Source organism: Chryseobacterium gambrini (assembly GCF_027920505.1).
Classification (GTDB): domain Bacteria; phylum Bacteroidota; class Bacteroidia; order Flavobacteriales; family Weeksellaceae; genus Chryseobacterium; species Chryseobacterium gambrini.
The window spans coordinates 1,153,428-1,211,098 of record NZ_CP115857.1; the positions used below are offsets into that span (position 1 = coordinate 1,153,428).

Sequence of the window (57,671 nt, forward strand, 5' to 3'; positions counted from 1 at the left end):
AAGAGATGAATCTGTTATTATCACCATATTTTCGCTGGAAAAAAGAATTAAACAGACAGGAACTGTAGGATTGATAAAAAAGGAAAATACAATAATATCGGACTCAGGTTGTACTTCAGAAAGTGAACTAAATCGTTTTTCTTCAGAAGTTTTAGAAAAAAAACAAAATATCCTGACTCAGATTTCGTCAAATGAAATTCTACTGCAATATGTTCCGCCACAGACCACTCTGATTATTGCAGGAGCCGGAAACGATGTTAAACCTTTGGTAGAAACGGCTTCCATTTTAGGCTGGAAAACAGTAATTGCAGACGGAAGAGCAACACATGCCCTGAAAAAGAGATTTCCTATTGCGGATGAAATATTGCTTGCAACACCTGAAGAAATCATGAAGACCATAGAAACTGATGAAGCAACGGTTTTTGTGATGATGACGCACAATTATAATTATGATCTCGCTTTGCTGAAGCTCATTATCCATCAACCTGTACAATATATAGGATTATTGGGTCCTAAAACAAGGTTCAACAGAATGATGGATGATCTTAAAAATTCAGGAATTACGGTCGGAGAAAAAGAATTAAATAAACTTTTTGGTCCGGTTGGAATAGATATTGGTGCAGAGACTTCGGAAGAAATAGCCATTTCCGTAATTGCAGAGATCAAAGCGGTCTTAAGCGGAAAAAAAGGTTCCTCATTAAGGGATAAACCAGAAAAAATGCATACTGATATTCTCAGTATATAAGGAAATTATGATAACAGATCAATTCGGAAGAACCCATAATTATCTTCGGATATCTTTAACGGACAATTGCAACCTGCGCTGCTTTTACTGTATGCCGGAAGAAAATTATGATTTCACACCGCATGCTAAACTGATGCAGGCGGATGAAATTGATACCATCGCAAAAATATTCGTTAAGCACGGCGTTACTAAAATCAGACTTACAGGAGGTGAGCCGTTCGTAAGAAAAGATGCTTCAAAGATCATCAGAAATCTGGGAAAACTGCCTGTACAATTGACGTGTACCACCAACGGAATCCGAATTGATGATATGCTTCCCGAAATTATTCAGTCAGATTTTCAGAGCATTAACATCAGCCTTGATACTTTACAGAAGGAAAAATTCCTGAAGATTACCCGCCGCGATTATTTTGACCGCGTCCTCAGAAATATTGATCTTTTACTACAACATAACATCAAAACCAAGATCAATGTTGTTGCCATGAAAGATATTAATGATGATGAAATTTCAGATTTTATCGCTTTTACAAAAGATCATCCTGTAGAAGTTCGGTTTATTGAGTTTATGCCTTTCAGCGGAAACAGATGGAGCAGCAATCAGGTCATGACACAAAAAGACATTCTGAACATCATCAGGGAAAAATATGATTTTAATCCGCTTCCTGTCGGTTTTCATGACACGGCAAAGCCGTACAGCATTGATGGACATAAAGGAAGCTTTTCGATTATAAGCACAATGAGCGAACCGTTTTGCAGCGGCTGCAACAGAATCAGGCTTACTGCAGACGGAAAATTAAAGAACTGTCTGTTTTCAAAAAAGGAAACCGATCTTCTTACGCCTTTACGAAACGGTGAAGATATTTTACCGATTATAGAATCTGCGATCAGGTCCAAAGCAAAAACGCAGGGCGGACAACTGAATGAACAATTTGAAAAAATAAACACATCAATCATTCAGAACAGAAGTATGATCAATATTGGCGGATGATGAAAAATACAGGAATTATAGTATTGGCAGCCGGAAATTCTTCCAGAATGGGATCTCCGAAACAGCTTTTGGTGTATCAGGGAAAAACATTTTTAGAAAGAATAACTGATACTGCCTTAGAAATATTCGATCCGAATCAAATCGTTTTGGTTCTCGGAGCTCGTCATCATGAAATATCTTCTGTCATTAAAAATAAAAATATACACATCGTTATCAATGAAAACTGGGAATCTGGAATGGCTTCCTCCATACAATCAGGAATGAAAACACTGTCCGGTCTGTTTCCGGAAATGGAAAGATGTTTCATTTCGGTATGCGATCAGCCTTATCTTACGAGTGATTTATTTTCAAAAATGCTTCAGTTGCAGGAAACTTCAGGAAAGGAAATTGTTGTCACAAAGTATGCCGATACATTGGGCGTTCCTGCTTTATTTTCTAAAAAATATTTTAAACCGTTAACGGAACTTACCGGTGAACAGGGCGCTAAAAAGATCATTCAGCAGAATATGAGCGATGTGGAATCTTTTGAATTTGAGAAAGGCGCTGTTGATATTGATACTCCGTCAGATTATAATCATTTAAAAACCCAACCATGATAAGCGTAGAAGAAGCAAAAAAAATAATCGAACAAAATATTCCGGAAAGAAAAACCCGGATTCTTCCTTTGAAAGAAGCATTCGGACATACAACCGCAGAAGATATTTATTCAAAATATAACATCCCGAATTTTTCACAGTCCTCAATGGACGGCTATGCGATCCGTTTTGAAGATAAAGATGTAAAGCTGAAAATTTCAGGCGAAATGCAGGCGGGATCTACAGAGCAGTTTCATCTCGAAAAAGGGAATGCTTGTCGCATTTTTACGGGAGCTCCCCTTCCCATCGGTGCAGACACCATCGTTATGCAGGAAAAAGCTTTGACAGAAAACGGATATCTCACGGTTCATGATAACGACCTCGAAAAAGGGTTACATGTACGAAATGCAGGAAGCGATGCGAAAAAAGACAGTGTGGCAATACGTTCAGGAAGCTATCTTTCGGCTGCTGCCATCGGATATCTCGCCGGAATCGGATGTACGGAAATCAACGTTTTTGCTCCTCCATCGGTTTCATTAATTCTTACGGGGAACGAACTTGTACAACCGGGAGAAAATTTAAACTTCGGTCAGGTGTATGAATCCAATTCCTATCAGTTGGAAAGTGTTTTAAAACAGTGTGGAATTACTGCCGTTAAAAGTTTTTGGGTAAAAGATGATCCTTCTGAGGTTGAAAAAACGCTGGATCTCGCCATTTCCAAAACAGATATTGTGATTTTGGTGGGCGGCGTAAGTGTCGGCGATTACGATTTTGTAATTGATGCTACTAAACAATGCGGCGTTGAGCAGAAATTTCATAAAATCCGCCAGAAACCCGGAAAGCCTTTCTATTTTGGAACGAAGGGAGAAAAACTTGTTTTCGGGTTACCCGGAAATCCTTCATCAGCATTAACGTGTTTTTATTTATATATTTCGCCATTACTTTCAGAAATAATGAAAAGTCCGGCGATTACGGAAAGAACCAATGCAACTTCCACTTCTTCGTATGGAAAGAAAACAGGTCTTACCCATTTCCTGAAAGCAACCTATGAAAACGGAAAAGTAACGCCGCTTCATGCGCAGGAATCGTATCGTCTCCAGTCTTTTGCAGAAGCCAATTGTCTGATGATTTTACCTGAAGATTCGGAAGGTTGTAAAAAAGATGAAGAGGTTGAAATTATTGTATTAAAATAAAAATCAAATAATGAATGTAGAATTTTTTTATCTGATCTTATTTGTCATTGCAGCTTTATATGCAGCAGTCGGACACGGCGGTGCAAGCGGTTATCTGGCGTTAATGGCTTTGTACGGAATAGCTCCCAAAGAAATGAAACCTACCGCTTTAGTGCTTAATCTTTTCGTCTCGCTTACTTCTTTTATACAATATTATCGGGGAGGACATTTTAAACTCAGGATCTTCATTCCGATTGCTTTAGCGTCTATTCCTCTAGCTTTCGTGGGTGGAATGATTCATATTGAAGATACTTTGTACAAAAGAATTTTAGGTATTTTACTGCTATTTCCTGTTTTCCGTTTTTTCTTTTTTAAAAGTCCGGATGACAGTGAGCTGAAAGATCCCCAAATCTATTTATCTTTACTTTTTGGAGGAGTGATCGGTTTATTATCAGGAATGATTGGCATTGGGGGAGGAATTTTGTTATCTCCGGTGCTGATTTTACTGAAATGGACCAACCAGAAACAGACCGCCGCGATCAGCGCTGCTTTTATTTTTGTTAATTCCGTGGCAGGTTTAGGAGGAATGTTTACCAAAGAGATCGCCTTTACCAGCGATATGTGGATGTACATCATCTGTGCATTTGCAGGAGGATTGCTTGGTGCTTATTTAGCTTCAAAAAAACTGAACCAAAACGGTCTGAAATATGTACTTGCTGTAGTACTTTTAATGGCTTCCTATAAATTAATATCAAGCACTATTTAAAGATCATTAAATGAGAAATTTTATTTTACTTCTTACAGTTTTCTGTACTTCTGTTGCTTTTGCCCAATCTGCAAAAAGCATTGAGATTATCGCTCCGGATAACCAAAAAACAATTGTAACATCCGCCGAACTTTTGAAATATCCACAACATACAATAGACAGCATACAGATTACCAACCATTTAAAGGAATACAAATCTACCCTTAAAAATATAAAAGGTGTTTTGCTGAAAGATGTTCTTTCAAAAATTTCATTTAAAGAAAAATCACCAAAAGTTTTAAGCGAATACTACATTACCTGCATTGCAGAAGACGGCTATAAAGTTGTTTTTTCGTGGAACGAAATTTTTAACACGACTGTTGGTGATAATATTTTAATAATTCCGGAAATCGAAAACAGACCAAAGGATGGCATTTCTACCCTGTCTTCTACTGATTTTGCGACCGGAAGACGATATGTAAAAATGCTGAAAACCATTCAGCTAAAAAAAGTAAATGAATGAGTACTGTAAAAATAATAAGCTTTGGCAGACTGAAAGAGATTTTAGGTCCGGATTTTGAAGCGGAAGCGGAAAATACCGATCAACTGCTCAATCAGCTGAATGAAAAATTTCCAAAGTTGAAAGATTTAAAACTGAGAATTGCAGTGAATCAGAAGATTATTTCAGAAAACACCGAACTACACAATAACGATGTGGCAGCTTTAATGCCACCTTATTCAGGAGGATAAATTATGTTGAATTCAGAACGCTATGACAGACAGATTAAATTACAGGGTTTCGGTATCGAAGCTCAGGACAAACTTGCTTCAGCGAAAGTTTTGGTGATTGGAGCAGGAGGTTTGGGCTGTCCTGTTCTCCAATATCTCACCGCAGCCGGAGTCGGCAATATCGGAATTGTAGATGATGACCATGTTTCGCTGAGCAATCTGCACCGACAGATCCTTTACAATTCGGGTGACATTGGAAAACTGAAAACCGAAGCTGCTTTCGAAAGGCTGAATGCGATGAATCCCGAAGTACATTTTAAGATTTTTTCCGAGCGGATAATTTCCCAAAATGCAGTTAATATTGTTTCTGAATATGATGTCATTATAGACTGTACCGACAATTTCGCAACACGCTACTTGCTTGATGATGTATGCCGGATTTTAGAAAAACCTCTTATTTTCGGGGCAATCTATCAGTACGAAGGTCAGATTGCTGTTTTTAATGTCAGAAATAAAGAAGGTTTTACAACCCATTATCGAAATCTTTTCCCTGAACCTCCAAATCCGGGAGAGGTTCCTGACTGTAACGAGGCAGGAGTTTTGGGCGTTTTACCCGGAGTTATCGGAACTTTGCAAGCTACGGAAGCCATTAAACTAATGACAGGAATCGGAGAACCGCTGATCAATAAATTAATGACAATCGATATTCTAAGTTATCAGACTGCTGTTTTTGAAATTCCTTCGTTAAATTTAACGGATAAAAATATTCCTTACAGTATTGAAGAATTTGAGAACATGAACTATCAGCTTCACTGCGGAATTGAATTTGCCGGAATTAAAAATATTTCTCCTTCAGAATTTAAAGAAGCCGTAAAACTTCCCGATACGGTTGTTATTGATGTTCGCGAACCGGAAGAACAACCAAAACTGGATGTTCCGTATATCTCGATTCCATTATCTCAACTAAAAGAAAATGTAAGCCAGATCAATAACAGAAATGTCATTGTTGTCTGTCAATCTGGTAAGAGAAGCCTGTCCGGAGCGAAAATTTTACAGGAAATTTTAGAACCGGAATACAGCATCAGTCATCTGGAAGGCGGAATTAATCATTTAAATAAAGAAACTCATGAGTAAGATTAAAAATATATTTCAGAACAGTCCTGTTTCACCTTTATTCATCGCGGAAAGCATTACCAAACATTCCGCAAAAACGGAAATTGGAGCGCATCAGATTTTTCTGGGACAGATCCGCGCAGATGAAATTGACGGTAAAACGGTAAAAGCGATAGAATATACAGCTTACGAAGATTTAGCCTTATCTCAAATGGCAGCGATACGGGAAGAAATTTTTGCAAAATATAATCTGACCTGCATGCATATTTATCACAGTTTGGGAATTGTGAATGCAGGAGAAATATGCCTTTTTGTGTTTACCTCATCAAAACACCGCAAAGAAGCAACTTTAGCCTGTAACGAAGTGGTGGAACGTATAAAAAACGAACTCCCGATCTGGGGCAGAGAAATTTTTGAGGATGAAACGCATCAATGGAAAACAAACCAATAAACCATGGTAGATATTACTTTTAAAACCTTTACGCTGCGAAAAGCGATTGCAGCGGCAACGATAAAAACTTCAGCAATTTCAACGGTAGAAGCTGTAAAAAACGGAACGGTTCCGAAAGGCAACGTTCTTGAATTTGCAAGAGCTTCCGCTTTACTGGCGATAAAAAAGACCAGCGATGTTATTCCGGACTGTCATCCTTTGCCTGTGGAATTTGCCGCAATTAATTATGAAATGAGTGGTTTGGATATTAACATCACCGTTGAAGTTCATACCATTTATAAGACCGGCGTTGAAGTTGAAGCCATGCATGGAGCTTCTGTAGCAGCTTTGGTTATTTATGATATGCTGAAACCGATTGATAAAAATGTAGAGATTGCCAATATCCGGCTTTTGGAAAAGCAGGGCGGAAAAAGCAGTCAGAAAAATATTGAAACGGAAAATCTTACCGCCGCAGTAGTTGTTTGCAGTGATTCTGTTTCTCAGGGACTTAAAAATGATACTTCCGGAAAACTTTTGGTAGAATCTCTTAACAATCAGGGAATCAGCAATGTTGATTATTCAGTGGTTCCTGATGATGTTTCTGCCATTCAGGAAAAAATAGAATTCTTTAAAAATAGAGGCTGTCATCTTCTTGTTTTTACAGGTGGAACGGGTCTTTCGGATCGTGATGTTACGCCAGAAGCGGTTTTATCATTCATTACCAAAGAAATTCCGGGAATTATGGAAACCGCAAGAAATTATGGACAGGATCGTGTGAAAACATCCATGCTTTCCAGAGGAATCGCCGGATTTTCTGATGATATGCTGATTTTAACGTTTCCGGGATCTTCCGGTGCGGTAAAAGAATATGTTCAGGCACTGTTTCCGCAAGTTTTACATGTATTTTCCGTAAAAAAGGGAGACGGACATTCATGATGTTCAATCACTTCTATGTACAATTACCAATGAAAATTGGTTTGAGCCGGAACTAATGACAAGTTTTGGCTAAAGCCAATTTTCCATCTTAATCGTTAAAATGGGCTAAAGTCCATTTCTATTGATATTTGCTTTGTTCTTTAAACTCATACTAATTATCTATTTCTCAGGAGAAGAACTGTTTTCTCTATTTTTTCCACAGCGGTTTCAATCTCCGAAAGAGTGGTATATTTTCCTATGCTGAATCGTATTGAAGCCAATGCATCCCGATCACTCATTCCCATTGCCTGGAGCACGTGAGAAGGTTTGGTTGTAACGGCATTACAGGCAGAACCACTTGAAACACAGATATTTCCTAAGGAAAGAATAAGATCTTCAGAATAAATACCTTCAAAACAGATATTGGTGGTATTGAAAATTCTTGCGGAATGATCTCCATTGATGCTTGTCTGAGGAATTTTCAGCAGCTTATTTTCAAGATGATCTCTTAGCATTTTAATTTTTTGAGCATCCTGTTCCATCTCCATAAGTGCGATCTCGGCTGCTTTTCCCAATCCGATAATTCCCGGAACATTTAAAGTACCGCTTCTGAGGTTATTCTGTTGTCCTCCCCCCTGAATTTGCGGCTGTACTTTATTCTTAATCGCGGAAGCAATATAAAGTGCGCCTATTCCTTTGGGTCCGTAAAATTTATGGGCTGAAAAAGCCATCAGATCGGTATTCAATTCCTTTACGTTCACAGGTATTTTTCCAACAGCCTGTGTTGCATCACAGAAAACAAAGCAGCCTTTTAGATGCGCTATTTTTGCGATTTCCTTTATGGGATGGATGACTCCTGTCTCGTTATTCACCAACATGATACAGACCATCAACGTTTTTTCAGTGATCAATGATTCCAACTCAGCAAGATTGATATTTCCCAAATGATCTACATTGAGATAATCGACCTGAAATCCATCTTTTTCGAGTTGCACACAGGTATCTAAAACGGCTTTATGCTCTGTGGAAACTGTGATAATATGGTTTTTACCATGATCTTTTTTAAGTCCTTTTATAGCAAAATTTACAGATTCCGTCGCTCCGGATGTGAAAATAATTTCCTTAGTATCTGCGCCAATGAGTTCCGCTACTTCTTCAGATGCATTTTCAACGGCTTCTTTTACAGTAAGCCCGAAAAGATGGGAACTTCCTGAATTTGCATAAAAGTCATTGAAGTAAGGCAGCATCACATCCACTACCCTTTTATCAACCGGAGTTGTAGCGTTATAATCAAGGTAAATAAAATCATTATCCATCATAACATTCTAATTCATTTATAAAAATAGCGAACTTTTTCAGGTTAATTTTAAATTTAGTTCAGAAGTTTGTGTATCGCCGAATATTTGTAGGGTTTAAAGCAATCTTTTGCCGAAAAACATTCAGTATATTTGCAGTATGCTTTCCAAGAATGATTTTCCAAAATTAAACGGACTCGTCCTTGCCGGAGGAAAAAGTCTGCGGATGGGAAATCCTAAAGACAAAATCAACTGGCACGGCAAAGAACAGCGGTATCATGCGACAGATATTTTAGCTCCATTCTGTGATGAAGTATTTATTTCCTGCAGACAGGATCAGCTTGAAAATTTTAACAGGGATTATAAAGCGCTTCCCGATACTTTTCAAAATATGGGACCTTTTGGAGGATTGCTTTCCGCATTCCATTTTCAGAGGGATAAAGCATGGCTGGTTATTGCCTGTGATCTTCCTCTTTTAGACCAAAGTTCAATAGATTTTATCATACAATCCAGAGATCCTGAAAAAATGGCAACAGCTTATGCAAGCCCTTCTGACGGATTACCGGAACCATTAATTGCCATCTGGGAACCCAAAAGCTATCCTTTGCTTCTTCAGTTGCTTTCAACAGGAAAAACTTCATTAAGAAAGACTCTAATTGACAGTGATGCAAAAATACTGAAAGCTGAAAATCCGGATTTTTTAATGAATGTAAATACGCCCGAAGAGCTGATCAAAGCAAAGGAAATCTTACGAAATAATATGTAAAAGTTTCGGAAATACATTAAAAAACTTATTATAAACAACAGTCCTAATCAATAATATTCTGAGACGTTTTTTGAGGCACAGCAATAGATTTTCCTGTGATTTCGTGGATCGTTTCATCGATCATGTGGCACATTGTATTTAAGGCTAAATCATTGGCATCCGTTCCAAACGGTTCTTCAATTTCATCGGCAATGGCTTCAAATGCAACAAATGTGTATGCTATAAAGACCACAATAAGCGGCATGAACCATCCGAGCGAATCTACAAGACCGAAAGGTAACAAAAAACAATAAATGTACACTGTACGATGCAGCAGAACTCTGTAGCTGTACGGAATAGGAGTTGAAATGATTCTTTCGCAGCCGCCAAGAATATCGGAGAGCTTATCAAAATTTTCATCAAAACGTGTCTGCTGTACAGAATCAAGAACAGCTTCATTTTTCAATTTCTGAACCCATTCGGCAAGCAGCCGTATAATAACAGCGGATTTATATTTTGATGCTACAACGATTTTCAGGTGTTCATCATTAAGTCTGGATTTTAAATCTTCGTAGCCATCTGTTCCTCTCAGTTGATGCTTCAGCGCAAAAGCAAATGCACTAATAAGCTGAACGAAATTATGAAGAGAAACATCATCATTTTTATTGCCCAACGTCATTGCCTGTCGCGTAAGTGTTCGTGAAGTATTCAGCAGATTTCCCCACAGTTTTCTTCCTTCCCAGAATCTGTCGTAGCTTGCATTGTTCCTGAAACCAAGAAATAATGCCAGAACAAATCCGAACAGGGTAAGTGGTGCGGGATTCAGCGGAACTTTAAACGAAAAAATATTTCCGTGAAAATAGGTAACCAGTAAAGAAAAAGCCAACAGCAATCCCAGACGGGGAAGCAGAGCGGGCAAAACGGAGCCATGCCATACAAAAAGCATTCTGAACCAGTGTTCCTTTTTTCTTATAATCATTATTGAACTATAAAATATTTTAGATTTTAAACTTATCCGATGACTATTCCGTAGCTGATATATATTTTAAGTTGTTTTTAAAGCTTAAAATGATTCATAACAGCGATTGCATTACTCCAAACTTGTTCCGGATGCGGCAATAATATGCTCGTCGATCTTTTTAAAAATATCAGGATTGTGTTTTCTGATTTTGATTCGGACATATTTGGAAGCGGGCATATTGGCTCCATTCACTACATTGTTGATGGATACCAACACATTGGTTTCCGGGAAATAGGTCATGGTGCTTTTCTGCGGAATAGGATATTTTACCACAATAAAAAGCGGTGCAATTCTTTCTATACCATCATCATAATTGAAAAGATCTACGTGGTCTCCTTCTTTCAGACCAGCTTTTTCAATGTCTTTTTCGTTCATCATCACCACTCTCCTTTCATTGAAAATTCCACGGTAGCGGTCGTTTAAACCATAAACTACTGTATTGAACTGGTCGTGTGTTCTGGTGGTCCCCATCAGATATTCATCATCGGCAAGCGAATTATCGGGTACGGATGTTATATTGAAGGCTGCTTTTCCCGGATGGAATTCACTGTTGAAAACTCCGTCTCTCGCTGAATTCGGAAGATAAAAACCAGCTTTCTGCACTACTCTTTCGTTGTAATTTTCAAATCCCGGAATGCATTGCTCCACATCATCACGAATGGCATCATAACTGTTGATGAATTTATCCCAATTCACTACGGAACGCTCTCCCAAAACCGCTTTTGCCATTCTGCAGGCAACATGGGTTTCATTGATTAGATGTTCTGAAATCGTGTCTAGAATTCCTTTGGAAGCCTGTATCACGCCCATTGAATTTTCGGTACTTATATGCTGAATTTCTCCGTTTACAATATCTTTTTCACTTCTGGAAATCACCGGTAAGATCAGGGCTTCTTTGCCATGAATCAGGTGATTTCTGTTCAGTTTTACAGAAACCATCACCGACATTTCGAGATTGCGCATTGCTTCTGCTGTAAAGCTGGTATCGGGAGCTGCGGAAAGGAAATTCCCTCCCATACAGAACATGAATTTTACTTTTCCTTCATGCATCGCCTTCAGCGATTTTACCACATCATAGCCTCCTTTTCGGGGTACTTTAAAACCATAATATTCCTCAAGTCTGTCCAGCTGTTCTTTGGTGGGATGATGGTTGATAAGCAATGTTCTGTTTCCCTGTACATTGCTGTGACCGCGTACAGGACAAGCTCCGCCGCCTTGAATTCCAATGCTTCCTTTCATTAGTAAAAGGTTCACGATATTGTAGATCATTTCAACACCGTTGTGCTGCTGCGTAATTCCCATTCCCCAACAAATAATCATGCGTTTTTTTGAAGCGATCATTTGCGCTACTTCTTTCAGACTTTCAACAGAAATTCCGCATTGTTCAGATAAAAAATTGAGGTCATATCGTTTTAATTCTTCAGCCAGTGCTTCGAAACCTGCTGTTTTGTTTGATATAAAATCCTGATCCAATACTTTTCCGGGATTTTTTGCTTCTTCTTCCAGTACAAGGATCTGAAGGGCTTTTAAGAGCGCCATATCTCCATTGATCTTGACAGGAAGATACAGATCTGACAATTCAAAAGGCTTATTGAGTAAGGCACGAACGTTCTGAGGATCTTTAAATCCTTTCAACCCTGCTTCCGGAAGCGGATTGATGCCTATAATTTTTGCTCCGTTTTTCTTTCCTTTTGTAAGGGCAGAAAGCATTCTCGGTGAATTGGTTCCCGGATTCTGTCCGATAATTATGATGAGATCGGTATCATAAAAGTCTTCCAGTTTTACGGTTCCTTTTCCGATACCAATGCTTCTGGAAAGTGCATATCCTGAAGTTTCATGGCACATATTGGAACAATCGGGGAAGTTGTTGGTTCCGAATTCACGGGCAAACAACTGATATACCCAGGTTGCTTCATTGCTGGTTCTTCCGGAGGTGTAAAATATAGCTTCATCGGGAGAATCCAGAGCATTTAATTTTTCTGAAATTTTTGCAAAAGCATCGTCCCAACTTATCGGCTGATAATGTGTTGCTCCTTCCGGAAGATACATCGGTTCTGCAATTCTTCCTAACTGGCTGATTTCAAAATCCGTCATTTTGGCTAAATCGTATACCGAATTCTCTTTAAAAAATTCTGCTCCTATTTTTTTTGAGGTTGCTTCTTCAGCCAGAGCTTTTGCTCCGTTTTCGCAGTATTCTCCGAGTTTGGAACGTTCGTCATCCGGATCGGGCCATGCACAGCTTGGACAGTCGAATCCGTCAAACTGGTTCATGGTAAAAAGTGCTCTTCCGCCACGAAGGACTGAGGCATTGAGAACCAGCTGTTCCAGTGAATGAACGACTGCAGGAACTCCTGCTGCCCAATCTTTTGGCGGTTTAAGTTTAAGATTCATTAATTTATAAGGAGATTCCGCCGAAGGCTGTCCGCTGTTTTCTTCTTTTTTATTGAATACCTCTTTATTTCCCATGACTTCTACATTTTTAAAAAATGAAAAAAATTAGCATTTTAAATTCGGATTAGGATAATTGTCGCTTTGATCTTCCAATGTATTATCGATGCAGACAAAATCTTTCTCTACTAAAATTTTCACCAGACCGGATTGTCCGTCAAATCCTACCCTGTCGGTGGAAATCCATTCAGCGATCATGGTTTCAGGCATTTTTAAAACCATGGTATTATCGATGAAAGCCGATGAGAGTTCTGCGTCTTCTGTTTTTTCAATAGAATAGATAAAAGGACGGTCTATAAATTGTGTGGTACTTGAAATTTTTCCGTTTTTTCCGAGTTCTGCTACTTCAGACTGAGTGAGGCGAAATCTTACGGAGTTGTCTTTTATTCTTATTTTCATAATAGATTTTCAATTTTAAAATGGCTTGCGGAATGGTAGATATTAAACCGGTTGTTCCGCAGAAAGCCTAATAAAGTAATATCAAATTCTTTGGCAAGGTCTATTGCCAGACTTGAAGGCGCTCCTATTGCGGCAACAGTTGCAATTCCTGCCATTGCTGCTTTCTGAATGAGTTCAAAGCTGGCTCTTCCGCTCAGAACCAAAATTTTATTGTCCATAGGAAGCAAATCTGCAGATAATGCATAACCTATCAGTTTATCCAGAGCGTTGTGTCTTCCTACATCTTCGCGCAAAGCCAGAAGATTGCCTTCCGGATCAAATATACCGGAAGCATGTATTCCGCCTGTAGCACTGAAATTATTCTGAAACGACTGTAGTTTTTCGGATAATTGATAGATCGTATCCAGAGAGACTTCTGTGTTTTGCCTTTTTTGATCTTTAAAAATTCTCACTGTTTTTATAGATTCTATGGATCCTTTTCCGCATACGCCGCAACTGGACGTTGTATAGAAGTTTCTTTCAGTTTTCATAAGGTCGGGAACAAAACCTTCATTTAATTCTACAATAACAATATTTCCGCTGTTTCTGGAACATTCTTCCTTTGAAGAATAAATGGCTTTAACCTGTTTATTATCGGTTATAATTCCTTCTGTAAATAAAAACCCAACCGCCAGTTCTTCATCATTTCCGGGGGTTCTCATGGTAACCGATATATTTTTAGATTCTTTTTTATCTGCTGAATAATAGGAAACTCTTATTTCTAACGGTTCTTCTACAGAGACATCATCCGTATAATGAAAACTGATATTGTCCTTAACTTTAACGATTTCTATCTGCTTTACCGATTTATCTGATAACAGATGGGCTTTCATAATATAATGGTAATTGGTAAATAAAGGTACAAATTTTATTCCTTAAATAAGTGGTAGACGAAAATTCAATTGCTTTTAAAGAAATTCGAAAGCAATATTTTTCTCAGACTGATACGAAATGATGTAAACTCATTTCAGTTATTTATTATGAATTTAGATTTATTTTAAGCTTAAGATAATTTACAGATTCTAATTTAAGGTTTTTGAAATATAATACTTCAAACCTCAACATTATATTCTGAATTCAGCAAAATAAAAATGACAACATCTCTATGAATGCTGTCATTGTCTTTATTTTCTGAATTGTTTTCGCGGATATTTTTATTTCCAGTCTCCGTGGAAAGCCATCATCTGCTTAGTTGTGGCCTGAAAATGTCCTTCTGTGAATGAATCCTGCAAACGCATCAGACCTCCTTTCTGTGCAGCAAAAAATACGATCCTTTTATCAGTTATGATTTTAAAGAGCGATTCATACTTTCCGTCTCTCAGATAAATGTATCCGAATTCTACAGTCGTGTAATCTAATTTTTCAAAATCTTCTCCCTGCTCCAGTTCGCCTACCGCGGTATTTGCAAGGGTTTCTTTTACTTCATTTATCTGTTCTGCGGAGATTTTTTCTGCCTTTTCCATATTTATTTTTTAAAGTTTGTGTTTAAATTCATTAAAAACTTAACTAAAATATGTTTAAACTAATTTTTAAATTAACTTAAAGTCGCTAATAACTTTATGCATCAATAATCAAAGTGCTCAAAAGATCAAAAATCGAGGATCTTTAAGACTTTTGTTATCTTTTTTATCTGTCATTATTACTTTAAAATAAGATTTCAATCTATCTTTTGTGACTTTTCAAGTTAAATAAAAAGTTTAAACAAATCTCTCATGAAAATACTAAAGTTTCTTTTTTAAACGAAAAAATAAAACCTCGCATACGCAAGGTTTATTTTATATATAATTCTAAGAAATTTATGCATGTCCTGTTGCTAGGTACGACATCAGCCAGCCTGCGCAGCCAATTGCCAATCTCAAGATTAGCTTTTTAAATATTGCTTTGGACATGGATTTTCCCTGTTCAAGATATTCGTCTGTTCTTTCATTGGCTGTTCCTACTTTTTTTGACAATTTGGTTCCCGCCACCGCACTGAGAGAAAACACGTAAAGAATTGCAGCCCACGCAGCACTTGCGAATCCTATGAACATCAAAATAGTTCCTATAATTCCTAATGTATCCATTGTTCTAGTTTTTTGAAAGTTTTTTGAGATACAACTGATAACTCATGAATGCAAAAGCTGCTGAAACTGCCAAACCTAAAAACCCGATCAAAGCCATTGTTTTCGGATTGATTCCTGAATATTTTCCAGCCTCTATATCCGGAGCAATGATCCACAGCGCAAGCGATAAAACAATCACCAGTAAACTGACAGCTCTTACAGCATTTTTTTTCATAAAGGCAATAACAATCATGACAAATGCTAAAACGGTTACTGCAATACCCAGAATTCCGGCTGTATCTACCTTCCATTTCGGGGGTACTTTTTCCAGAATCTCAAGGCTTTCTTTTACCTGAGGATCATCTATTTTTGTAATATCGATTCCCTGTTTTTTCAGATCATCAATCTGTTGATGGGCTTTATCTACAATACTGTAGTCATCGCCTCCCATTCTGCTCTCAATATTTTTGAATAGTAAGCCGGAACAAGTACTGCCTACCAAAAATGCAAGAACCATAAATATTAAAGTCAATACTCTCATAAACTGTTTAAATTAAATATGTTATTCGATTTTTTTTAATTATTCAACTACTTCTATACTGGTAATTTTCCCGTTTTGCCAATGTGTTGTCGCTGTTCCGCTGCTTCCCAAAATATTTTGAATATGGAAGACATACGTTTTTCCGTCCTCTGTAAAATAAGAAAGTTCTGCTTTGTTGCTCATGATATTACTTGCCATGATTTCCCCATCCTGTGTTGCAATGGAATGAACATTTTTCCCTTCTTCAACATAAGGCGCAAAACCTTCCAAAAGACCAATGGGTTTTTCTGTGGTATAAGCATCTATAATTCCGTATACTGCGTCAGGAATAGAAGATTTATCTTTAGTTACAGCCGGGTTTATCACAGTATATTCTGTATCAGCAGGGGTATTGATTACGATTTTATCAATTACTGTATTTTCATCTACAAGAAAATAGGCATCTTCAAATCCTGTATCTATATCATGACCGAAATACATAAGATCATTGGCTGCTTTAATCTCTTTATCTTTGCTGAATACTTTCAGGAAAATCATTTCATCCTTCGGATTTTTAACCTCCAGATAAATATATTTTTTCCCTTTTGGGGCAATTTTAATCATTTTCTCCTTCTCAGAGCGCAAAACTTTCATTTCTTCAAACTTCAGAATGGTAATGGGATTGTTTTCTATTTTAAATTCTTTGCCTATTTCTATTTTTACAGGTTCCTGTCCGCAGGAATTTAAAAGTAATGCAGCCGAAAGAATCGGAATCAAAAAAAATGATCTTTTTTTCATGGTTTGTTTAGTTAAATTATAAAATTTTTCTTCTTTTTTGAATATTTTATTTTTTATAAAAATTCAAAATGCAATAATAAACGAAAGCAAAATAGCAATTCCGACAAATGAACATTTGTAAGGATTACCGGTAAATTCGTAAGGTTTACGAGCAAATCTGTACTCAGTTTTACACATGAAGATGATCCAGCAATGCCAGAAATTCCTCTTTCTTTCTCACCGAAAGTGGTATGGCTGCGTTATTTTTCATCATTACCGTATTACCGCCATCCGATTTTACATAATGATCAAAATAAGACATATTAATAAGATGGGACTGATGGGTTCTGAAGAAATTAAAAGGAGTTAAAATATTTTCATATTCTTTTAAATTGGTAGAAACAACTAATTTCGGTGCGTTGATAAAATGAAATGTGGTATAATTCTTCTCGGACTGGCAATTGACAATATCCTGAATATTAACCGAGTAAATTTTATCCGTTGTCTTCAATCTAAGTTTCTGAATATTTTTAGGACGTTCAGGATTAGAAAACAAATAACTGAATTTGATATCGAAAAGTTCTTTCCTTACTGATTCTTCGGCTTTTTTTACTGCTTCTATCAAATCCTCTGTTTTCAATGGCTTCAAGAGATAATCAACTGCTGAAAAACGGAATGCTTTTACGGCAGAATTCTCACAGTCTGTTATAAATATGAGTTTAAATGTATTCGGACTTAATTTTTCGAGCAGATCAAAACTGCTTCCGTCAGAAAACTGGGTATCCAGAAAAACGATATCGGGAGAAAACTGCTCTATCACTTTTATACCGGATTCTACAGAATGTGCCTCTCCTACTAAAGTAAGATTTGGGCAGTTATTTTTTATCAGAGTACAGTGTTTTTTCCTGACTTCAAGATTATCATCAATGACGATGACTTTTAGCATGATTATTAATTTTCACAAATATAGAATATTTCCAATTTCTCACAATAAAAACGTAAATAATCCGGAAGTGCTTTAAAAAGGCATATTTATTGTAAAGTATGAAGGACACCAAATAAAAAATTTAAATATGAACAACGAAAAAAATGTAGCCGTACTAAACGATTTACTGAACATTACCAATGACAGGATTGAAGGATTTTCAAAAGTGGAAGACAAAGTATGGGACACTCATCCGGCGTTGAGAAGCGATTATGACCAGATGGTTTCGCAGTCTCAGACTATGAAAAATGATCTGATAACACACATTAACGAGCATGGCGGTGAGGCAGATAATACAACCAGTACCGCAGGAGCTTTTCACAGAGCATGGATTGATGTAAAAAATGCTTTTTCAGCAGATAAAGACGAATCTACGCTGGAAAATGTTGTTTTCGGAGAAAAAGCAGCCATCGATGCCTATCAGAATGCTCTGGACAGCGGAGATCTCTCTCCAGAATGTTCAAGACTCGTTTCGGATCAGCTTCATCATCTGAAATCTTCTTACTCAAAATTTGAAAATCTTGAAGCAAGAAATTAACAAACAAATTTCATCACCCATAAAGAGAGTTTTTCAACTCTCTTTTTGCGATTATATAAACCAATTATCCATGAAGAATATCGATAGTATTGCCCTTATCGGAGGCGGACCGGCTGCTTTATTTGTTGTGAAACATCTTATTGCAGAAAAAGTTTACCCAAAAGAACTTTATATTTTCGAAAAAAGCGAAGCTTTAGGATCTGGAATGCCTTACAGTCATTATGGAGCAAATTTTGAGCACGTTGCCAATGTTTCCGCCAATGAACTTCCGGAATTACCACAGTCCTTCACCGATTTTGTGACAAAAAAAGATCTGAAAGATTATCCGGACTTTGTGAGCACAAACCAAGGAAACATCAATGAATACAAAGTAATTCCCAGACTTCTTTTAGGAAATTATCTGGAAGATCAGTTCAATATTTTACTGAAAACTGTCGGTCAGCATAATATTAAGGTCAAAGTTTTTAAAAATACAAAAGTTGTAGATATTGACAGGAAAAATGATGATTTTTTTACGGTAATTACAGAATCCGGTGATGCTCACAACGTGTCTAAAGTAATTATCTGCACCGGACATCAGTGGTCTTCTGAAAACGAAACCCGCAGCAAAGGATGGTACGATTCTCCTTATCCTCCTTCAAAGTTTGAACGCACTTCCGATCATCCGGTTGCGATCCGCGGAACCTCACTTACCGCAGTAGATGCGGTAAAAACTCTGGCGAGATTAAACGGAACATACATCAAAGAGAATGACGATCTGAAATTTAAGATTAATGAAGAAAACAAAAATTTTTCCATTACCTTATTTTCGAAAAGGGGATTTCTTCCTGCTTTAAGGTTTCATTCCGAAGGAAGTCCCTATTCTGAAGGCTGGATCATGTCTCATGATGAAATCCAAAAATACAAACAGGAACATAACGGCTTTGTGGATCTGGATTATGTGTTCGACCTGAATTTTAAACAACCGCTGAGAAAGAAGAATGAAAAATTTTATCACGAAATAAAAGACCTCACGATTGAAGAATTTGTTGAAAAAATGCTTGAATTGAGAGAAAAACTGGATAGTTTCCAGCTTTTTAAAGCTGAATATGCTGAAGCAGAAAAATCAATAGAAAGACATCAGACCATTGCATGGAAAGAAACGCTGTCTGCTTTCAGCTATGCGATTAATTATCCTGCCAAACATTTTTCAGCAGAAGATATGATGAGACTCAGAAAAACCCTGCTTCCGCTTATTTCGGTGATCATTGCTTCTCTTCCACAATCTTCTTACAAAGAGCTTATTGCGCTTTATGATGCAGGAGTACTGAATTTAATAAGTGTGGATGATGAAAGCCATATTGAATCTCATGAGGAAGAAGGAATCATTTATCATTATACGGATGAAGAAGGAAATAAAAAATCCGATCATTACAGACTTTATATCGATGCCATTGGTCAGCAGCCGGTTCAATTTAACAGCATTCCTTTTGAAGGTCTGAAAAACGGAAGATTCATCAGTTCTGGATACATCAAATTCAGAGATCCTGAAAAAGGTAAAAGTGAATTTGAAAAAGACAGCAGCCATATTATGAAAACGGAACCTGATCATTATTATCTTCGGGTAGACGGACTGAATATTAACGATCATTTTCAGGCTCTGGATTATTACGGAAAAGTTACAGAAGATCTTTACATTATGGCAGTTCCGTATATTGCAGGATTAAATCCGGACTATTCCGGACTTGATTTTTGTGATACCGCAGGAAAAAGAATTGTACAATCTCTATTATAAACAAGCTTCAAATTCCGCATTCGTCAGAATTTTATAAATTGGACGAATGCATTTTTTTGAATTCTCAAAGATAGATAAACAATTTAGAATTGTTTTTTGGTTCTGTTTATTATTAACTTACCTTTTTATCAGGAAGAGTAAACCAGAATGTACTTCCCTCTCCCAGCTTACTCTCAACTCCAATTTTTCCCGAATGCTTTTTAATAATTTCAGAACAGATATATAATCCAAGACCAAGCCCTGAATAAGATTTGCTCATATGCTCCACACGGTAATAACGGTCGAAAAGATGAGGAAGTAAAGATTCCGAAATGCCGTTTCCGAAATCGCGGACAGAAACTTTGATCTCATTTTCCAGTGACTCTATGGAAATATGAATTTCTTCGGAATCTTTGGCATATTTAACCGCGTTATTCACGAGATTTACCACAACCTGTTCTATCCTGTGTTCATCGGCATACACCATCAGATTTTCATCTCCTTTTAAAATAAGCTGATATTTATTTTCGAATCGTACATGGCTGCAGCTTTTACTCAGCATCTCGTGCAGATTAAAAACTCCGTATTCGAGCATTAACTGATCCTGCCCTAATCTGCTCATATTCAGCAAATCATCAATCAGCATATGCATTTTCTCGATCTCCTTATCCGACTGTTCTATAAGGCGGGTATGAATTTCAGAATAAGGACGGTCTTTTATCCTGTTCAGCAATTGTATGGAAGCTTTTACAGCGGTTAGCGGAGTTTTAAGTTCGTGACTGGCAACACTTAAAAAGTCGTCTTTGCGCTGTTCCGCAAGTTTTTTTTCTGTGATGTCGGAAGTCATTCCCACCATTCTGTCCGCAACACCGTTTTTATTATATCTGGGTCTTCCGTGCGCCTGAATCCAGTGGATGGAGCCGTCTTTCCATTTTACAGGATATTCTGCTTTATAGATGCCGTTGGTTCTAATGGCTTCCTGTACCAGACTTTTCACTTTTTCCCTGTATTCGGGAAGCATCGCTTCAAAGAGATCCGGATAATTGAATTCTTCTTCGGGCATATATCCGAAATTATATTTAAACTGATCGTTGCTCTGCATCATTCCGGTTTCAAGATCTACTTCCGTGGAGCCCAATTTGCTTGCATCCAGAGCAATTTCAAGCCTGTTTTTTATTTCAGTAAGCGAATGTCTGGATTGTACCAGCTCGGTAACATCATTTGCCACCACGAGAACAGATGTGCTTTTATTATTTTCATCAAATATCGGCTGATACGCAAAATTGAGGTAAAGCTCTTCAAGCAGTCCGTTTTTTTCTATCAGAACCCTGTTTTCTTTGCCAAAATAAGGTTCTCCCTTCTCATGCACTTCCGTGAGAATATCAATAAATGATTGTCCGATCAGTTCCGGAAGTGCATCCTGCAAAGGCATCCCGACAATTGATCGGTCTTTGTTCCAGATATTCAGAACCATATCGTTCACAATATCTATTTCAAAATTCTCTCCTTTTAAAGAAGCCATTGCTACAGGAGCTTTTTCCACCAAAGTTTTGAATCTTTTTTCGTTTTCAGCTAAAGTATGATTGGCGGTTAACAGTTCTTTTCTGGTCTGTAAAAGCTTATTGTTAACGCTAAAAAGCTCTTCATGCTTAGAACTCAGATCTTCGTTGGTGGCAAGATATTCTTCATTAAGTGCGGAAAGATCATTAATTAGTTTCTGCTCAGACTTAGATTTTTCATCCACCATTTTTAAAGCTTCCTGTCTTTCTGTAACTTCAGATGCGGTGTGAAGTATATATTCGGTTTTCCCTGAAGAATCGAGAATTGCCTTATATTCAAAATCGAAGTAAAATTTCTGAAGCACTCCGTCGATATTAAGTATAGCGGGATAATCTTTCGCTATAAAACTTTGTCCGGATCTCCATACATTCTGCAGAATATCAAAAAAAGGCTGCCCTTTTAATTCGGGAACAGCATCCAGAATATTTTTTCCTACAACACTGCTGCCTTTTCCCCAAAAATTAATCATGGCTTCATTTGCGCTTATGATTTTGATATCATCACCCTGATAAACAGCCGTTGCGTTGGGAGAATAAAATAGTACAGACAATAATTTTTCAGGGGAAATATTCTGAGGAGAATTCATAATTCAATTTAAATAATCAAATATAATTATTAAAAACTACTAAAAAAACCGGAATATAAAGTTTTATGAATTTTAATAATTGTTTTTTGATACGATCTTCAAACGAAATGTAAGCCAAAACAAACGATTTTATGTTGATCCGGTTTTATTTTACAGTAAAGGGAATTACAGTTTGAAAACTGATATATACCGGGTTTGTCTACACTTTTTTAAAATAAAAATATTCTTATTGGAAAACGCAAGGACGCAAGTTTTTTATTAATCCCAAATCTTTTAGGACGCAGGAAAATCAAAGACTTTCAATATAATTTTATCGCAGATAGAATCTTTGCGCCTTAAGACAAGACCGTATTTAATGAATATTTTGCGCCTTTGCGAAGGTTATAACGATTAAGCTTAAACAGGTTTGCCATAAAAAAAAGCGGCTGCAAAAAAAAATTTGCAGCCTGCTTCCTAACCAAATAATATGAAGATCTCTTTACATTTATTCTACTTTTTTAGCCCCATCGGGTTTTATTAAAAAGACGCAGCTTCCAGCCACTACAAACAGAATTCCTGCTAAAATAATAGCCGAAGAAGGATTATTTCCCAGAAAATTATTAAAGATAAAACCGAAGGATAAGGTCTGAATGAGCATCGGAATAACAATCATCATATTGATCACTCCCATATAAATTCCTCTTTTGCTGTGAGGAATGGATGGAGAAACCATAGAATACGGCAATCCCATCATTGAAGCCCATCCGATTCCCAATGCAACCATCGGAAGCAGAATGAAGTATTCATTTTTAATAAAAGGTAAGGTCATAATGCCTAAACCTGTAAGGAACAAACAAAATATATATGTGTTTTTAGAACCAAATTTTTTAGCGAAGGGAACCAAGAGCAAAGCGGAAAGCATCGTAACGATGTTATAGGAACCGTTCATTAATCCGGTCTGTCCTACCGCAACCTCAACCTGATGCAGTATTTCTTTTGCCCAGCTTAGGTCTTCTGCAACAATTGAAGCGCCGTTTTTTGCACTTTCCAGAAAATTATTGGCTTTAGATTCATCCGCTTCGGAAATTCCGTACAGCGACGATTTCAGCATCGGCGTGATGAACTGCCAATAGACAAAAAGTGCGTACCACTGGAAAAGATAAACCAGTGCGAGTTGCCAGAGAACTTTCGGCATTTCTTTTATTGCGACAATAATTTCTATAAAAGGTGTGAAAAATGTACTTTTTTCTTTTGCGATTCTTAATTCTTCAATTTCTTCTTCCGTTGGCGGGATTTCGGGTGTTTTATACACAGACCACGCTACAGATGCGATTGAACAGAACGAACCCAGAAAGAAGGAATAATAAACCCATACAGGAATTCCTCCGCTTGCAGAATTTCCGCCTAAATATTTCTGAAAAACAAATAACGAAAGATTGGCAAGGGTAATCCCCGCTCCCACAAAAAGACTCTGCATCTGAAAACCAAATGTCTGCTGATCTTCCGGAAGTTTGTCTCCGATGAAAGCGCGGTAAGGTTCCATTGCGGTATTGTTTGCGGCATCCAAAATCCATAAAAGTCCCGCTGCCATCCAGATGGTAGAACTGAAAGGAAATAAAAACAAGGCTATACTGCAGAATAATGCTCCTAACAAAAAGAACGGTTTTCTGCGCCCCCATTTTGGACTCCATGTTTTATCGCTGATGGCTCCGATTAACGGCTGGATCAGCAATCCGGTAATGGGACCCGCCAGATTGAGAATGGGAAGCTGTTCTGCGTGAGCTCCCAAAAACGAATAGATGGGATTAACCGCAGTCTGCTGAAGCCCGAAACTGTACTGAATCCCGAAAAATCCGACATTCATATTCCAGATCTGCCAGAAACTCAGGCGCGGAATGATTCTTTTTGCGTTCATAAATCTGTGTTTACAAGTTCATAGTTTTTTCCGAGAATAAGATCTGCATTATTTTTGAAACTGCGGATAATATGATGTTCAATTTCCAAAACTTTTTCTACAAAGTCACTTTGCTCGTCACGATTGCGTTTCATCCGGTTTTCGTGAGTGTCTCTGTAATTGCGGTCTATGAAAATTTTAAAATCAAATTCTTCAATTTCGAGAATGTAGGTTCCTTCCACAATGATGACTTCGTACCCTGAAGTGCCGATTTTTTCACTGCTGATCAGATTCTCGCTGTAGTAAACCAAAGGCTTTTCAATCTCCGCAGATTCTGTTTTAAAATCTTTTATATTCTGAGATAATTTTTCAAGATCTACTTCCTGAATTCCTACATTGTCCAGAGATTTTAACCGATTCTCGTGGTTAGTTTTCGGAGGAAGTTTAAAATAATCGTCCATCTGCAAAACCAGACTTTTCACATTCTCCTGCTCCAGAATTTTCTTTAAGGCAAAAGCAGTTACCGATTTTCCGCTTCCGCTTTCTCCTGCAATCCCGATCGCAATTTTCTGCTTTCCATCCAGGAGAAAGTTTTTTTTCAATAATGCTGTTATTTCTTTGGCTGTAGCCAGATGTTTTTCTTTTAATTCTATAACGTCGCCGACCATTTTTTACTTTTTTAAGATGAAAAATTTGAAAAACTGTACTTTAATAAGTCATTAAAAGATATCCCGATGCCGAAAAGCAAAGCTGCTCTGTTCCCAATGGCAACAGCAGATCTGTGGAATAGTATTCTCTGAAATGCTCTCCTTTTTCATTCATCAGTTCTTCGTACTGCTTCAGGATTTTTTCAGGAATATCTTTTACGCCTTTCTGTTTAAGTCCGAGACAAAGCCAGCCTAAAAATATCGGCCATGAACCTCCGTTATGGAAATGATAGGGTTCGTTTTTGAAGCTGTAGCTATAGTTGTTTTCCAGCAGACGCCAGTCGTCATCTCCGGGAAAAATCACGGGATAAAAAGCAGGAAGCATCCAATGTCTGAATTCCTCATTTACTCCATTTAAAAATTCTGAAAAAGCGTTTGTATCCAGATCAAAATTCAGTAAAAGAGCGAGTGCATTTCCTGCAAGATCAAAACGTCCGTCATATCCGTTTGCATTCAGCGAAGCGTAGAAATAGGGTTTTGCGGTAACTTTAGCATAAGCCGTTTCGTGATATTTAGCTGAATCTGAAGCATTTTCATTTTTATAAAAATTTTCCTGAATCAGATTTTTTGTATTTTCTGCTACAGTTTTTAATGTTTCATCATTATAAACTTCAGCAGCATTTTTTAAAGCCCAATATCTCAGAACGTTATCGTACAAAGTATATCCGGAAGTTACATATTCATCTGCCCAGTTTCCGCCCAACGGACTGTACACCAAACCTCTCTGGTTGTATTCCCAGCTTTTAAGACAGGAAAGGGCTTTGTAAATTTTTTCTTTCAGACTGTTTTTAATTTCCTGATTTTGCGTTTTTGTAAGATATTCGCAGGTTGTAACGATCCACCAAGTTGTGGCGTCGGTTCTTCCTACGTGTGTTCCGTAGCTTGCTTTATCATTCACCACATTGGAAGGGATCTGTCCGTTTTCCGCTTGATGTTTAGCGAGTGTAAGAACAGATTTTTCCAGTCCGGCAAGAATTTCTTCATCATTTACTAAAATTCCGGCATATCCCGTCATCATAGAATCTCTCGCCCATACTCTTGCGTAGTTGTCTCTTTGTTGTGCAGATGCCAGAATTCCTTCTTCTGTAATGGCTTTCCTTATAATTTCAATGGCTTCCTGTCTAAACATATTGTATTTTTTTGAAAAAAATGCGGAATGAACTTTCATTCATTCCACATTTAGAGGTAAAAGTATTAAAAGTCAAATTTTACACTTGCGCTGTAGCTGCTTCCCGGAAGCGTTCTTGCTCTTACGATTCCGTTTCCTCCCGTGATAGATCCTTCTTCAGCTTCTGTAACTGCAATCGTGTTGAAAATGTTGTTTGCATTTACGCTAACCGAAAGATTTTTCATCAGCTGGTAAGAAATATAAGGGTTTACAATCGCATAACCAGGCATAATTAATTTGTTTGAATCCTGAGTGTAAGCTTTTGTTGCTCCGATTAAATAGAAACCAACATTCAGTTTATCTACGCTGAAGTTAGGGTTTACGGAGTACATGAATTTAGGTGTTCTTCTAGGCGTGTTTCCAACGATGGTAGGATCCAGTGCGTTTTTAATTTCCGCGTGAGTATAGGTAAGTCCTGCTTTTATGTCAAAACCTTTTGTAATTCTGTAATATCCGTCCAATTCTACCCCAAGGGACTCGTATTTGTTTTCTGTTTTTCTCTGTGTAGTCGCTTCGTAATTCGCTTCCTTAGTTCCTGCATAGAAAAGTGTTGTATTAAGGAAATATCCTGCTCCTCTCAGTTTGTAACCGGCTTCCACCTGATTTACTTTGTTTACTTTTACAGCATCCAATGCAGGATCATCATTATTGGTATAATTGTATCCGGAGAATAAAATTCTGTCCGCAGAAGCACTTCCACCCTGGCTCACTCTTGCAAATACGGCGTTTTTACTGTTTAAAGCATAGTTAGCACCTACTGAATATCCGAAAATTCCGTATCTGTAGTTTACAGGAACATTGATATTGTCGTTAGAACCTACCAACTGTTCAGGAATATCAATTACCCCGTTTCCGTTCATATCGCGGCTTGTATAGGTAACGGTTCCTCCTGAAAAAGTTCCTGTTACTTTTCCGATATCATATCTTGCACCGGCATCGATGGTTAATTTATCGGTTGCGTTGATTTCGATCTGTGCGTGAGGCGCAGTAATGTCATATTTCGTATTGTAATTTCTTTTTAAGTTCCCCCAGTCTTTCATTCCATAGTTAAGTAAACCCTGATCTGTAATGAAAGTTCCTGAAAGGTTTTTAACATCTACCAATCTTGCATTGCTGTCGCTTACTTCCTGAATGTAGTTGTTCCACATCCAGTCCATATTAATGTTTTGGGTAGCTTTGTACAATCCTGCGTTGAATTTTACATTACTCCATTTTTTGCTGATGTTAAAATCATTCACAAAATTATTGAAGTTGTTAAGCTTTACATTGAAAAGTGCTATTTTCATGTAATAAGCATTCATATCCACCGGAGTATTGGTTCCTGAATACACTGCACTTCCGAAATTGGTAAAGTTAGCCGCCGTAAAGAAATCGCTTCCTTTGCTTACACTTGCAGGGAAAGGTGCGATAAACTGTCCGTTGTTTGCGGAATAACGGATTTTTTCTTCAAATTTCCATCCTTCTCCAAGGTCATAATTGAATTCTGCACCAATGGTTTTTGAAATGGAATGCATTCCGTCTGAAACATCGCTGTTGAAAATATTACCGTCGTTTCCTAATGTTCTGTCGTGTTGAAGATTGATCGTCTGTAAAGCACCATTCAGGATGTTATAATTGGATAAAGAAGACCATTTCGGATCTGCATCTGTTCCTGAAACCGCAACCGGCATCGGCATATACGCGGCAGTTCTGTCATCCAGAAGTTTAGCATAAATTCTGAAGCTTCCTTTCTCGAACTTTTTCAGCAAAGATACTCTGAACTGTCCTCCGTTATTGGAATTGAATCCTGTTTTTCTTGGTCCGTCCCCGATTCTGTAGAATCCTCCCAAAGCTAAAAACGTATTATCTGCGATTTGCGTTCCGTAGTCGAAATCTGTTCTGTAGTTTTTATAGTTTAATCCTAACTGCTGTGTGATGCTTCCGCCTTCTTTTTCTCCGGTCTTCGTGATGAAGTTGATGATCCCCGCTGGAGAATTGCTTGCAAAAACAGAGGCAGAACCTCCTCTTAACGCTTCCACTCTGGAAACAAAAGAATCGAATCTTGTAAACTGATCCTGTGTTCCGAATGCGATATCTCCGAACTGCATTACCGGTAAACCGTCTTCCTGAATCAATAGATATCTGGAACCTCCTGCTGAAACAGGAACCCCTCTTACCGTAATATTGGAGTTTCCTTCCCCACCCGAAGATTCTGAACGGATTCCCGGAATAGTACGGAAAATTTCGGCAGTTGTTCTTGGAGCAGCATTTTCTATATCTTTCATTTTTAAGGTAGAAATAGAAGTACTTGTTTTAATAGAAGCTTTAGGATTGGAGTTACCTGTGATAACTACCTCATCGATTGCTTTACCTCTTGTAATTGTATCATTTTCTGTGCTCTGAGAAAACATAAAGGCTGCTGTATTCATCGCGCCGAAAATGAGCAATCTGGTAAAAATTTTTGATTCCATAATTTTTAAGAGTTTTTAATTATGGTCTAAAAGTATTTTTTTTAACATATTCAAAATGTAGTTTTTGGTTTGTGTTAAATTTATATTAATTTCAAACGTTTGCGCAAACGTTTGCGGTGGATAACTTCTTAAAATTTTAACTTTTTATTAACTTTTTAAAACAAAATATTAACATTTTTTAACTTAAATTTAACCTCGAAACATCACTAAATTAACCCAAAAATTGCCTCAATTAACTTAAAAATGAAAAGAGTCACTATAAAAGACCTCGCAGAAATGCTCAATATCAGTGTATCTACAGTATCCAGAGCGCTTAAAGATCACCCCGATATCAGCAATGCCGTAAAGCAAAGAGTAAAGGAGGCTGCAGAAACTTTTAACTATATTCCAAATGATTTTGCGATCAACTTCAGGAAAAAATCTTCAAAAGTTATCGGGCTCATCATTCCGGAAATGTCGATGTTTTTTATTCCTTCTATTATAAGAGGAATTTCTTCGGTGCTGCATAAGGAAGGGTATCATTTTTTTGTATTGTCCTCTGAAGAATCTGTGGGAATGGAGGAAGAAAACATCATTACCTGCATCAACTCGCGTGTGGACGGAATTCTTATTTCTCTTACAAGGCAGACGAAAGATCTTTCTCACCTGAACAGAATAAAGGAGATAGAAGTTCCTGTAGTGATGTTTGATAAAACGATTTCTCAGAGTTCTTTTGAACAGATTATTTTTGATAATAAACTGAATGTGGAAAAGGCCGCTGAAAAGCTTGCCAATAATAAGTGCAAAAAAATTCTTGCCATTTTTGGGGATGAAAATCTGGACATCACCCAAACTAGAAGGGATTTTTTCCTTCAAAAGCTGAAAGAATATCCGCAAATGGAATGCAAGGTTATTTTTTGTGAGTCTGCAGAAAGCGTAAAGGAAAAGCTGAACATTATTCTGGACTATGAACAGTTTGACGGTTACTTTGCTATGAGTGACGAAACGCTTGCCGGACTTCACAGTTCTCTTATCAAAAAGAAGGTACAGACTTCGGATGTAAAAGTAATTGCGATAACCGAAGGCACGCTTCCGAAATATCTTGATGAATCTTACGAATGCATCATCAACGACGGGTTCAGTATGGGAACGATGGCGGCTTCCAAGCTGTTGCAGCTTATTAAAAATAACAGGTAATCGCGGATAACAGGATTTTCATAGATTATTTTTGCTAAATTTGCCTGAAAATAAACGTACACGAAATGAAAAAAACAGCTCTACTCCTTCCGGACTTTTCTCTTTTTAAGCCAATAATTTCAATCCCTGAATTTTAAACAGTTTTCGCTAACAAATTATTTAAAGCATTGCTTTTATAATCGGGTAAAGTGATTGATTTTTAAAATATTATGAAATACAAAATTCTATTTTAAGAATTATCAATTAATTAACAAATTTAAAATTTAATTTTATAAACAATTAAATTTCAAATATTTAATATAATTCACGCTAAAAAGAATAAATTTTATCTATTAATTCCTTTTAACAGATATTAAAAAAAATTGTTACATTTGTTTTGAGGGAGTAAAAAATACTTTTTCGCGTTTTTATTTGTTAATTTAGAATACCAGATTATATAGCATTAAAAATCAACCCATGAGAAAAATAATTCTACTATTTGTATGTATGTTCGGTATTTCAGTTTCCTCACAGATCAAGGTGTTGAAAAACGAAACTCTGATAGAAATTGGTAAAGATAATGCCGTAGGTTTATATAAAAAAGATGATAAATTTACTTTCAATTATCAGGATCTGAACACCGCCAACCTTAATACTTTCAGATCATTTTCTTTTCAGAATCTTAATAAAGACGTTTCCGGACTTTATGAAATTATTGAAAACGGATTTATCGACATTCCTGTAGGAAATATCATTCTGGAACTTCCAAACGATATTATCGAACTGCATTTTGAGAAAAACTATGGTACTCCTACTGTTCAGTTTATCCAGTATATCAACAAAAACAGAAAATTCGTAGGAAAATCCCAGCTTCTGACCAAAAAACAGATTGATAAAATCTTTGGCAGAACCAACGGAAAATCTGCGCTTTATGAAAAACCCGGAACCAAGAATAATGCTCAGACAATGAGTGCTTCCAATCCGCAACAAGCTGCAGTTCAACCAGCCGCAGAACCATCTGCTTCCGGTACAGGTAAGAAGTCGAAAAAATAATTAAATTTTTTAAAATATTGCATCAACTCATTCATACGGATGAGTTTTTTTATTTTATTTTTGCAAAAAGATCATTACGAAATTATGTCTCTTCAAATAAACAATTTAACCAAAAAATTTGGTGAGCAGACTGCTCTGAACAACATTAACGTTTCCATTGATAAAAATGAAATTATCGGTCTTTTGGGTCCGAACGGAGCCGGAAAATCTACTTTAATGAAATCTATTGTCGGCGCACTGAAAATTGATGAAGGCGAAATAATTTTTAACGGAAAAAACATCACGGAAAACGAGATCGAAAGCAAGAAGAAGATCGGTTTCCTTCCTGAAAACAATCCACTGTATCTGGAAATGTATGTAAAAGAATATCTACAGTTTGTTGCCAATATTCATAAAATACCGGCTTCAAGGGTAGATGAAGTGATTGAGCTCGTAGGAATTACGCCTGAAAAATCTAAAAAGATCGGTCAGCTTTCCAAAGGATACAAACAGAGAGTAGGCCTTGCACAGGCAATTATTCATCAGCCTGATCTTTTGATTCTGGATGAACCTACGAACGGACTGGATCCGAACCAGATCATCGAAATCCGAAATGTGGTGAAAGAAATCGGTCAACAAAAAACGGTTTTACTTTCCACGCACATCATGCAGGAAGTGGAAGCACTTTGCTCGCGCGTGATCCTTATCCATAAAGGAAATATTCTGCAGGACTGCCCGATTGACGAATTTAAAGGCAAGTTTGAAAGTCTGGAAGAAGCATTTGCAAACTATACCGCATAAAAGGAAAAAGCTCCAAAATCTGGAGCTTTCCTCTTTTGCACCGAAATCCGGCAAAAGATATATAGAATGGTTAAAAGTTTTTAAAGTGAAGCAGAAAAAATTTCTGTACTTTGAATATATATGATGTTGTGTTTTTTTTGATCTGATTCTGACAGAAATTATTAAGCATGGTTATCACCTTTTTCCTCAGTCGCAGGAACCGTTTCTAAATTTTTCTTCTGAACCTGCTCCAAAAGCTGTAATCCCAAAAGTCCGCTGATTCCTCCGTTTGCTGAATCTCCGTTTCCGCCGATCAACACTTCAGGCATAATTCTTACGTTTTGGCTGGCAATATTTTCCATGATCTTTAGCTGGGTGAAATTATTTCCGCCCATTGCTTCCACAGACAATTTGTAAGATTCCGCATTGGATTTACCAATAGCAAGGATTTTTTCCGCTTCTGCATTACCTGTTAATGAAATCTGTTCTGCACTTGCTTTTGCCAGTAATTCGATTTTTTCGGCTTCGGCTTTTGCGAGAAGTCTTGTTTTTTCTGCTTCACCGGTTGCTAAAAGTTTTAATCTGTCTCCTTCCGCAGTTGCCTGTAATCTTACGGAATTGGCGTCTCCGGTTGCTTTTTTCACGGATGCATCGGCAATTCTTTCTGCAATCACAACGCCCTGATCTGCTTTTACAATTTCTTTCTGCATATCAGCAACAGCGGTTTCTTTTTCCAGAGCCTGTCTGGTTTCCTGAGCAAGCATTTCAGTTTCGTAAGTAATTTTCTGTTCTTCTGCTAACTTTCTGTCTGTTAAAGTTTTCATCAGACTTTCAGGAGGAACAATAGCTCCAATCAAAGTATCAACGGCATTTACATTATATTGTTCCAAAACACTGCTGATATGATCTTTGGCTGACTGCTGTCTTTCTTTACGGGTTCCTAAAAAGGCAATTACATCGCTATCCTGCGCAGAGTTTCTGAAGTAATTTCCAATGGTAGGTTCCAAAACCTGACTTACCAGATTGATCATATTTCCGAAACGGGCAATCACTTTTGGCGCTTCATATGTCGGAATATGTATAATCTGCGAAACATCCAAGTTGAAAGGGAATCCGTCTTTGCTTCGAACGGTAATCGTAGAAAGATTTTTATCCAGTTGGTGAGATTCGCTTCTTTCGTAAGCCCAGTTTAAAACTAAATTGGTTGTCGGAACAAGTTCCACTTTCATAATGTAAGGGTTAATCGGATATTTTCCGGGACCGATAGGTTCTGCCCAAACTCCTTTGTGCCCTTTTTCTACAATATTTCCGTGTTTAAAGTCTACCCCACTCAAATCCTGCCCTTCTTCTCCTACATAGCTGATAATGACTCCAACATGACCGATCGGAATTTCCGTCATTTTTACCATCTCAACTTTTGTAAACCAAGGGTTTAAGAAATATGAACCCGCCAAAATCACCTGTTCCTGAAGACCTTTGTAACCACCGCTGTTTAAAAAAGTATCAACATCCTGAAATTTATTATGGTCGTTGATGATTTTTCCGGCAATCTGTCCTTCTTCCAACGGACTTCCTTCCATGGTTGTGATAATTCCCACTGCATTATCGGGAATCTGAGTCATGTCAGTAAGTTCGATTTCAAACAATAAGGTATTGATTCTGTAAGATCCGGGAGCAATAATTGCGGTTTGACGGCCTTTTCTTCCTCCATTCTTTAAAAAGGCTTCTGCATCCTGAAAAGAATCGCAGTCTACCTTTCTTCCTAAAATTCTTCCGGTTTCCAGTTCTACCCCGTCTTTGGCAAGAAGTAAGCCTATTTTTCCTGTGGGAATTACGGTGAAAGGCTGAAAATCAATAGAATATTGCCATATCCATTTTCCGAAATAAACTCCGGGAGCTAAAGTCTGTGCCTGAAAACCGGCTTCTCCGTTGGTAGCGATGATTCTTCCTTCGGGAAGTTCCTGCTTACCGACAAGCACGAATTTTTTGGTGACCAAGCCAATTCTGTCTTGTGGAACAATCACTAATCCAAAGAAAATTCTTAAGATAAATTTGTAAAAAATGATGCACAATAGTGCAATAACGACCGGAATCATCCAGCCATGAAAACCTAATTCCATAGTTTGTTTGTTTTTTTTGTTTGATTAAATTTGAAAACAGAAATTGTGCTCTATTTTTTCATAAAAGAAAAACAGAGTACGAATTATATGATAATTCTTTCGTAAAAATTAAGAAAGTGCAGGAGGAGAAGTATTGAAAATCGTGAAGATGATTTCTGATACTTTTAAAAGAAAAAACTTAAAGTTAATTAGTTTCATTTTGATAAGAAAGGAACGAGATCCTTTTGATGATACAAATGTACGCAAGAAAAATATTTACTTGTTTCAAAAAAATTAAATATTTTTCTGAATATTTATTAATTAACTGATAATCAATATAATTATTTTTATAGCGATATTATTTTTTAATCAAAATCAGGTGGTTTTTAATGTGAAATTAAACGAAAAACGAACCCTATCGTTATAAATTGGCTTTAAATTTGATTAATTTTTTGTGTAATATACATCGAAAATGATCAGAAAAATTTTATTAGGAGTATTTTGTATCGCACAGTTTTCATTGGTACAGGCAGCAGCTTTTAATGAAAATCCGGTTTCAAAAATCCATTATCAACAGGAAAAGGTTCCGAAATCATTTATTTTTAAAACGAAAAAGTTTAAAATAAAAATTGATAAGCAACCGAACGGAAATTATCTGTATCAATCGTGGGCAGCCAACGGAAAGGTGACTTCGAAACCGAGTATGATTATTACGGACGGAGAATTAATTCCGGATGGAACGGGCGGAAATTATTACTATGTGTTTAATAATAACGGATATACTTACCAGATCTGGAGAAATTATTTAACGAGTTCGGCGAAAAAAGCTCCGTATACTTTAATGGTAACCGACAGAAACGGCAAAAAAATTGTTAATCAGGATGGTTACGTTGTCAAAAATTAATTTCAATAATATATTTAGTTCCTGACTTCACCGTCAGGAATTTTTTTGTTTTTTTAAAACAATGGAAAATTGTTTAAATTTTTATGAACTATAAAGGGTTTTACTTTTCTGGTGAAAGATAAAAACCGATAGATAGATAAAGCTGTAGTTTTTATTTTGGGGGAGTTATCTATTGATGCTATTGTTGAAATAGTGAATGGATGACTGATTTCTAGCCCCAATTGAGCGGCATGTCTGAGCTCTTTTTAGAATTTCGGCGGCAGCTTCGCTGCCGCCGAAATTCTAAAAAAGCGAGTAGCGAAAGTGGGAAAAAGCTTCAAAAAAAGATATGGATCGGAAAGGTTATGTTTGAGGTTGAGATTAAGGTTAAGGTTATCTTATCTGTTTTTCCATCATTAAAGTTATTTTAAAAAATTGAACTCCTTCGGAGTTCTGCATCTGCATTTTCTTTTTCTGCTGCACAGATATTATTTACGGAATATTTTATGTACAGAAAAAATGGTATTATTTCTATTATTTTGGTAAATTCACTTAAAATAATCAATATCCAATGGCTTTTACCATTAAATCGAATCTGATCGACATCGTTGCAAGGGAAACCTACCCTGCTGAAATCATTATTAAAGACAACAGAATCAGCTCAATACAAAGAATTTCAGAAAAGCAGGATACGTATGTTCTGCCCGGATTTATTGATGCACACGTTCATATTGAAAGCAGTATGCTGGTTCCGTCTGAGTTTGCAAAGATTGCGGTAAAGCACGGAACGGTGGGAACGATTTCAGATCCTCATGAAATTGCCAATGTTTTGGGAGTTTCAGGGGTAGATTATATGATTGAAAATGCTCGGAAAGTACCGTTTCATTTCTATTTCGGGGCTCCATCGTGCGTTCCTGCGACCCATTTTGAGACAGCAGGTGCGGTGATTGATTCGGGTGATATTGATGGGCTTTTAAGCAAGAAAGAAATTGTATATCTGGCTGAAATGATGAATTTTCCGGGGGTTATTTATAAAGATGAGGAGGTTCTGAAAAAGCTGGAATCTGCGAAAAAACATAACAAGCCGATTGACGGTCATGCTCCGGGATTAATGGGGGAAGAAATGAAATCTTATTTCAGTGCGGGAATTTCAACGGATCATGAATGTTTTGGTTATCAGGAAGCGCTGGAAAAACTTCAGTTTGGGGTAAAAGTGATGATTCGTGAAGGAAGTGCGGCGAAAAACTTTGATACTTTAATTCCTTTGTTAAAAGATTTTCCGGATCAGATCATGTTTTGCTGTGACGATAAGCATCCTGATAATTTGCTGGAATCTCACATCAACGACCATGTAAAACGAGCGCTGAATTTGGGTTATGATTTGTACGATGTGCTGCGTGCTTCTTCATATAATGTGGTTAAACATTACAATTTACCGATCGGGTTATTGCAGACCGGAGACAGTGCAGATTTTATAGAAATTGATAATCTAAAGGATTTTACGATTTTAAAAACGTACATCAACGGAGCATTGGTTTCAGAAAACGGGGAATCGTTTATTGAAGCTGTTGAAGCTCCGATAGTGAATAATTTTCATTGCAGTTTAAAAAGCCCTTCAGATTTTAAGATAAAAAGTGAAGGTGAGAAAATTCGTGTGATTGAAACGCTGGACGGGCAACTGATTACCAAAGAAATTCACGCAGAAGCTTTAAACATTAATGGTTTTGCAGAATCTGATCCTGAAAATGACATTCTGAAAATTGCGGTAGTGAACCGTTATCAGGATGCTCCTGTTGCAACAGCTTTCATCAAAAACATAGGCTTAAAAAACGGAGCGATTGCCTCGTGTGTTGCGCATGACTGTCATAATATTGTAGTGGTGGGAACGAATGACGATGATATCTGCAAAGCTGTGAACCTGATTATTCAGGCGAAAGGTGGGATTTCTCTTGCTCATGATGAGGAAGAAATGGTTCTGGAACTTCCGATTGCGGGAATTATGACGAATCTTCCTGCGGAAAAAGTAGCAGAAGCTTATATTAGATTAGACCGTCGCGCAAAGGAATTAGGAAGCAGATTACGAGCGCCTTACATGAGTTTGTCATTCATGGCACTTTTGGTTATTCCTGAACTGAAACTGAGTGACAAAGGGCTTTTCAACGGAAAAAGTTTCGAGTTTACGGATGTTTTTATCAAGTCTGTTTAAACTCTTATTTAACCGCAAAAGGCAAAAAAAGATGAACTCAACTTTTATTTAAAGCTGATCTCGCTTTAACATTATTTGCTCCTTTTACGGTTAATTCTGAAATTGGTTTAAACAATTCTTTTCTCGTTTTCCAGATTAGCATAAAAACGGCTTTCGTTAAAGCTTTCTTTTGCAGCGTTGTAGCCAATGTTAAAAATCTGTTCGAGACGGTCTTTCCGTCTTTCGAATGTTCCGTAGGTGGAAAGTTCCTGTGATGAGATAAACCAGTCGCAGTGATCGAATTTAATTCTTTCGATACGGTAGGAAAGCAGATCGTACGAACGGGAAACAATGGCTTTAATTGATTTTAAATCATTGATTTTGACATCTTGTGGGGGAGAAACGAAGACTCCGATCAGCTTATCGCAATCGTCTCTGATGATGTCTGCGGGAAAATTATTCAGTACTCCTCCGTCACAGTACATTTCATCATCAATAATATAAGGAGTCGTCACTCCGGGAATGGAGCATGAAGCAATAATGGCATCAACGATTTTAAAACTTTTTTCAAAGATTTTTTCGGTTCCTCTTACCAATTCTGTTGCCACAATTCTTACGTCTTTATCGAGATCGCCCAGTTTCATTTCGCCGAAAATAGGATTGAGATAATTTCTGAAAATCACCGAAGAAACCAAGCCGGGCTGATTGAATGCAAAATGTTTCCAGTTGAAAAAGTAAACCGAATTGAAAAATTCTAAAATTTCCTCGGGCGTTTTACCCACTGCATGAAGGCAGCCTACAATGGAACCTGCGCTGCAGCACGAAAGAACATCAATATTGATATTTTTTTCCGCTAAAAATTTTAAAACTCCGGCATGCGCGATCCCTTTTGTTCCGCCACCCGATAAAACAAGCCCAACTTTCCCAAATTCCATAGATTAAAATTAAGAAAACAAGTCGATAAATAGAGATTAATTTTTCTAAATGTGGTGATTTTGCATTATTTTAACACAAATAAAATTATGCTTAAATGAATATTGATGATCTGGTCTTATTTAACCAGAAAATTATAATGACTTTTAGTATTAAGTATTTAATGTAAAACTTTTTTAAAAGAGGTTTTCTTCAATAAGAAATAATTTAACCCACTTTTTTATCATACAACTGAAGAATTTTCAGAAGATCGTCATCTGTTTTCCAGGAATCTATCATAGCGAGAAGATCCGGATAAGCTGCAAATCTTACTTTCAGGCTATTTTTAATACTGGGATTGAAAAATCCGGATTCATTGATGATTTTTCGGTTTCTGCCGTCGATTAAGAAATCTGTTCCAACAAATTTTAAGCCGCCGTGAGGAAAAAATCTGTACCAGTTCATATTTTTGCCTTCGTACAAAATTTCTACAAAACCATTGTCAAAAACCATTTTCCCGGCAGAAGCATAATATTCATGGATGGTATTATTTTCATCGGTAATCTTAATGTATTCAACATCTTTTGGTTCCACCCACGTTTCAGATCCTGAAGAATCCCTCATTTTCATCTTAAGTAACACCGTGGCTACATAATATTTTGTATTGGAAAATTTACCTACATTTCTGATCTTCGTTTTGATGGTATCGCTGGATGTTTTCAGAATGTACTCCACAGGAAAATATCTTTTATCGTCTTTGTTCTGAGAAAATGAAAAGCTAAAGCATACAAAAAGCAGCAAAAAAATGATTTTTTTCATGAATGGCGGTTTAAAAAAGCCCGGCAAATTTCCGGGCATATTATCTAAATTTATTTTTAATTATTAATATATTTTTCAAAAATTCTTGAAAAATCTTTCTGATTGTATTTATCAAAACTGTTGGTATTCCATGCAAAAATATATTCGTTGATGGCTCTTAGTTCCTGACTTTTGGAAACGTTTTCCTGTTTTCCGGAAGCTACTGTGGTGATGGCTTTCTGGATGCTGTCGTTAGAGAAATTCAGCAAAGAATGATTGTGGTGAACTTCCTGCTGAATCGCCAAAAGTGCTTTATACAGATCTTTCAACTGATCAATCTGACCTTTTGCAACGCTGATCATCATTGGAACATTCCCGATATTGAAAGAAATTTCTACATCAAGATCGATGGTTCCCGCCGTCTGTAAAGCAATATTCGAGAAAGGAAACTGATAATATTCGTATCTCTTCAAGACTCTTTTTTTATCCAAAGCACTGGCTCCGTCGATGTGGATCAAAGCTCTGTTGGTAAAGCAGTATTCGTCTCTTTTTGATTTAATTAAAAAGAAAATTTTCTCGTTATCTTCGGAAAGGATATAATCGTCTGAGTCTACTTTATCATAATCCTGAGAAGGAATGATTTTACCGATGTCTCCCAATCCTAAAGCTTCCGCAGCTAATTTTTTAAACATAGTTTATTTGTATTTATTGACTGACTAAAATAAGAAAATAACTGAGATAAAATCAAAAAAATCATCTTAAAGAGTGTTTAAATTTGATTAAATATTCAAAAATTTCATTCATTTTCTGACGCAAAGTTTTTATTTAAAGATTTAATTACCTGAGTTCGGATAAGTCTTCTTAAACGCAAGGTTAAACAAAGAGATTCAATTATCAGGAATTCAGCTTTTAAGATATAGAAAGGCGTAAAACTGATCAAAGTAATACCATTTTTGCCTTTTTTAAATAAACGAAGTGCCTTTGTTTAGCTTGCAAACATTCAATAAGTAAAAAAATTCTTTTGTTTTTCTTTGCGACAAATTAATATAATACTATAAATCAATTATTTAAATTTATTTCTTATCCCGAACTGAGGTTAATTATTTAAGTAAGCAAAGAAGAATCAAGAAGTTGATTTGATGAAGCACTATTTTCAGGCTTCGTGAAGCAAATTTTATTTGCCTTTGCTTTCTAAGAATAATGTGTAAAATTGAATTAAAACTTTGCGTTTAAAATATAAAAATTTTAAATGTCAAAATGAAACAGGCTCTTTCAAAAAGAAAAACCACAGACTACTGATCTGTGGTTTTGATATTGTTAAACTTTGTCAAAGATTTTCAACTTTGACAAAGTGAAAAATTAAATGTGAATTACTTCACCATACGCAGCCGCTGCAGCTTCCATAATGGCTTCAGAAACTGTCGGGTGCGGGTGAATAGATTTGATGATTTCATGACCTGTAGTTTCCAGTTTTCTGGCAACAACCGCTTCTGCAACCATGTCTGTAACACCTTCTCCGATCATGTGGCATCCTAACCACTCTCCGTATTTAGCATCGAAAATAACTTTGATGAAACCATCCGTATTTCCGTTTGCCGTTGCTTTTCCACTTGCAGAAAGAGGGAATTTACCTACTTTAATTTCGTATCCTTTTTCTTTCGCCTGCTTTTCTGTAAGACCTACTGAAGCTACTTCAGGGTGACAGTATGTACATCCCGGAATATTGCCATAGTCGATTTTCTCAACGTGCATTCCTTTGATTTTTTCAACACAGGTAATTCCTTCTGCTGAAGCAACGTGTGCCAAAGCCTGTGTAGGGATGATGTCTCCGATTGCATAATAACCCGGAACTGAAGTTTCGTACCATTCGTTGACCAAAACTCTTCCTTTATCTGTCTGGATTCCCACTTCTTCAAGACCGATGTTCTCGATGTTTGCGGCGATACCAACAGCAGATAATAAGATATCAGCTTCAAGAACGATGTTTCCTTTTGCTGTTTTTACGGTAGCTTTTACGCCTTCTCCGCTTGTATCAACGCTTTCTACGGAAGCATTGGTCATGATCTCGATTCCTGATTTTTTCAGAGATTTTTCTAAGTGTTTAGAAATTTCTTCGTCTTCTACAGGGACGATGTTTGGCATAAATTCAACAACGGTTACTTTTGTCCCCATCGTGTTATAGAAATCGGCAAATTCTACCCCGATAGCTCCGGAACCTACAACAATCATAGATTTTGGCTGCTCAGGAAGAGACAATGCCTGTCTGTATCCGATTACTTTTTTACCGTCCTGTGGTAAGTTCGGTAATTCTCTTGAACGTGCTCCTGTTGCGATAATGATGTGTGTTCCTGTATACTCAGTTACTTTTCCTTCTTTATCTGTAACAGAAACTTTTTTACCTTTCTGTACTTTTGCAGTTCCAAGGATAACGTCGATTTTATTTTTCTTCATCAGGAATTCAATCCCTTTGCTCATCTTCGATGCAACGCCACGGCTTCTCTGAATTACGTTTGGAAACTCAAAACTTGCTTTCACTTTGTTCAAACCATAATCTTCAGCATGGTTGATATAATGAAAAACCTGAGCCGATTTCAATAAAGCTTTCGTAGGAATACATCCCCAGTTAAGGCAGATTCCTCCTAAATTTTCTTTTTCAATGATTGCTGTTTTGAAACCTAATTGTGCCGCTCTGATTGCTGTAACGTATCCGCCAGGACCACTTCCGATGACAATAATATCGTAATTCATTAGTTTAAAATTTTTATGCGAATTTAAGGAAAAATATCGGATGTATGGCATTCTGACGAAATTGATCACGGAAGGTTTTGTTTACTATTTTTCATCATCAGAAGTTGTAATCGCTGAAGTTTAAAATAAAAATATAAAATCAGAAAATATTTTAAAATATTCATTAAAGCCGCTATTAGATTAATATTATCAACATAATTTATTAAAACTATTAAAAATGATAGTCAAAAATAAAAATTTATATTAAAATTTTAATACATTTGAAATAATCAAATAAAATTTATATGTATGAAAAAGATTTTTTCGATTTTTGTGATGTGCGGATTTCTCGCCAACGCTCAAGTTGGAATCAGTAAAAACTTACCAACCAGCACATTAGACATTAACGGATCTGTAAGCGCTAATTACAGGCAGGTGACTGCAACTGCTTATTCCATCGTTGCCAACGATCATTACATCACTTATAATGGCACTGCCAATTCTACGTTTACGCTGCCGGTAATCGGTTCCGGAGCCTCAAGTTTTACGGGAAGAATTTATAAGATAAAAAATATATCTGCTTTCAATATTACTTTACAGGCTTCAGGAGGAAATACGCTAAGAATAGACAATACTCCGGTTTCTACATTTATCATTCCTACAGGAGCGTATGCAGAAGTGGTAAATAACAGCAACACTACCGGAGGAACATGGGATCTTTCTTTTATCACGCTTCCGAAGCCTAATAATGTGGAAATCTACGGAACACAGCTTTCGATACCGCCGCACGCTTCGGGAACAGCTCCGGTTGCCGACTGGACCGGACATTCTAATACAGCATATGATACGGGAACAGGAACTGATGCGTGGTGGGTCATCAGCAAAGCATCTACATCGTTCTCGGTAGGAACAGGTTTTTCCAATGCGAGCAGAATGACTCTGGTTTACGAGTATCAGGGAACTCCTTTTAATATTACCAATATGAATCCTTCGCTTACCGCAGGAAACAATTCTAGTTTTCCGGATGTTTTCATTGCTTCTTTTGTAAGCCTTGCCAATAACGGAACTTCTGGTAAAACGAGACTTACGGTTTCTGTTGCGCGTGTGGATTTTATAGGAAACAACGGCTCCAACAACAGTAACTGGACCGGAACATTTCTTTTAAATCTATTGCTTGCAAGAAAGGTTTATTAATAAGTCTGTTTACACTTTTTTTTAACCGCAAAAAGTCACCAAAGATGAACTAAACTTTTATTTAAAGCTGACCATTATAAATGAAAAAGCTCACAATAGTTTTTAAAAATCTTTGATTTTTATTCCTTAGGTTAGAACATAAAAAACAGGCTATCTGCATTGGATAGCCTGTTTTTATTGTATTCGGAAATTACATTTTTCTTAGTAATCTCTTCTGACTCTGGTACTTTTCATTTAAAGCTCTTAACTGATCCTGCTTCATTTTTTTGGTCGCAAGCGGATGATTCATAATTGCTTTTTTCTCAGCTTTATATCTTCTGTCAAGTTCTCTCGATTTGCTGCTGATCAACTCACTTTTTGAAGGATGTGGAGGTGCAGGTGGACGTTTCTGTCCGTAAGCATTCATTGATAATCCCACTAATAAAACGGTTGATATAAATAACTTTTTCATAATATTTACTTTTTTTGAATGAATTTATCATGAAATTCATTCCTGTTCGGTTTAAATATTACACATTTCATACCATAATTTTTTTACGCCAGACTACTCAACCTCAACATTCTGTTTCAAAGGAAGATTTTTGGAAGAGTTTCCGACAAAGATTCTGTACGTTCCCTTTTCCACGATCCAGTTCATTTTTTCATCTAAAAACTGTAATTCTTTCACCGGAATTTCAATCGAAATCTGTTTAGATTCTCCCGGTTTCAAATACACTTTCTGAAAACCTTTCAACTCAATAACTGGTCTGGAAACCGAAGCCAACAGATCTTTTACATACAACTGAACGACTTCGCTTCCTGCTTTCGAACCTGTATTTTTCACAGTCACTTTTGCCACAATTGTATCATTTTCAGAATATTTTGTTTTATTTAACTCTAAATCTGAGATTTCAAAAGTGGTATAGCTTAATCCAAAACCGAAAGGATACAACGGTTCGCCGCTCAGATCGTAATAGTCGTTTCCGCGTCCTGTAGGATGATGGTTGTACGTCAAAGGCAACTGACCTTCTTCAACCGGAAAGGTTATTGGCAGTTTTCCTGATGGATTTTCTGCTCCGAAAAGCACTTTTGCCACTGCGTTTCCGCCTTCTTCTCCGGGATACCAGACCTCCAGAATGGCTCCTACCTTATCTTTCCAATCTGTTGTTTTTATGGCAGAACCACCCACTAAAACAACTGTTGTCGGTTTATTTAATTTTGATATTTCATGGATGAATTTTTCCTGATTCCCGGGAAGACTTAACGAAGAGCGATCCTGAAATTCACCTTCATGAATTCCGGCTGTAACAATGATGTAATCTGCATTCTGAGCATGCTTCAACGCATCATTAAAATCTTTCCGGTAGTCTTGTAAGCCATAGTTCCAGATCAGTTCAATATTGGCTTCTCCCCTGTTTTCGTGAAATTCAACCACAATATCATATTTCTGGCCTTTAGTAAAGTCTACCTCAACGGTTTTGGTGGAATAACTGAGTTTTTCCCAATTGTCAATTAACAATGAACCGTTTAAAAACAATCGGAAACCATCGTTTCCTCTTAGTCCTAACTGATATTTTCCCGATTTTGGGGCTTCGAGTTTTCCTGTCCACCGAACGCTGTAATTGTCGGGCTGCAGTTTTTCAGGATTGGGAGAATACAAAGTCCATTTGAAATTGATCTGTTCGTCCTGTTTTTCAAATTCAGGTTTTCCTTTTAATTCTGAATCTGAAAAGTAGCTTCCTTTTAGACCTTTTTGATTTTCAGAAGACAAAACTTCAGCAGGAACCGTCAGAAAATCTTTCATATTCCAGTCGATTCCTTTTGAATAAAGGACTTCGATATTTTTATTTTCAGCTAAATTTTTAATTCCGTCCAAAATGCTGACCTTTTTATTTCCCGGCCCCGAATAACCGCCTAATCTTGCATCTGCAGCATCTGTCCCGACGACTAAAATCTTTTTATATTTTTCCGAAATCGGAAGCGTCTGATGATTATTCTGAAGCAAAACAAAAGATTCTGCCGCAGCTTTTTCCGCTAATTTTTTGTGATTGATTTTCTTTAATTGTTCTATATCTTTATTAGAGATGTAAGGATTTTCAAACAAACCGAGTTCAAATTTTGCCCTCAAAACTCTCGCGACTGCATCATCAATTCTTTCCTGAGAAATTCTTCCATCTAAAAACGGAGGAATAAAAAGTTTATAATGTTGATATTCTGTCTGGAAAATCACGTCAAGTCCTGCATTGATCGCCTGTGCAGAAGCATCATCGTAATCTTTTGCCGTAAAATGTAATACATTTGCTCCTCCGACTGCACTTGCATCGCTGATAACAAATCCTTTAAAATTCCAGTCTTTTTTTAATTTCTCTGTTAACAGCCAATGATTTGCCGTTGAAGGTCTTCCGTCAAGTAAATTGTAGGAAGTCATTACCGAACGGCTTTTTCCCTGTTGAAAGGCTTTCTGAAAAGGAATTAAATGGGTTTCCTCCAGATATCTTTTACTCCAATGAATCGGATATGAATCTCTTCCACCCTCTCCAACATTAGCTAAAAAGTGTTTCGGAGTGGTGATGATTCCCTGATTTTCAAAGGAACTGACGAAATTGACACCCATCACGGAAGTCAGAAACGGATCTTCACCATATGTTTCTTCTGTTCTGCCCCATCGTACATCGCTTGCTAAATTGACAACCGGCGTTAAAATCTGACGGATTCCTCTCAGTTTGGATTCTTTTGCAATGGCTGTTGAAACTTCTTTCATCATCTCAGGATTGAAGGTTGCCGACAAACCAATTGCTTGTGGAAAAGCAGTTGCTCCTTCACGCATCAGTCCGTGCAAAGCTTCATCAAAGGGAATTGTCGGGATTCCCAGTCGCGATTCTTCCACAAAATATTTTTGAATGGCATTTATTTTTTTTGCGAGTCTTTCTGCGTCTTCATTGGCATTGTATTTCAGCATTTGTCCCGCAACTCCGCCTCCCTGATTTCCTGCGCTTACCTGCAAACCGAAGATTCCGTGGGAATACTGATCTTTCGGAACATTATCCAAATCTCCGGGAATCATGAAGCACTGCCAGAATTTTTCTTCGGGTGTCATGCGTTTCAACAAGTCCTGAACTCTCGCTTCAACAGGCTGTTTGGGGTCTTTGTATAATGGTTTTTGAGCTGTAATAAATGTTGTGCTCAATAATGAGATTGCTATGATGTTAAAACGAAATTTAAAGAACATATATAATTTGATTTAATTATTGTTCTTTTGTCTTAAAACAAAAGAACCAAAAATTCAAGACTTGGAACTCTCCGCTAAAAATTAAAATTTAATCCTAAAATTCCCAAAACTTGCGCGAATTTGGTATTAGTTCTTCGGTTCAATATCTGTGTCGCGCTTTAAACAATGGGAATTTCTTAACGGATTAAGCTTAACGCTTCGATTTCCTAGGTCGTTTTTGATATAAAAATAGTCACAATTTTAACTACTGTGTAATCTGAATTACGGTTGAATATTTTAACTGGTTTCTTTCTTTTGGTAAATTGATTTCAATTGAATTTCCGTTTTGTTTCCAGTCAATTTTGTGAGATAATCCTAAAATTTTCAATGATTTTGGTTTAAAATTTTCAGGAATAACGAAATTTAGGATTGATGGAGCCTGATAATTTGTTTTTTCATCCAGATGAAAAATATTCACTGTTTTTCCGTCTTTGCTTTTCGTGTAGTAAAAATTTCCGTCGTGATAAGGAGCAACACTTCTTGTTGCAAAAACAGCCGACTGGTTTTTATCCATCCAACTTGAAATTTCTTTCAGTCTTTCGTAAACAATGGAATCGTAATCTCCATTCGGTCCGGGAGCAATATTCATGAGGTAATTTCCGCCTCTTGAGATAATTTTAATTAACGTTTCGATGATTTTCTGAGAAGATTTGTAATTGTCGTTGGGAACATAGGAAAACGAATCTCCCATCGTGATGCAGCTTTCCCATGGAATGGAAAGTGGTTTTTCAGGAACCGCCTGTTCCGGCGTGACATAGTTTTCCCATTTTCCTGGAACGGTACGGTCTACGACAATGATTCCGGGTTGGTTTTTACGCGCCATTGTTCCGATCTTATCCATATCGATGTCCTGTTCAACTTTGATGGTTCTCTGCCATTCTACATTGAGATCGATGGTATTAAAGGGACGAACCCAACCTCCGTCTAACCAAAGAATGTCAATTTTGCCGTAATTGGAGGTGATTTCGTTGAGCTGATTAAACGTAAAATTTTTAAAACTGGTCCATTTTTCAGGATATTTTTTAGGATCATAATTTACATTTCGGTCTTTTGGCGGAAAATACGACCACCAGTAATCGTCGGAATGCCAATCGGGTTTTGAAAAGTAAGCTCCGATTTTGAAGCCTTCTTTTCGGAATATATTGAAAATTTCTTTTGTTACATCTGCTTTCGGATTTCCGGAAAAAGGAGTTTTGGAGGAGGTAATTTTATAATCAGACTGTTGGGTATCAAACATCGCAAAACCGTCGTGATGTTTTGTTGTGAAAACCACATATTTCATTCCTGCTTTTTTTGCAGCTTCAGCCCATTTCTGTGGATTGAACTGAACCGGATTGAAAGTGGTCTGAAGATTTTCATAGTTTTTTACGTATTCGCAGTATGATTTTCCGTGTTCGGGTTTTCTCTGTGTCCATGATTCGTCTTCGGGACAGAGGCTCCAGCTTTCGACAATTCCCCATTGGCTGTAGGTTCCCCAATGCATGAAGAGTCCGAATTTTAGATCCTGCCAGTTTTCCAGATTTTGAACAACAAGCGGATCGGTAGGTTTCTGATAGCCATCAGAAACATTGTGAGCCTGAGAAAAAAAAGCGGATGACGTAAGAAGTGATGAAAGGATTATGGTTTTTGCTTTTTGTCTGATGAACATTGACGTTTAGTTTTTGCTAATTTAATATTTCACCGGAAATTTTTAACCACAAAAGGCACAAAAGTTTTTCTTGACAGATAAGTCACATAAGTTTAGTTTAATTATATATTTAGAAGATCACATAAGAAGAAAATCAAAGATTTTATAGAGTAATGCAACTCATGTTGATGAAGTTTAAAGTCTCAGGTGACTTATGTGGTTAAAAAATACACTTATATTTCAGTCTGTAAAACTTTCATTTTGATAACAATAAATTTTTAAATGCAGATTCCACTGTTGAATAGGAAAATTTAAATCCGCTTTTGATTAATTTTTCAGGGTACACGTTTCGGCTTTTTAAAAGTAATTCGGTTTCGGTGTTTAAGATTATTGATGCGATTTCCAATTGCCAAACCGGTGCATTTATTCCAAACGGGATTTTCATTTCTTTTCTTAATTTTTTCATGAATTCTTCGTTGGATAAAGGATGGGCAGCTGTGATATTGATATTTCCTGAGATATTTTCATGTTCAATGATGAATTCTACAGCTCTGCAAAAGTCTTCAATATGGATCCAGCTTACGTTTTGGTTTCCTTTTCCCTGTTTTCCGCCCAATCCGAATTTGGTGAGCATTTTCAGTTTTGGAAAAGCGCCGCCGTTATTTCCTAAAACGATGGAAGTCCGTAACGCAACTTTTCGTAGATTTTCTGTTTCTGATTTAAAAAATTCATTTTCCCAGCTTTTACAGATGTTCATGGAAAAATCGTCACCGATGATTCCGTTTTCTTCTGTGTTTAATTGTTTTTCTGAATGAACGTAAATGGTTGCAGAACTTGCATTGAGCCAGATTTTGGGTTTATGGATACATTCATCAATTGCCTGCTGAAGAACTTTTGTGCTTTCAATTCTTGAATTGTAAATTTCTTTTTTGTTGTTTTCCGTATATCTGCAATCGACGGATTTGCCGGCAAGATTGATCAGAACATCAGAATTTTCGAGTAATTTTTTCCATTCTCCTAACGTTTTAGCATTCCAGAATATTTCGTTTTGGCGTTTTGGATTCCGGGTTAAAATATAGACCTGATTTCCTTTTTCAGTAAAATATTTTTCGAAGTTTTTACCGAGAAAGCCTGTTCCGGCGGCGATGATTATTTTCATTTTTGGTTGATTGCATTTAGTTGATTGGTGGTGGATTTAAATATTGAGATGCTTTCCTTCGTCAAGCTCAGGATAAATTTAAAGCTCAGCATAACATCGCTCATACTAAACGTTTCGACGCTCGCTTCGCTCGCGCTTCTGCTTATTTTCTGCGGTGAATTTTATCAATTTGTTTCTCTCTAAAAGAAAGTTTTTCATATAATTTTTAAGAAAAATTCTGTTGAATATTTTTCCGATGATTCCGAAAGGGGAATGAAATTCGAAAATATCTGTCATGATTGTGTTTTTACCTTCCTGCCTGAAAATATGCTGATGATTCATGGATTTGAAAGCGCCCTTCAACATCATATCTGTGAAATGATAAGGTTTCTTCATGCTGATAATTTTTGTAGTCAAGGTTTGCTCGATTCCTAAATGTTTTGCTTTCCATGTGACAGTTTCGCCTTCTTCGATGAGCCCTGAAGTTCGTCCTGCAATTGCTTTTTCGCCTGTTTTAAAAGTTGATTTCTGATGCAGATCGATGTCTCTCGCAAGATCAAAAACAGTTTGAATGTCGGATTTGATGATGGTATCTAAATAGATTGTTGACATTTTAAAAAGTTTGTTTTTTATTTAATTCAGGTAAAATTTCATCAATTCTCTTTGCCAATTCCGGCAATTTAATGGTGGGAACAGCGGGAAAAAGATGATGTTCCATGTGATAAAACATACTGAATGTTAATTTATTTTTCCAGAATCCTCGTTGCGTTCTTGCCATATCCGGATGTTCATGCGTATCGTGATGAACTGTCCAGACTGCGAAAAATGCCATTAAAAACTCTCCAAAAAACATGATTAGAATGTGATAGATCAGGAAGTTAATCTGAAAATAAAATGTAATACAAACAAATATTGAGATTGAAGTCAGCTCAAAGATCATTTTCTTTCTATAATTGTCATTGGCTTTTTTGAAGGTGATCCAATGTACAAGAAACAGATGTTTTGGTCCATATAAAATCGCTTCATACCATTTCATTGAGGCAGATTTCCCTTCGTAATCTTCTTCACCTAAGCAAAATTTATGATGTCTGATGTGATTGAATTTCACGGCATGAATTGATGTTATCATTGAAAAACTATTCAAATACATTGACAGCCATGTAAGGAATTTCCCTGTTCCCAGTGCGTTGTGAAACCCGTTGTGAACCTGTCTTAAAGCGGTGAGGAAATAAAATCCGGAAAACGGAATCGCAGCCCAATAATATCCTTTGTACGCCAAAAATAATGAGGTAAAAAGCCAGGGAAGAGTGATATTATTTTCAATCAGCATTTCTTTTGTGGAAAGGGATTTGAGGTCTTTCCATTCTACTTTTTTTATTAATTCTCTAGAGTCCATTTTTTAGTTTTTAAAGATTTTGAGAGTTTTCATAATCTGATTTTCAGTATTTACAGAGTTTGTAACAGTCTATAATGTAAAGGATTGACAGTATCGGACTGTAAAAAAGACCATAAAATGGAACGATCATCAATATATTATTAAGCTCATGAGAATATTCTCCAAAAAACATATTTAAAGTCAGACAAATCCAGATTGGTATGATAAAGAATCCGTAAATAAATGAAATTGAAGATCTTTCTACATCCAAGAAAAGTTTTATGATATAGCTGATTAATTGTGGAAATCCTACTATAAAATAAAATGGTATTCCCTGAAAATATGATTCACACGTAAAGGCTGAAACAATTCCCGCTATCAAAAATAAAATTTGAAGATAAAAATCACATATAATGAAAGTTTTCATGGTCCTGTTTTTTTAGTATTCATAAGTTTTATAACAATCTATAATGTAGAGGATTGCCAGTACCGGACTGTAGAATACTGATGCGATTAAAATATATCCGAAAAAATTGGTGACATCATTATTGTTATTAAAAGCCAAAATAATCAGCCATGAAATCCATACAGGAACTATAAAAATTCCATAGACAATAAACAGCCATGATTTCTTTGTTTTCTGAAAGGCTCTGCTGATAAAACTAATCAATTGAGGTATTCCCACTATGAAATAAAAAAGAAAAACAGTAGCATTTTCAAAAACAACAATTCCTAAGAATACCAAAATAAGTCCGATTACAAGGAATGAAAGTTGAATATAAAAGTCGTTTTTAACAAAAGTTTTCATGGTTATTGAATTTTAAAGGTTTAAAAAGTCTCCTCTTGTTCTCTTTTTCTGGATTTTGAAGGTGAAATACATCCAGATTTTAAATAGCAGTGTTTTCATTTTTGATGATTTTATCTTTGTTCATAGCGTGTTTACGACCTTTAAGGAAAAGAAGCAGGTTCAGGAGCATCATTACTCCGAGATAGATGGAGAATCCTCCGATTTTTTCGCTTAAAGCAACAACCAGTCTTTCAATGGTTTCAATTTGAAAAAATTCAATGATACAAAGTGCGAAACCGAGATTTAAAAGGTAAAAACCTATCTTGAACAGGGAATTGGTTGCCATCGCAATGTCTTCTTTCTGATGAAAAATATCGATCATAAACGCTTTGGAATTTTTAAAAAGAAGCTGGGAAACCAGCACAGTAAGAAGGATTACAATTGGCAGATAGATCATGTATGCCTGAAAATTGTACGTTGTGGTAAGAGCTGTTGCATTCATAGTTTTATTATTTTATGGTTAAATTTTTTCTTAAAAAGTAAAGCGCGAAAATGTTCATAAAGTGCAGCGCACATAAAATCAAGGTGATATAACCGATTCTGACTGCTGTTACAGATAACATTTTTTCTATAGAATCTGCTTTTTCCCAATGGGTAAGATTTAATGCGATGTATCCGAGATTGATGAGATAATAACATCCTAAAAGAATCCTGTTGATCGTTAAACACAAATCTGCATCGTGAATAAGATAGTTCAGGTAATGTTTTCCTGCTTTGTAGCATCTTCTTCCGACATCAATGGTTATGTAGGAACTGACGGAAAGAAAAAGTAGATATGAAATAATATTGAACATTTTATAAATATTATATTTTCAATAAATTTTGAAATTTAATCTCAAAAAAATTATCTCTCCGTTTTTTTCTGTTGCATCGTTTTAACATTGTAAAAGCCATAGATCAGATAGTAGATATTAAAAAGAACGCCTCCGATGCCCATGAAATAAAGAACATATTCAATTTTAGAATCGTTGAATAATAAAACCGCAACAAACAATAACTGGAAAAATATTAAGACACCAAAAAAATAGTACCGGTGAAATTTGCTTTTGCTAAGTGAAACCCTCAATAAAAATCCTATCAGATTTGAAATACCAATATAAAAAAGTGCAATAAAAAATTCTGTTCCGGATGTTTTTTCGAAATAATCAGCGATAGCATACGAAAAAAATACAAGGCTAATGACTGTCTGAACTATTGCTTCTCCTATTAATATTTTACGTTCCATGTTTTTGAGTTTTTATTGTTATTATATTTTCAATAATTTTTGAAAGTTTATTTGAAATAAAAAAGGAAAATTTCCTTTTTATATTCTTTATGTTAGTTTCGTTCAGAATAACAAACGACTACTTCAGTAAATTCGTAATCTTTCCAACAAGCCAATGATCGTCGCTTTTTATCGCGAGATCCATAATATTGTTTATTTTTCCTGTTACAGAACTGAAATCGTCCATTAATTTAATGAACTCTTTCGCTTCGTCAGAATCTTTGTCTTCAATATTTTTCAGTTCTTCCAAAAAAGAAATAACGGGCTCAATTTCTCTTTTTCTACGTTCTTTTGTAATCTGCTTGAATAAAAACCAAACGTCTTTTTCAGCAACAAAATATTCTTTACGGTCGCCTTTTACAAATTCTTTTCTTACAATTCCCCAATCCATCAGCGCACGGAGATTCATATTGGCGTTTCCTCTCGAAATTTCAAGCTGCTCCATTACCTCATCGGTAGAAAGTGCTTTACCACTTGCCAAAAGCAGCGCATGAACCTGCGCCATGGTACGGTTGATCCCCCAATTGGTCGCAAATGTACCCCAAGTCTGAATGTATTTTTCTTTAGCTTTTGAAAGTTGCATTTTGTTTTACTTTTAATTCCTGATACAAATGTAATAATAATTTTTGAACTTTCAATAATTTTTGAAAATTTATTTAAAATAAAAACAGACATCCCTTGAGAATGCCTGTTAACACTAACTTTAATTTATTTACTTATCTTTTTATAATCCTGAACCATTTTTACAAATCCTTTTCTGTATCCTTCTTTATCCTCGCCTTTGCTGTCTTTTGCCATTTTTTCGATCTCGGATAAATTCTTTCTGGTAATTAAATCTGAATCTCTTAAAACCAATCCGAACCATGCAACCGATGAAGCGAATTTAAAGTCTTTACTTTCCGTCTGAGATGAGGCATTTTTTATGACATGAACAATTTCTGCACTTTTTGTTCCCTGAGGTTTTTTATATCTGAATTTTACAGTTCCCAGTTCATTTCCAGACTTTTGACTGGCAGAATTTGAAGTATATTTAAGTTTATTCTGTTTGGGCAAAAACTTAGAATTTACATTGGCAGGAATGATTTCGTATAAAGCAGTCACCGTATGTCCGCTTCCTAATTCTCCTGCATCAATTTTATCGTTTGTAAAATCCTCATTTCTCAGTTTTCTATTTTCATATCCAATCAATCGATAAGATTTTACGAATTTAGGATTAAACTCAATCTGAATTTTAACGTCTTTGGCAATCGTATAAATATTTCCGGCGAATTCTCTTCCTAAAAACTTATTGGCTTCCTGAAGATTATCTATGTACGCATAATTTCCGTTTCCTTTATCCGCCAGCGTTTCCATTTTATTGTCTTTATAATTTCCCATTCCGTACCCAAGACAGGTAAGAAAAACACCGGATTTTCTTTTTTCTGCAATCAGACTTTCAAGATCACCTTTTGAAGACACGCCAACATTAAAATCTCCGTCCGTTGCTAAAACGACCCGATTATTTCCGCCTTTTATAAAACTTTCCTGCGCCAATTTGTAGGCAAGCTCAATTCCAGCTCCTCCCGCCGTACTTCCTCCTGCTTCCAATCTGTTCAAAGATTCAATAATTTTTCCTTTCTCAGAAACGGATGTCGGAGGCAATACAACACCCGCACTTCCTGCATACACCACCATTGCCACTTTATCTACCGGTCTTAGCTGATCCAGTAATATTTTTAAAGAAGATTTTAGCAACGGTAATTTATTTTCCGCAGCCATAGAACCGGAAGTATCAATTAAGAAAACAATATTGGAAGGAGGAAGATTATTCATCGGAATATTTTTTCCTTTCAAGCCGATCTTCAGCAATTGATGATTAGGATTCCATGGATTTTTTCCCAATTCTGTACTGATAGAAAAAGGCTGATTGTTTTTTGGCTGCGGATAATCATATCTAAAATAATTGATCATCTCCTCCACTCTCACAGCGTTTTTATAAACTTCTCCATACTCAATCATTCTTCTTAGATTCGAGTAAGAAGCATTATCTGTATCAATAGAAAACGTTGAAAGGGGCTGATTCTTTGTTAATTCAAACGGATTTTCAACTAAAGCATCATATTCTTCATTCGTATAATCACCTTTCCGAGCAACTTTCTTCTTCCCTTTTTTAGTTCCTACATGGTTATGGTATACTTTTCCTTGAAGCTGATACGATCTTTCCAGAGCATAGGAATTTCGCGGAGAATAGGAAATTTCTGACGCAGTAAGCGATTTCGGTTTCGGACAGCCGTTATATTCCGGTAATCCGGGAACGGTAGGACACGCATCGTCTTTATCAAGAATTCCGTCACCATCTGTATCCGGCCAAGGACAGCCGTTGTTTTCCGCAGGTCCTGTAACTGTCGGACAGGCATCATCTTTGTCTATTATTCCATCTCCGTCCGTATCCGGAAAAGGACAGCCATTATTTTCCACAGGTCCGGCTGCATCTTTGCATTGATCATCTTTATCGGGAACACCGTCGCCGTCCATATCTGGGAACGGACAGCCTTTATTTTCTATCGGTCCTGCGATTTCAGGACATTTATCTTTTCGGTTTTTAACTCCGTCCTGATCTTTGTCTTTTTCAATGCTTAATTTCTCTTTTTCAGTTTGATGATCTGTCGCTGTTTTGGTTTTACAGCCCATTACCAACATCAAAGCCAATATGGTAGTTCCTAGTTTTTTCATATGTATTATTTTTCTGAAAATATAATCATTTTCCGTTTCTCTGTTTTAAGGATGCAGATTTTCGGAAAAGTTGCAGTTGAATTAATATTTTATTGATTATCCTTTTTTGATCATAATGCTTAATTTTCACGCAAAAGGATCGCTAAGATTCTTTTATATACCAACTGTTTTTAAGTTCGCAAAGGTGCTTCGACAAGCTCAGCATAAACTATTCACTCGGCAAAGAACTCAAAGGTTTTTCAATTATCACGAATTACGGACAATCACAATATTCTTTATTAAAACTTTACGTTCTTCACTTTTATAATTTAATTAATTATAAATCAAATAGTTAAAAATTCAACGACTTTAAAATAAGCTTTAAGGCTGAATTCTGACTTTTATCCCTTCATTCCAAAATTTTGCTTCCGGCATATAATAAAGGTATGCGTTGCTTGCTTTTCCTGTATATTCTCCCGCAAATTCCACTTTAAGATCCAGATTAATGGTTTTTATTTCATTAGCATCAAAATGTTCCCAATACAGAACCAGATAATTATCAAAAATTTCGTAATAAGAAACCTGATTTTTATCCAAAAGATCCTTCAGTAAAGCATTCTGTAAAGTTAATCCTGCCGGAATTCCTATTTTTGCCGTCACCATTGGAAGCTGATTGTTTATTTTATTCTGAATAGTAATTATCATTCGGTCTGTATCGCCTGTTTTTGCTGTTTCAGATTTTAATTTTGTATTAAGGATTAAAGGAATTTCTGCACTTTTCGGAGGCTGCAAAGTGAAATATTCGTAATCCAGTTTGTAAGGAAGCCCTCTTTTTGTAGGATAATTGACACTGATTGTATTTTCTCCATTCTTAAAAGCAGAACCCACCGAATTATTCGTTCTGATCTCTGCTCCGTTTATTTTTATTAAAGGTTTTTCTGTGCCATATAATTTTTCATTTTTTGAAAAAAATACAGATAATGCTTCCAAAGCCAAAGTTGTTGCCTGAGTAGAACCGAAGCCATAATATCCGTTGAAATTGATCAGATGATCTGAAACTTCTGCAATTTTTAACTGGCTCAACTGCTTATCTTTCTGCAAAGCCATCAAATAAAGTGATAGTGTTTCCGCATTTGCAGAAAATCCTCCGGAACCTGTAAAAGTGGTTTTTGTTTTTAAACTTTTCCCTTCAAACTGACTGTTTAAAAGAGCAACCAACTCTTTATACTGTTGATTTTTGCCTAAATTATAAGAAATATTTGCCATTAAAGCCAACTGATAAGCATCTTTTGTAGCCAAAGCACGTTTCAGATTGATTTCGTAGGCATCGTCCAGATTTCTGATTCCCGTTTTAGACAACGCATACAAAACATACATATTTCTCGACCATGCAAAATCTGAATACGGAATGCTTTTTTCATAGTTTCTTCTTACTTCAAACATTCCGTTCTGATTTTTTTTGGATAAAATAAAAGAGGTAAGATCCTGAATGATTTTAGGTTCAATATTCACGTATTTTTTCAGGTCTTTAAATTCAAGCAATGCAAAAGCAGAAAGCGCAACATCCGATTCCGAAGATCCGAAGTAAGTGAATCCGCCGTCACGGTTTTTATAGCTCAGCATTTTCTGATATCCTTTTTTCATATTTCTGATGACCAGACTTTCGGTTTCCGGTGTAATTTTTTTAATCTGTTTTAAATAATCCAGAATGAAAATATTTGGATAAACGGTTGAAGAAAGCTGCTCAAAACATCCGTAAGGTTCTCTTTTCAGGCGTTCCATATTTTCAAACATCTGCAGTGCATTGTTTTCATACACATAATAAGACGAAAAGAAACTGCCTTCAATATAATCCGGAATATCAATTTTGAGGTCTTCTGTTTTGTTATTGATGACTGAATAGCGGTGCGGAAATCCTTTTTCGTCAACTTTAAAGGGAAGAATCATGGTTTCTCTGAAATCTTCTGATCTCACGGTAAACTGAATATTCGATTCTACCACTTCATTGGTCTGGATTTTCACAAATAATCTGCCCGACTCCAAAGGCTTCAAAGTAATCGTGCTATCTGATTGTACCACATTCACACGATTCGGAACAATAACGTCCATCATTATCTTTTTGGTTTCCGGAGAATTGTTTTTAACCACCACCGGAATCATCATCTGATCTGTTCTTGTAAGATATTGCGGAAGTTTCGCATCAATTGAAATCAGACTTTGAGCTGCATAGGTTGTTTCATCACGCCCGATTAAACCTGAAGAGGAAATTCCTTCCGTCATCATTCTGAAAGTAGAATTGGCATCGGAATTATAAAATTCAACCTGCGCTTTTCCGTTTTTCCCTGTTTCCAATACAGGATTCCAATACAGAGCTTCACGATAATCGTGTCTGTAAGAAGTGTTTGTCGTTTTGTACACCGGATAGGAAAAATTTCTTGTGTATTTGTACGAAACCAGACTGTCATTGGGAATATTCACCAATGCATAATATGATTTCGGCGTTACATCAAATTTTATCTGAGAGCGGAAATTCTTCAAAGAATTAATGACGATCACACCATTTGCACCTCTGTTTCCGTAAATAGCAGTTGCAGCGGCATCTTTTAAAATTGTTACACTGTTGATATCACTCGGATTGATGACTGTTTTAAAATTTTCTACAGGAACTCCATCCACAACATACAGCGGATTTTTATTGGCAACAGAAGCATTTCCTCTGATCTGCACATTAAGATAACCTCCCGGCTGATTGGTGGGAGTAATAACAAGTCCCGAAACTTTTCCGGCTAAAGAAGAAATAATATTCGGATTCTGCAGTTCATCCTTTCGAACAGAAACAACTGCTGCCGTTGTTTTATCCTTTAAAGAACTTTGCGAGAAACCTACCACTACAACCTCTTCTATTCTCTTAGATGTTATGGTATCACTTCTCATGCTTCCTCTTGAAACCGATCGGGAACGTCTGTTTTCGGAGGAAGATTTTGTTCTTTCTGTGGAAGCCGTTTTCGGAATTTCGTTTTCAGCATCTTCACGCAGTTTTATTTTACCTTCTTCTTTTACGGTTTCTTTTACAATTTCTTCTACATTAATATTATTCAAAGATTTTGCAGCCAAAGGATTTATTGCCAGTCTGTAAGATAAAATCCGGATTTTCACCTGCTGTTTTGGCTGTACAGATTTCGCAATCAGCTTATTGGAATAATTTCTGTTAAGATCATAGAAATAAAACAATCCGTTTTCTGAGGTCGTCTGTTTCAGGATTTTACCGCCCTCAAGGAAATACACATCGGCTTTTACGGGATTTCCTTTTTCATCTTCTACAATTCCGTAGATGGGATTTTTCTTTTCGGGAAGATATTTGTATTTTCTGTTTTTGATAACTTCGGGAGTCATCTCAAA

Annotated in this window: 52 protein-coding genes (2 of these 52 cut by a window edge); 19 read left to right on the top strand and 33 right to left on the bottom strand. The window is 36.5% G+C overall.

All coding sequences use genetic code 11. From position 1 onward, the window contains the following. The 10 genes in view from PFY09_RS05060 to moaCB are tightly spaced (at most 10 nt apart) and all read left to right on the top strand, a layout consistent with a single transcriptional unit that may run on beyond the window. Nucleotides 1-745, top strand: the 3' portion of a protein-coding gene (locus tag PFY09_RS05060; RefSeq protein WP_271161649.1) for an XdhC family protein. It extends 374 nt beyond the left edge of the window; the window shows 745 of its 1,119 coding nt (coding positions 375-1,119); its start codon lies beyond the left edge, outside the window; the stop codon is at nucleotides 743-745. 7 nt (nucleotides 746-752) lie between these two features. Beyond that, a complete protein-coding gene (gene moaA / locus PFY09_RS05065; protein ID WP_271161650.1) occupies nucleotides 753-1,733 on the top strand; it encodes a GTP 3',8-cyclase MoaA in 981 nt (326 codons plus the stop codon). After that, a complete protein-coding gene (locus tag PFY09_RS05070) occupies nucleotides 1,730-2,329 on the top strand; it encodes a nucleotidyltransferase family protein (protein WP_271161651.1) in 600 nt (199 codons plus the stop codon). The genes moaA and PFY09_RS05070 overlap by 4 nt, the downstream gene beginning before the upstream one ends. Beyond that, nucleotides 2,326-3,501 (top strand): molybdopterin molybdotransferase MoeA, encoded by a 1,176-nt coding sequence (locus tag PFY09_RS05075; protein ID WP_271161652.1) that lies wholly within the window; start codon nucleotides 2,326-2,328, stop codon nucleotides 3,499-3,501. The genes PFY09_RS05070 and PFY09_RS05075 overlap by 4 nt, the downstream gene beginning before the upstream one ends. Before the next feature lie 10 nt (nucleotides 3,502-3,511). Next, nucleotides 3,512-4,246 carry a sulfite exporter TauE/SafE family protein gene (locus tag PFY09_RS05080; RefSeq protein WP_029293849.1) on the top strand — a complete coding sequence of 245 codons (735 nt, stop codon included), beginning with the start codon at nucleotides 3,512-3,514 and terminating at the stop codon, nucleotides 4,244-4,246. 10 nt (nucleotides 4,247-4,256) lie between these two features. Beyond that, the gene (locus tag PFY09_RS05085) at nucleotides 4,257-4,748 is read left to right on the top strand and encodes a molybdopterin-binding protein (protein ID WP_271161653.1); all 492 of its coding nucleotides are present in this window, start codon (nucleotides 4,257-4,259) and stop codon (nucleotides 4,746-4,748) included. Beyond that, nucleotides 4,745-4,975: a MoaD/ThiS family protein gene (locus tag PFY09_RS05090; RefSeq protein ID WP_271161654.1), complete on the top strand. Its 231-nt coding sequence runs from the start codon at nucleotides 4,745-4,747 to the stop codon at nucleotides 4,973-4,975. Before PFY09_RS05085 ends, PFY09_RS05090 begins: the two co-directional genes overlap by 4 nt. 3 nt (nucleotides 4,976-4,978) lie before the next feature. Beyond that, on the top strand, nucleotides 4,979-6,088 hold the full coding sequence (gene moeB, locus PFY09_RS05095) for a HesA/MoeB/ThiF family protein (protein ID WP_271161655.1): 1,110 nt from the start codon (nucleotides 4,979-4,981) through the stop codon (nucleotides 6,086-6,088). After that, entirely contained in the window at nucleotides 6,081-6,518 is a 438-nt protein-coding gene (locus PFY09_RS05100; protein ID WP_268054428.1) for a molybdenum cofactor biosynthesis protein MoaE, read from the top strand. Before moeB ends, PFY09_RS05100 begins: the two co-directional genes overlap by 8 nt. A gap of 3 nt (nucleotides 6,519-6,521) precedes the next feature. Further along, nucleotides 6,522-7,433, top strand: a complete 912-nt coding sequence (gene moaCB / locus PFY09_RS05105; protein ID WP_271161656.1) for a bifunctional molybdenum cofactor biosynthesis protein MoaC/MoaB — start codon at nucleotides 6,522-6,524, stop codon at nucleotides 7,431-7,433. A 155-nt stretch (nucleotides 7,434-7,588) separates the two neighbouring features. Here the strand turns inward: moaCB and PFY09_RS05110 are convergent, their stop codons facing one another. After that, nucleotides 7,589-8,731: a cysteine desulfurase family protein gene (locus PFY09_RS05110; RefSeq protein ID WP_271161657.1), complete on the bottom strand. Its 1,143-nt coding sequence runs from the start codon at nucleotides 8,729-8,731 to the stop codon at nucleotides 7,589-7,591. A gap of 106 nt (nucleotides 8,732-8,837) precedes the next feature. Here PFY09_RS05110 and PFY09_RS05115 point away from each other — a divergent pair, with 106 nt between their 5' ends. Next, nucleotides 8,838-9,473, top strand: a complete 636-nt coding sequence (locus PFY09_RS05115; RefSeq protein ID WP_271161658.1) for an NTP transferase domain-containing protein — start codon at nucleotides 8,838-8,840, stop codon at nucleotides 9,471-9,473. Nucleotides 9,474-9,516: 43 nt separating this feature from the next. Here PFY09_RS05115 and PFY09_RS05120 read toward each other — a convergent pair whose 3' ends face one another. From PFY09_RS05120 to PFY09_RS05160, 9 genes are all read right to left on the bottom strand, one after another. Next, nucleotides 9,517-10,431, bottom strand: coding sequence for a bestrophin family protein (locus PFY09_RS05120; protein WP_271161659.1), 915 nt, complete (start codon nucleotides 10,429-10,431; stop codon nucleotides 9,517-9,519). A gap of 111 nt (nucleotides 10,432-10,542) precedes the next feature. Then, on the bottom strand, nucleotides 10,543-12,939 hold the full coding sequence (locus PFY09_RS05125; protein ID WP_271161660.1) for an FdhF/YdeP family oxidoreductase: 2,397 nt from the start codon (nucleotides 12,937-12,939) through the stop codon (nucleotides 10,543-10,545). Between the two features lie 30 nt (nucleotides 12,940-12,969). After that, nucleotides 12,970-13,320 (bottom strand): DUF7009 family protein, encoded by a 351-nt coding sequence (locus PFY09_RS05130; protein ID WP_271161661.1) that lies wholly within the window; start codon nucleotides 13,318-13,320, stop codon nucleotides 12,970-12,972. Next, nucleotides 13,317-14,192, bottom strand: coding sequence for a formate dehydrogenase accessory sulfurtransferase FdhD (fdhD, locus tag PFY09_RS05135; protein ID WP_271161662.1), 876 nt, complete (start codon nucleotides 14,190-14,192; stop codon nucleotides 13,317-13,319). Before fdhD ends, PFY09_RS05130 begins: the two co-directional genes overlap by 4 nt. 321 nt (nucleotides 14,193-14,513) lie before the next feature. Beyond that, the gene (locus PFY09_RS05140) at nucleotides 14,514-14,822 is read right to left on the bottom strand and encodes a hypothetical protein (RefSeq protein ID WP_271161663.1); all 309 of its coding nucleotides are present in this window, start codon (nucleotides 14,820-14,822) and stop codon (nucleotides 14,514-14,516) included. Nucleotides 14,823-15,155: 333 nt separating this feature from the next. Next, nucleotides 15,156-15,422 (bottom strand): hypothetical protein, encoded by a 267-nt coding sequence (locus PFY09_RS05145; RefSeq protein WP_087706116.1) that lies wholly within the window; start codon nucleotides 15,420-15,422, stop codon nucleotides 15,156-15,158. A gap of 4 nt (nucleotides 15,423-15,426) precedes the next feature. Then, nucleotides 15,427-15,942, bottom strand: coding sequence for a hypothetical protein (locus PFY09_RS05150; protein ID WP_271161664.1), 516 nt, complete (start codon nucleotides 15,940-15,942; stop codon nucleotides 15,427-15,429). Between the two features lie 39 nt (nucleotides 15,943-15,981). Continuing rightward, nucleotides 15,982-16,719 carry a hypothetical protein gene (locus tag PFY09_RS05155; protein WP_271161665.1) on the bottom strand — a complete coding sequence of 246 codons (738 nt, stop codon included), beginning with the start codon at nucleotides 16,717-16,719 and terminating at the stop codon, nucleotides 15,982-15,984. Nucleotides 16,720-16,888: 169 nt separating this feature from the next. Continuing rightward, nucleotides 16,889-17,644 carry a LytR/AlgR family response regulator transcription factor gene (locus tag PFY09_RS05160; protein ID WP_271161666.1) on the bottom strand — a complete coding sequence of 252 codons (756 nt, stop codon included), beginning with the start codon at nucleotides 17,642-17,644 and terminating at the stop codon, nucleotides 16,889-16,891. Between the two features lie 127 nt (nucleotides 17,645-17,771). Between PFY09_RS05160 and PFY09_RS05165 the strand changes: the two genes are divergently transcribed. Together PFY09_RS05165 and PFY09_RS05170 are read left to right on the top strand one after the other, a co-directional pair. Beyond that, nucleotides 17,772-18,221: a PA2169 family four-helix-bundle protein gene (locus PFY09_RS05165; RefSeq protein ID WP_271161667.1), complete on the top strand. Its 450-nt coding sequence runs from the start codon at nucleotides 17,772-17,774 to the stop codon at nucleotides 18,219-18,221. Nucleotides 18,222-18,291: 70 nt separating this feature from the next. Then, nucleotides 18,292-19,995, top strand: coding sequence for an FAD/NAD(P)-binding protein (locus PFY09_RS05170; RefSeq protein ID WP_271161668.1), 1,704 nt, complete (start codon nucleotides 18,292-18,294; stop codon nucleotides 19,993-19,995). Between the two features lie 112 nt (nucleotides 19,996-20,107). Here PFY09_RS05170 and PFY09_RS05175 read toward each other — a convergent pair whose 3' ends face one another. The 5 genes from PFY09_RS05175 to PFY09_RS05195 all read right to left on the bottom strand — a co-directional run bounded on the left by PFY09_RS05175 (nucleotide 20,108) and on the right by PFY09_RS05195 (nucleotide 28,318). Then, nucleotides 20,108-22,120, bottom strand: coding sequence for a PAS domain-containing sensor histidine kinase (locus tag PFY09_RS05175; RefSeq protein ID WP_271161669.1), 2,013 nt, complete (start codon nucleotides 22,118-22,120; stop codon nucleotides 20,108-20,110). Between the two features lie 484 nt (nucleotides 22,121-22,604). Next, nucleotides 22,605-24,014, bottom strand: a complete 1,410-nt coding sequence (locus PFY09_RS05180) for an MFS transporter (RefSeq protein ID WP_271161670.1) — start codon at nucleotides 24,012-24,014, stop codon at nucleotides 22,605-22,607. Further along, nucleotides 24,011-24,661, bottom strand: a complete 651-nt coding sequence (locus tag PFY09_RS05185; protein ID WP_271161671.1) for a uridine kinase family protein — start codon at nucleotides 24,659-24,661, stop codon at nucleotides 24,011-24,013. The genes PFY09_RS05180 and PFY09_RS05185 overlap by 4 nt, the downstream gene beginning before the upstream one ends. A gap of 40 nt (nucleotides 24,662-24,701) precedes the next feature. Continuing rightward, nucleotides 24,702-25,829 carry a glycoside hydrolase 100 family protein gene (locus PFY09_RS05190; RefSeq protein ID WP_271161672.1) on the bottom strand — a complete coding sequence of 376 codons (1,128 nt, stop codon included), beginning with the start codon at nucleotides 25,827-25,829 and terminating at the stop codon, nucleotides 24,702-24,704. A 65-nt stretch (nucleotides 25,830-25,894) separates the two neighbouring features. Next, nucleotides 25,895-28,318: a TonB-dependent siderophore receptor gene (locus PFY09_RS05195; RefSeq protein WP_271161673.1), complete on the bottom strand. Its 2,424-nt coding sequence runs from the start codon at nucleotides 28,316-28,318 to the stop codon at nucleotides 25,895-25,897. A 243-nt stretch (nucleotides 28,319-28,561) separates the two neighbouring features. On the opposite strand from PFY09_RS05195, the gene PFY09_RS05200 reads away from it, so the two are divergent. The 3 genes from PFY09_RS05200 to PFY09_RS05210 all read left to right on the top strand — a co-directional run bounded on the left by PFY09_RS05200 (nucleotide 28,562) and on the right by PFY09_RS05210 (nucleotide 31,306). Further along, nucleotides 28,562-29,494 carry a LacI family DNA-binding transcriptional regulator gene (locus PFY09_RS05200; RefSeq protein ID WP_271161674.1) on the top strand — a complete coding sequence of 311 codons (933 nt, stop codon included), beginning with the start codon at nucleotides 28,562-28,564 and terminating at the stop codon, nucleotides 29,492-29,494. Nucleotides 29,495-29,950: 456 nt separating this feature from the next. Further along, on the top strand, nucleotides 29,951-30,526 hold the full coding sequence (locus PFY09_RS05205) for a hypothetical protein (RefSeq protein WP_271161675.1): 576 nt from the start codon (nucleotides 29,951-29,953) through the stop codon (nucleotides 30,524-30,526). An 84-nt stretch (nucleotides 30,527-30,610) separates the two neighbouring features. Further along, nucleotides 30,611-31,306, top strand: a complete 696-nt coding sequence (locus PFY09_RS05210; protein ID WP_214590216.1) for an ABC transporter ATP-binding protein — start codon at nucleotides 30,611-30,613, stop codon at nucleotides 31,304-31,306. A gap of 161 nt (nucleotides 31,307-31,467) precedes the next feature. Here the strand turns inward: PFY09_RS05210 and PFY09_RS05215 are convergent, their stop codons facing one another. Then, entirely contained in the window at nucleotides 31,468-33,405 is a 1,938-nt protein-coding gene (locus PFY09_RS05215) for an SPFH domain-containing protein (RefSeq protein WP_271161676.1), read from the bottom strand. A gap of 451 nt (nucleotides 33,406-33,856) precedes the next feature. On the opposite strand from PFY09_RS05215, the gene PFY09_RS05220 reads away from it, so the two are divergent. Together PFY09_RS05220 and ade are read left to right on the top strand one after the other, a co-directional pair. Beyond that, the gene (locus PFY09_RS05220) at nucleotides 33,857-34,288 is read left to right on the top strand and encodes a hypothetical protein (RefSeq protein WP_271161677.1); all 432 of its coding nucleotides are present in this window, start codon (nucleotides 33,857-33,859) and stop codon (nucleotides 34,286-34,288) included. 550 nt (nucleotides 34,289-34,838) lie between these two features. Beyond that, on the top strand, nucleotides 34,839-36,473 hold the full coding sequence (gene ade / locus PFY09_RS05225; RefSeq protein WP_271161678.1) for an adenine deaminase: 1,635 nt from the start codon (nucleotides 34,839-34,841) through the stop codon (nucleotides 36,471-36,473). A 107-nt stretch (nucleotides 36,474-36,580) separates the two neighbouring features. On the opposite strand, the gene PFY09_RS05230 is transcribed toward ade, so the two are convergent. The 4 genes from PFY09_RS05230 to lpdA all read right to left on the bottom strand — a co-directional run bounded on the left by PFY09_RS05230 (nucleotide 36,581) and on the right by lpdA (nucleotide 40,910). Beyond that, nucleotides 36,581-37,387: a patatin-like phospholipase family protein gene (locus tag PFY09_RS05230; RefSeq protein ID WP_271161679.1), complete on the bottom strand. Its 807-nt coding sequence runs from the start codon at nucleotides 37,385-37,387 to the stop codon at nucleotides 36,581-36,583. A 205-nt stretch (nucleotides 37,388-37,592) separates the two neighbouring features. Beyond that, nucleotides 37,593-38,183, bottom strand: a complete 591-nt coding sequence (locus PFY09_RS05235; protein ID WP_271161680.1) for a hypothetical protein — start codon at nucleotides 38,181-38,183, stop codon at nucleotides 37,593-37,595. 56 nt (nucleotides 38,184-38,239) lie between these two features. Then, on the bottom strand, nucleotides 38,240-38,854 hold the full coding sequence (locus tag PFY09_RS05240; RefSeq protein WP_185205357.1) for a PH domain-containing protein: 615 nt from the start codon (nucleotides 38,852-38,854) through the stop codon (nucleotides 38,240-38,242). Nucleotides 38,855-39,521: 667 nt separating this feature from the next. After that, nucleotides 39,522-40,910 carry a dihydrolipoyl dehydrogenase gene (gene lpdA / locus PFY09_RS05245; RefSeq protein ID WP_271161681.1) on the bottom strand — a complete coding sequence of 463 codons (1,389 nt, stop codon included), beginning with the start codon at nucleotides 40,908-40,910 and terminating at the stop codon, nucleotides 39,522-39,524. A 288-nt stretch (nucleotides 40,911-41,198) separates the two neighbouring features. On the opposite strand from lpdA, the gene PFY09_RS05250 reads away from it, so the two are divergent. After that, the gene (locus PFY09_RS05250; RefSeq protein WP_271161682.1) at nucleotides 41,199-42,083 is read left to right on the top strand and encodes a hypothetical protein; all 885 of its coding nucleotides are present in this window, start codon (nucleotides 41,199-41,201) and stop codon (nucleotides 42,081-42,083) included. A gap of 190 nt (nucleotides 42,084-42,273) precedes the next feature. Here the strand turns inward: PFY09_RS05250 and PFY09_RS05255 are convergent, their stop codons facing one another. The 13 genes from PFY09_RS05255 to PFY09_RS05315 all read right to left on the bottom strand — a co-directional run. Beyond that, nucleotides 42,274-42,534, bottom strand: a complete 261-nt coding sequence (locus PFY09_RS05255; protein WP_076396587.1) for a hypothetical protein — start codon at nucleotides 42,532-42,534, stop codon at nucleotides 42,274-42,276. A gap of 93 nt (nucleotides 42,535-42,627) precedes the next feature. After that, nucleotides 42,628-45,249 (bottom strand): glycoside hydrolase family 3 N-terminal domain-containing protein, encoded by a 2,622-nt coding sequence (locus PFY09_RS05260; protein WP_271161683.1) that lies wholly within the window; start codon nucleotides 45,247-45,249, stop codon nucleotides 42,628-42,630. Nucleotides 45,250-45,535: 286 nt separating this feature from the next. Beyond that, a complete protein-coding gene (locus PFY09_RS05265) occupies nucleotides 45,536-46,978 on the bottom strand; it encodes an alpha-L-fucosidase (protein WP_271161684.1) in 1,443 nt (480 codons plus the stop codon). Between the two features lie 235 nt (nucleotides 46,979-47,213). Next, a complete protein-coding gene (locus tag PFY09_RS05270; protein WP_271161685.1) occupies nucleotides 47,214-48,116 on the bottom strand; it encodes a TIGR01777 family oxidoreductase in 903 nt (300 codons plus the stop codon). A 105-nt stretch (nucleotides 48,117-48,221) separates the two neighbouring features. Then, nucleotides 48,222-48,707: an SRPBCC family protein gene (locus PFY09_RS05275; protein ID WP_271161686.1), complete on the bottom strand. Its 486-nt coding sequence runs from the start codon at nucleotides 48,705-48,707 to the stop codon at nucleotides 48,222-48,224. A 1-nt stretch (nucleotide 48,708) separates the two neighbouring features. Further along, complete coding sequence (locus tag PFY09_RS05280) at nucleotides 48,709-49,491, bottom strand: fatty acid desaturase (protein ID WP_271161687.1); 783 nt, start codon at nucleotides 49,489-49,491, stop codon at nucleotides 48,709-48,711. Nucleotides 49,492-49,909: 418 nt separating this feature from the next. Continuing rightward, nucleotides 49,910-50,278: a hypothetical protein gene (locus tag PFY09_RS05285; protein ID WP_076396572.1), complete on the bottom strand. Its 369-nt coding sequence runs from the start codon at nucleotides 50,276-50,278 to the stop codon at nucleotides 49,910-49,912. 79 nt (nucleotides 50,279-50,357) lie between these two features. Continuing rightward, nucleotides 50,358-50,759, bottom strand: coding sequence for a hypothetical protein (locus PFY09_RS05290; RefSeq protein ID WP_271161688.1), 402 nt, complete (start codon nucleotides 50,757-50,759; stop codon nucleotides 50,358-50,360). 7 nt (nucleotides 50,760-50,766) lie between these two features. Continuing rightward, on the bottom strand, nucleotides 50,767-51,111 hold the full coding sequence (locus PFY09_RS05295) for a hypothetical protein (protein ID WP_271161689.1): 345 nt from the start codon (nucleotides 51,109-51,111) through the stop codon (nucleotides 50,767-50,769). A 50-nt stretch (nucleotides 51,112-51,161) separates the two neighbouring features. Further along, a complete protein-coding gene (locus PFY09_RS05300) occupies nucleotides 51,162-51,542 on the bottom strand; it encodes a hypothetical protein (protein ID WP_271161690.1) in 381 nt (126 codons plus the stop codon). A gap of 118 nt (nucleotides 51,543-51,660) precedes the next feature. Then, the gene (locus PFY09_RS05305) at nucleotides 51,661-52,164 is read right to left on the bottom strand and encodes a GbsR/MarR family transcriptional regulator (RefSeq protein ID WP_271161691.1); all 504 of its coding nucleotides are present in this window, start codon (nucleotides 52,162-52,164) and stop codon (nucleotides 51,661-51,663) included. 125 nt (nucleotides 52,165-52,289) lie between these two features. Then, nucleotides 52,290-54,293: a vWA domain-containing protein gene (locus PFY09_RS05310; RefSeq protein ID WP_271161692.1), complete on the bottom strand. Its 2,004-nt coding sequence runs from the start codon at nucleotides 54,291-54,293 to the stop codon at nucleotides 52,290-52,292. A gap of 360 nt (nucleotides 54,294-54,653) precedes the next feature. Beyond that, nucleotides 54,654-57,671, bottom strand: the 3' portion of a protein-coding gene (locus PFY09_RS05315; protein ID WP_271161693.1) for a TonB-dependent receptor plug domain-containing protein. The gene runs 1,329 nt beyond the window's last position; the window shows 3,018 of its 4,347 coding nt (coding positions 1,330-4,347); the start codon falls outside the window, past its right edge; it ends in the stop codon at nucleotides 54,654-54,656.

Bases quoted from the DNA above. Each gene is read 5' to 3' on its own strand.
- PFY09_RS05085 (WP_271161653.1), top strand. From the start codon at position 4,257: ATGAGAAATTTTATTTTACTTCTTACAGTTTTCTGTACTTCTGTTGCT.
- PFY09_RS05295 (WP_271161689.1), bottom strand. From the start codon at position 51,111: ATGTTCAATATTATTTCATATCTACTTTTTCTTTCCGTCAGTTCCTAC.
- PFY09_RS05125 (WP_271161660.1), bottom strand. From the start codon at position 12,939: ATGGGAAATAAAGAGGTATTCAATAAAAAAGAAGAAAACAGCGGACAG.
- PFY09_RS05240 (WP_185205357.1), bottom strand. From the start codon at position 38,854: ATGTTTAAAAAATTAGCTGCGGAAGCTTTAGGATTGGGAGACATCGGT.
- PFY09_RS05175 (WP_271161669.1), bottom strand. From the start codon at position 22,120: ATGAATTCTCCTCAGAATATTTCCCCTGAAAAATTATTGTCTGTACTA.
- PFY09_RS05110 (WP_271161657.1), bottom strand. From the start codon at position 8,731: ATGATGGATAATGATTTTATTTACCTTGATTATAACGCTACAACTCCG.
- PFY09_RS05145 (WP_087706116.1), bottom strand. From the start codon at position 15,422: ATGGATACATTAGGAATTATAGGAACTATTTTGATGTTCATAGGATTC.
- PFY09_RS05220 (WP_271161677.1), top strand. From the start codon at position 33,857: ATGATCAGAAAAATTTTATTAGGAGTATTTTGTATCGCACAGTTTTCA.
- PFY09_RS05235 (WP_271161680.1), bottom strand. From the start codon at position 38,183: ATGAAAAAAATCATTTTTTTGCTGCTTTTTGTATGCTTTAGCTTTTCA.
- moaA (WP_271161650.1), top strand. From the start codon at position 753: ATGATAACAGATCAATTCGGAAGAACCCATAATTATCTTCGGATATCT.
- PFY09_RS05205 (WP_271161675.1), top strand. From the start codon at position 29,951: ATGAGAAAAATAATTCTACTATTTGTATGTATGTTCGGTATTTCAGTT.
- moaCB (WP_271161656.1), top strand. From the start codon at position 6,522: ATGGTAGATATTACTTTTAAAACCTTTACGCTGCGAAAAGCGATTGCA.
- ade (WP_271161678.1), top strand. From the start codon at position 34,839: ATGGCTTTTACCATTAAATCGAATCTGATCGACATCGTTGCAAGGGAA.
- PFY09_RS05215 (WP_271161676.1), bottom strand. From the start codon at position 33,405: ATGGAATTAGGTTTTCATGGCTGGATGATTCCGGTCGTTATTGCACTA.
- PFY09_RS05270 (WP_271161685.1), bottom strand. From the start codon at position 48,116: ATGAAAATAATCATCGCCGCCGGAACAGGCTTTCTCGGTAAAAACTTC.
- PFY09_RS05100 (WP_268054428.1), top strand. From the start codon at position 6,081: ATGAGTAAGATTAAAAATATATTTCAGAACAGTCCTGTTTCACCTTTA.
- PFY09_RS05165 (WP_271161667.1), top strand. From the start codon at position 17,772: ATGAACAACGAAAAAAATGTAGCCGTACTAAACGATTTACTGAACATT.
- PFY09_RS05250 (WP_271161682.1), top strand. From the start codon at position 41,199: ATGAAAAAGATTTTTTCGATTTTTGTGATGTGCGGATTTCTCGCCAAC.
- PFY09_RS05155 (WP_271161665.1), bottom strand. From the start codon at position 16,719: ATGAAAAAAAGATCATTTTTTTTGATTCCGATTCTTTCGGCTGCATTA.
- PFY09_RS05190 (WP_271161672.1), bottom strand. From the start codon at position 25,829: ATGTTTAGACAGGAAGCCATTGAAATTATAAGGAAAGCCATTACAGAA.
- PFY09_RS05255 (WP_076396587.1), bottom strand. From the start codon at position 42,534: ATGAAAAAGTTATTTATATCAACCGTTTTATTAGTGGGATTATCAATG.
- PFY09_RS05080 (WP_029293849.1), top strand. From the start codon at position 3,512: ATGAATGTAGAATTTTTTTATCTGATCTTATTTGTCATTGCAGCTTTA.
- PFY09_RS05285 (WP_076396572.1), bottom strand. From the start codon at position 50,278: ATGAAAACTTTTGTTAAAAACGACTTTTATATTCAACTTTCATTCCTT.
- PFY09_RS05200 (WP_271161674.1), top strand. From the start codon at position 28,562: ATGAAAAGAGTCACTATAAAAGACCTCGCAGAAATGCTCAATATCAGT.
- PFY09_RS05150 (WP_271161664.1), bottom strand. From the start codon at position 15,942: ATGAGAGTATTGACTTTAATATTTATGGTTCTTGCATTTTTGGTAGGC.
- PFY09_RS05210 (WP_214590216.1), top strand. From the start codon at position 30,611: ATGTCTCTTCAAATAAACAATTTAACCAAAAAATTTGGTGAGCAGACT.
- PFY09_RS05160 (WP_271161666.1), bottom strand. From the start codon at position 17,644: ATGCTAAAAGTCATCGTCATTGATGATAATCTTGAAGTCAGGAAAAAA.
- PFY09_RS05185 (WP_271161671.1), bottom strand. From the start codon at position 24,661: ATGGTCGGCGACGTTATAGAATTAAAAGAAAAACATCTGGCTACAGCC.
- PFY09_RS05130 (WP_271161661.1), bottom strand. From the start codon at position 13,320: ATGAAAATAAGAATAAAAGACAACTCCGTAAGATTTCGCCTCACTCAG.
- lpdA (WP_271161681.1), bottom strand. From the start codon at position 40,910: ATGAATTACGATATTATTGTCATCGGAAGTGGTCCTGGCGGATACGTT.
- PFY09_RS05230 (WP_271161679.1), bottom strand. From the start codon at position 37,387: ATGGAATTTGGGAAAGTTGGGCTTGTTTTATCGGGTGGCGGAACAAAA.
- PFY09_RS05280 (WP_271161687.1), bottom strand. From the start codon at position 49,491: ATGGACTCTAGAGAATTAATAAAAAAAGTAGAATGGAAAGACCTCAAA.
- PFY09_RS05180 (WP_271161670.1), bottom strand. From the start codon at position 24,014: ATGAACGCAAAAAGAATCATTCCGCGCCTGAGTTTCTGGCAGATCTGG.
- PFY09_RS05070 (WP_271161651.1), top strand. From the start codon at position 1,730: ATGATGAAAAATACAGGAATTATAGTATTGGCAGCCGGAAATTCTTCC.
- PFY09_RS05290 (WP_271161688.1), bottom strand. From the start codon at position 50,759: ATGAATGCAACAGCTCTTACCACAACGTACAATTTTCAGGCATACATG.
- fdhD (WP_271161662.1), bottom strand. From the start codon at position 14,192: ATGAAAGCCCATCTGTTATCAGATAAATCGGTAAAGCAGATAGAAATC.
- PFY09_RS05090 (WP_271161654.1), top strand. From the start codon at position 4,745: ATGAGTACTGTAAAAATAATAAGCTTTGGCAGACTGAAAGAGATTTTA.
- PFY09_RS05265 (WP_271161684.1), bottom strand. From the start codon at position 46,978: ATGTTCATCAGACAAAAAGCAAAAACCATAATCCTTTCATCACTTCTT.
- PFY09_RS05170 (WP_271161668.1), top strand. From the start codon at position 18,292: ATGAAGAATATCGATAGTATTGCCCTTATCGGAGGCGGACCGGCTGCT.
- PFY09_RS05075 (WP_271161652.1), top strand. From the start codon at position 2,326: ATGATAAGCGTAGAAGAAGCAAAAAAAATAATCGAACAAAATATTCCG.
- PFY09_RS05195 (WP_271161673.1), bottom strand. From the start codon at position 28,318: ATGGAATCAAAAATTTTTACCAGATTGCTCATTTTCGGCGCGATGAAT.
- PFY09_RS05140 (WP_271161663.1), bottom strand. From the start codon at position 14,822: ATGGAAAAGGCAGAAAAAATCTCCGCAGAACAGATAAATGAAGTAAAA.
- PFY09_RS05120 (WP_271161659.1), bottom strand. From the start codon at position 10,431: ATGATTATAAGAAAAAAGGAACACTGGTTCAGAATGCTTTTTGTATGG.
- PFY09_RS05305 (WP_271161691.1), bottom strand. From the start codon at position 52,164: ATGCAACTTTCAAAAGCTAAAGAAAAATACATTCAGACTTGGGGTACA.
- PFY09_RS05300 (WP_271161690.1), bottom strand. From the start codon at position 51,542: ATGGAACGTAAAATATTAATAGGAGAAGCAATAGTTCAGACAGTCATT.
- moeB (WP_271161655.1), top strand. From the start codon at position 4,979: ATGTTGAATTCAGAACGCTATGACAGACAGATTAAATTACAGGGTTTC.
- PFY09_RS05275 (WP_271161686.1), bottom strand. From the start codon at position 48,707: ATGTCAACAATCTATTTAGATACCATCATCAAATCCGACATTCAAACT.
- PFY09_RS05310 (WP_271161692.1), bottom strand. From the start codon at position 54,293: ATGAAAAAACTAGGAACTACCATATTGGCTTTGATGTTGGTAATGGGC.